The sequence below is a fragment of the Streptomyces sp. NPDC053673 genome (assembly GCF_055585225.1).
In genome coordinates this window covers 112,447-168,464 of record NZ_JBVJKN010000009.1, presented here as the reverse complement: position 1 = coordinate 168,464, position 56,018 = coordinate 112,447, and the positions used below count along the sequence as shown (strand labels likewise).

Here is a 56,018-nt window from a genome sequence, read left to right as displayed (position 1 = left end):
CTGCCGCGTTTGAGAAGTCGCATGCTGTCTCCTGGGTAGGGAGTGTGGGGGTGGCTCAGTGCGACGTGAACGGCGTGCTTGTGGTGCGGATGTGACGGGCACATGGTGGGGGTGTGGCATGCACTGGTCAAGGGCGCACTTCGGCCACGAGTTCGATGATGAGGGGAAAGGCGGCCGCAACCGTGACAGACACGACGGAAGAAGACACAGGATCAGAAAAAGGGACAGTAATGTCCCCGCCCCGCAAGGCGAGCTGGCGACTCATCGGCCCGGGCATCGTCGTCGCGGCGACCGGCGTCGGCGCCGGTGACCTCGTCGCGACGCTGATCGCGGGCAGCAAGTTCGGCTACACCCTGCTGTGGGCGGCCGTCATCGGCTGTCTTGTCAAGATCTCCCTCGCCGAGGCGGCCGGCCGCTGGCATCTCGCCACCGGCCGCACCCTCTTCGACGGCTGGCGCAGCCTCGGCTCCTGGACCACGGTCTACTTCGTCGGTTACGTCGTCGTCTGGGGCTTCGTGTACGGCGCCGCGGCCATGTCCTCCAGCGCCCTTCCGCTCGACGCCCTCTTCCCGGACGTCATGGACCTCAAGTGGTGGGCCGTCGCCTGCGGCCTCGTCGGTCTCGTCTTCGTGTGGTTCAACCGCTACGCCGTCTTCGAGAAGGTCATGACGGTCCTGGTGGGCGTGATGTTCGTGGTCACCGTCTATCTGGCGGTCCGCGTCACGCCGCATCTCGGCGATGCCCTCGCCGGCCTCGCGCCCGTCCTCCCCGACGGCTCACTCGTCTACACCCTCGGCCTGATCGGCGGCGTCGGCGGCACCATCACGCTCGCCGCGTACGGCTACTGGGTCAACGCCAAGGGCTGGAAGGACGCGGGCTGGATGAAGGTCATGCGGCTCGACAACCGCGTCGCGTACATCACCACCGGCATCTTCGTCGTCGCGATGCTCTTCGTCGGCGCCGAGCTGCTGCATTCCTCGGGCATCGCGCTCGCCAAGGGCGACAAGGGCCTGCTGGACCTCGGCACGATCCTGGAGGACCGCTACGGTGCCACCACCGCCAAGCTCTTCCTGGTCGGCTTCTTCGCCACGTCCTTCACCTCGCTGATCGGCGTCTGGCACGGAGTGAGTCTGATGTTCGCGGACTTCGTCGGCCACTACCGGCCGTCCCTCGCCCCGGCCGGGACCGCCCGCGAGAAGTCACCGGCGTTCCGGATGTACCTGCTCTGGCTGACCTTCCCGCCGATCGTCCTGCTCTTCCTCGACCAGCCGTTCGGGCTCGTCATCGTGTACGGCGTGATCGGCGCGTTCTTCATGCCGTTCCTGGCGCTGACCCTGATCTGGCTGCTCAACTCCTCCCGTACGCCCGCCCAGTGGCGCAACGGCCTGCTGAGCAATGGGATGCTGGCCGCGGCCGGACTGCTGTTCGTCGTGCTCTGTGTGCAGCAGGTGCGCGATCTTCCGTGGTGACAGGCCCGCCATACTGGTGGACATGACATACGGCGGCTATCCCGACCAGCACAGCCAGGGCGCGGCACCGCCCCCGCCTCCCGGCTTCGGCCCCCCGCCTCCGGGCTTCGGTCCTCCGGTACCCGTGCCGGTACAGCCCCCGTACGGCGGGCCGGTACAAGCCCCGTACGGCGGGCCGGGGCAGGCCCCGTACGACGGGCCGGAGTTCCTGGTGCACGACAAGGTCAACTCCGTCATCGTCGACGTGAACGGTGTGGCCCTGGAGGTCCAGGGCCACACCATGGAATTCCCCTGGTCGGTGATCCGGACCGTCCACCACGCCCCTGCACCGCACGGCACGGTGCTCATGGTGGCCGTAGCCCATGCCGACGGCATGCTCTACGAGTGCCGGGTCGCCGCCCGCCGCCAGGCCGTGCTGCATCAGTGGCTCGGAGAGCTCGGCGCGGTGCTTCAGTTCTATCTCGCGAACCGCCCGCCCGCGTACTGAGCACCTGCCGGGCAGCACGGCGGCAGCGCCGCCGGTGGGGGCGGCGACGCTGCCTGTCGGGGGATGGTCAGGGCCGATCGGTCAGGGCCGATCGGTCACGCTGGTTGCTCGCGGCCGGCCGGTCGCGGCAGGTTGGTCACGGCAGGTTGTGGACGTGCGGGCCGACCGCGTTGGACCAGGCGTTGCCGGCCGTCGCGTCCCAGTTCGTCGACCAGGTCATCGCGCCGCGCAGGTTCGGGTACGTACGCGAGGGCTTGAACGATCCGCAGTTGGTGCCGCGGGCCAGACAGTCCAGCGCGTTCTTCACGATCTGCGGGTCGACGTAGCCGCTGCCGGCGCCACGGGTGGAGGCCGGGACCCCGAGGCCGACCTGCGACGCGTCGAGGCCGCCCTCCAACTGGATGCAGGCGAGCGCGGTGAGGAAGTCCACCGAGCCCTGGGAGTAGACCTTCTGGTCGCAGCCGAGCATCGAACCGCTGTTGTAGTACTGCATGTTGACGACCGTCAGGATGTCCTTCACCGCGAGCGCGGTCTTGAAGTACTCGGTGCCGGTGCTCTGCATGTCGATGGTCTGCGGAGCCATCGTCAGCACCAGTGAGGAGCCCGCCTTCTGCGAGAGCTGGCGCAGCGCCTTCGACAGATACGCCGAGTTGATGCCGTGCTCCAGGTCGATGTCGACACCGCTGAAGCCGTACTGCTGCATCAGGGAGTACGCGCTGTTGGCGAAGGCGGTCGCGGAGGCGTCACTGTTGATCGTGACGTTGCCCTTCTCGCCGCCGACCGAGATGATCACGGACTTCCCGGCGCTCTTCTTGGCGCTGATGTCGCTCTTGAACTCGTCCACCGAGCCATAGCCGACGGCCGGGTCCAGATTGAAGGTGATCTCGCCGGGCGTCGCGGTCGAGTCGGCGAACGAGACCGCGATGATGTCGTACTGCGACTGCACGTCGCGCAGCTTCTGCACGGTGGCGCCGTTGTTGAAGTTCTGCCAGTAGCCGGTCAGTGCGTGCTTCGGCACGGCCGGGTTTCCCGGGTTGCCGTTGTCGGACGTCGTCCCGGTCACCGCCGCGGACTTCGGCGACTCGCCCGCCGCGTTGGTCGCGGTCACCTGGAACTGGTACGAGGTCGACGCGGCCAGGCCCGTCACGGTGGCCGAGGTCCCGGTCACCGACTGGACCTTGGTGCCGTCCCGGTACACGTTGTACCCGGTCGCCCCGGAGGCCCCGTTCCAGCTCAGCGCCACGGACGACGAGGTCACCGCCCCGACGGCGAGCCCGGCCGGAGCCGGCGGAACGACCGGGTCGGGGTCACCGCCGCCGCCCCCGTCCGGCCCGAACACCGAGATGTCGTCGGCGTAGTAGGCGGCCTGCCCGTACCAGCCGTGCGTGTAGACGGTCACCGAGGTCGTACCGGCGCCCGTCGTGAAGCTGGTCCTCAGCTGCGACCACGTGGAACCCCCGGGCGTCCAGGTCGACACGTCGGTGGTCCCGGTCCCGCTCGCCCCGAGGTACACGTACGATCCCTGCACCCAGGCGCTCAGCTGATACGTCGAGTTGGGCTTGACGGTCACGGTCTGCGAGCACTTCGCGTTGTCCTGCCCGGCGGGCGTGCCCTTGAGTGCGCCGGCCCCGCCGTGCACGGGCGACGACACGATGGCCCCGGACCCGCCGGAACACGTCCAGTTGGCGAGCCCCGACTCGAACCCGGCGTTCTTCGCCACGTTCACGTCCGCGGCCTGTGCGGTGCCGGCCCCGCCGGCGATCCCGAGCCCGACGCCGACGGCCAGCGCCAGGGCTCCGCCGAGCCATCTTCGTACGCCTGTGGTGCGGTCCACTTGCTGCCTCCGGTGGGGGAGTTGACGGTGTGTGGGGGGAGAAGCTTCGGAGTGCTGGAACGGTGGCCACCGCTGGGCGTACAAGTTGGTCCAGACCAATCGGGTTGTCAAGACCTCTGGAGGAAGGCCGTATACGGGCCCATGCGGGCGGCGGGGAGCATCTCTCGAAGTCAACCGGGCTGTTTCGGCCCGTTCGTGACCGACCGTGTGTAGGTTGTGACCGTCAGCGTGTGATGTGTGTGCAATCCGGGTCGCGATTGGCCCACTGACGTTGCTCTGGGGAGGGCGCGGTGCACAGGCGCAGTGGACGGTCCGGCTTACGGGGCCTCTGTCGCGGGCGGCTACCGCCGTTCGCGGGCGAGGCCTGCGCTGTCGGTACGCACGCCCTCCGGCGTGAAATTGATCAATGAGCGCGCCGTCATCGACCCGAGCGGCCTCGCCGCCGGATCGGTGGAACTCCAACTCAACTGGATCCACATGCTTCGTGCGCACGTGTCAATTCGCGCGCCTTTTCGATCTTGGTACGGGTTATCCGGCAGGTTCGCTCATTCGGGTCCTGGAATCGGAGGCTCCGGGCCGTAATTCGTTTGAGTTATGGATGAGTTAACAACTGACGAGTTCGTCCGGCTTTGCCTGTGTGCATGTCGTGAGCGTTGCCCGGCAGCGATCAGAAAGGTGTTCTCTGCCCCGTAGGACGCGGATAAAGTGCTGAGGCAGGAGCACGAGCAGGGAGAACTGCGGTCGCCGGGAACCCCCGGCGGCTGGAGCTGAACGGGGAATGAGCGTGCCGACCGCAATAGCCGTCACCAGTGCTGACCTGGTGCTACCGCCAACGGACCAGCAGACGCCCACAGCCGCGCTGCTGCCGTCGCCCGATGTGCAGCCGCTGGACGCCGCACTCGCCGACATGCAGGTGCTGCTGGAGCAGCACGGCTACGTGGTGGCGCTCTACCCCGCCTCGATCCCGCTCGCGCACCAACGCAGACTGCACACGGTCCGCTCCGTGCTGGAGAGCGACCGCATCGCCCTGATGAAGCTGGACCTGCCGCCGCTGGGGATCGCCGTCCTCGTACGGCAGCTGCGGCAGCTCTCCATTTGCGACTTCAGTGCCGGAATCGTGGCCTCCGCCGCGCGGTTGCTCTCCCACTACATCTACGCGGGCGCTCTGCTCAACTCGGTCGCGAAGCTGGACCGGGTGCCGGTGAGTCTCAAGTCACACGCCAAGTCATGGGTGCCCGGTTCGCAGTTCGGCGTGCTGGCGAACCCCACTCCGCAGCTGGTCAAGATCGGCGGCGGTCAGCTCGCGGGACCCGAGTTCGGCACCCGGCTGCTCATGGCGAGCGGACAGCTGCAGAGCGACTGGGTGACCACGACCCTCGCTCCGGCCTGGCACGTCCAGGGCGTGCAGGAGGCCGCGCTACCAGCCGATTCGGCACGCTGGTGGGGCACCCCGAAGATGATCGAATTCGCTGCCTATCTCCCTGATATCTCCGTCGTCTACCAGCTGGTCGCGTCCGTGAGACGGGAGACATGTTCCTGGTGCGGAATCGAACTCATCGGTGACCGCTGCGGATTCTGCTCCGCGCCGCTGGCGCCGGCCGAGAACCAAACACCCGCTCCTGGTGTCCTGAACCACGGAACACCTATGCACCACGGGTCATAGCCGCCCTCGGGCGGCCGATCAGGCCGGTGGCGGGATGCCCCGGCGCAGGCCTCGGTCCGATCGTGCCGCCTTCTGGTTGTCCGCTCCGTCAGTCCACGTCTCCCAGCGAGGTTGTCCTCCTCATGAATTCACGGCAACGCCGCGGCGTCATTCTTCTGCTCCTCTCGGTCCTCTGCGCCTTCGGCGCGTTCGTCGGCGTGCTCTCGGTGATCAGTGATGTGAATTCCAAGGTCGGGCCGGAGGTGGATGCGTACCGCATCAAATCGGACGTGGCTCCGTACACCGCACTGCAGCCGGGCCAGTTCGAGAAGATCAAGATGCCGAAGCGCTGGCTCTCGCGGAACGCGGTGACCGACATATCGGTGGTCGACGGCAAGATCGCCGTCACTCAGCTGCGCAAGGGCTCTCTGCTCCAGGACGACATGATCGTCAAGCGGCCGGCACTGGAGAACGGCGAGCAGGAGATCGCCATCATGATCGATGCCGCCACGGGTGTCGCGGGCAAGATCACCCCGGGGGACACCGTCAACATCTTCGCCACGTTCGGGGGCGACAAGGACGGCGCCAACAACGAGTCCCGCATCATCGTCGCCAACGCCAAGGTCATCGACGTCGGGCGGCTGACCGCCCTGGAGCCCAAGGGCGACGACAGGGACCGTGCGGCCACCGAGGCCGTGCCCATCACCTTCGCCCTGAACACCAAGGACGCCCAGCGCGTCGCGTACGCCGAGTCCTTCGCGGAGCACGTGCGTCTCGCCCTCCTGGCCAAGGGAAGCCCGACCACGCTGCGCCCGGGTGAGGGCAAGTACACCCTCGAAGGGGACAAGTGAGGGCCGTATGAGCACCAGAATCCTCCCGGCCGTCGGTGACGCCGACGCCGCCCGATCCATCACCACCCTCCTCAGCCAGCTTCCTGAGGCGGAGCCGGCGGGGCCGGTCGGTGATTCGACCTCGCTCATCGACACGCTCGCAAGGCTGGCCGCCGAGTCGATCGACGAGCTCCCCGAGGTCGTGCTGGTTCATGAGCGGATCGGGCCGGTTCCGGCGCTCGAGCTGATCCGGGAGGTGGCCCTCCGCTTCCCCGCGGTCGGGGTCGTTCTGGTCACGGCGGACGCCAGCCCGGGTCTCTACTCCGCGGCCATGGACTCCGGCGCGCGCGGTCTGGTCGGACTGCCGCTGTCGTACGAGGAGCTGGTCCAGCGGGTGCAGTCCGCGGCCTCGTGGTCGGTCGGCGTACGCCGCCACCTGGGGCAGGGCGGCGACGTGTTCACCGGACCCGGTGGCACCGTCCTCACCGTCTCCGGGGCCAAGGGCGGCGTGGGCGCCACGGTCACCGCCGTCCAGCTCGCCCTGGCCGCCCGGGCGTCCGGGATGAACACCGCGCTGGCCGACATGGATCTGCAGGGCGGCGACGTGGCGTCCTACCTGGACGTGCAGTTCCGCCGCTCGATCGTGGACCTCGCGAGCATCCAGGACATCTCGCCGCGAGTGCTGCAGGACGCCGTCTTCAGCCACCAGACCGGCATCGGACTGCTGCTGGCACCCGGAGAGGGCGAGCGGGGCGAGGAAGTCACCGACAGGTCCGTACGACAGATCGTGAGCGCGCTGCGCAACCGCTACGAGGTCGTGATCATCGACTGCGGTACGCAGATGAACGGTGCCAACGCGGCAGCCATCGAAATGGCCGACATCACCCTGCTTGTGACCACCCCGGACGTCGTCGCCGTCCGTGCGGCCAAGCGCTTGGTCCGGCTCTGGGACCGGCTGCAGATCCGCAAGGCCGAGGAAACCATCACGCTGGTCAACCGGTTCATACGGAACACGGAGATCCAGCCCCCGCTCGTGGAGAGGATCACCGGCACCCGGGTCGCCCGGTCGGTCGTCCCCGCCAACTTCAAGGAACTGCAGTCGGCCGTCGACGCCGGCCGGATGCAGGACCTCGAGACCAGGTCCACCGTGAAACAGGCGCTGTGGGGACTGGCCGGTGAGCTGGGAATCGTCAAGATGCCCGAGGGCAACGAGAAAGCCGGAAAGTTCCGCAACGACCGGGGCTCCGTCGGCCTGCGACGCCGACGAGGCAGTCGATTCGAGGGGGAGAGTTGAGCGATGCGCGTGCTGAGCGCACCACCCGCCGCTTACGCCACGGCACACGGCCGTAGCGGCCGCCGAGAGCATGACCGCGGCCAGGTCGCCGTAGAGTTCCTCGGCCTGTTCCCGCTGATCATCGTCGTCTGTGTCCTGCTGTGGCAGTGCGCCCTGCTGGGCTACACGTACATCCTCGCGGGCAACGCGGCGGACGAGGGTGCGAGGACCGGAGCGGTTGCTGCGGGCCAGCGTGACCAGAAGTGCCGCGAAACCGTCGAGAGCCAGCTGGGCTCGTGGCTGGACGGCTCGGACATCAACTGCGGTGTTGGCAACGGGTTCGACGGTCTCTACAAGGCCGATGTCGAGCTGGAGGTTCCGATTCTCTTCCCCGGCACCGTGAGCTTCCCCTTCACGGTCAAGGGCGAAGCCGCCTTCGTCGAGGAGGGCTGACGGCATGCGTACGCATATCCACAACCGGCGTGACCGGCGTGACCGGCGTGACCGGCGCGACCGCGGCATCGTGTCCCTCGAATTCGCCGGTTTTCTGCCGCTGCTGCTGATCCTCGGCCTCGGCGCGATCCAGCTGGGCATCGCCTTCTACGCCGCATCGCAGGCCGGCACCGCGGCGCGCGCCGGCGCACGTGCCGAGACCGACGACGACTTCCGGACCCAGGGGGAGTACACGGCCCGTCAGGCCGTCAGCAACTGGCTGCAGGACGGCTTCGACGAGTTCGACTACAACCCCCGGAGCGGCGGCAGCGAGGTGACCGTCACCGTCAAGATCAAGATCCCATCGCTCGTCCCCGGCATCACCGACTGGGGCGACGCCGAGCGCAGCTCCACCATGCCGAGCGACTGACCCGGGGAGCACCGGAGAGCACCGAAGAGCGCCAAAAAGCACCACCACCCCGTACGACCGAGGAGTTACGCACATGAGCCTGAGGGCACGCATCACCGCCCCCGAGGAGCGAGGAGGCGGCCGGGACGACGGCCACCTGGTGGCCACGTACCGTGCCAAGCTCCTCGAGGAGATCGACCTCGCGGAGATGTCGGCGCTGGCCACGGCCGAGCGCCGGGCGCGGCTGGAGCGCGTACTCGGGCACATCATCAGCCGTGAGGGCCCGGTCCTCTCGGCGACCGAGCGGTCCCAGCTCATCCGCCGCGTCGTCGACGAGGCCCTCGGACTGGGCGTCCTGGAGCCCCTGCTGGAGGACGCGTCCATCACCGAAATCATGGTGAACGGACCCGACCAGATCTTCGTCGAGCGCGGCGGCCGGGTCGAACTGCTGCCGATGCGCTTCGCCTCCAACGAACAGCTGATGCAGACGATCGAGCGGATCGTCTCCACGGTCAACCGCCGTGTCGACGAGTCGAACCCGATGGTCGACGCCCGGCTGCCCTCCGGCGAGCGTGTGAACGTCATCATTCCGCCGCTGGCCCTCTCCGGCGCCACGCTCACGATCCGCCGCTTCCCCAGGGCGTTCACCCTCAGCGAGATGATCGGGTTCGGCTCGCTGGACGAGCCGATGCTGTATCTGCTCTCCGCGCTCGTCCAGTCCAGGCTCAACATCATCGTGTCCGGAGCCACGGGTACCGGAAAGACGACGCTGCTGAACGCGCTGTCCGGACTCATCCCGGAGGGCGAGCGGGTCATCACCATCGAGGACTCCGCCGAGCTCCAGCTCCAGCAGCAGCATGTGATCCGTCTCGAGTCCCGCCCGCCCAACGTCGAGGGCAAGGGCCAGATCACCATCCGCGACCTGGTCCGCAACTCGCTGCGTATGCGCCCCGACCGCATCATCGTCGGTGAGGTCCGCGGTGGCGAAACGCTTGACATGCTCCAGGCAATGTCGACGGGTCATGACGGCTCCCTCGCGACCGTTCACGCCAACAGCGCCGAGGACGCGATCATGCGGCTGCAGACGCTGGCCTCCATGTCCGAGGTGAAGATCCCCTTCGAGGCGCTGCGCGACCAGATCAACAGCGCGGTCGACTGCGTCGTCCAGCTGACCCGTAACGCCGACGGCGCGCGAAAGATCACCGAGATCGCGATGCTCGACTCACGTGGCCGGGAGCCCTTCAGGCTCGCGACCGTCGCCCGGTTCAACGCCCGGCCGATGGCCCCCGACGGTCGTGTGTACGGCGAGTTCCAGTACTTCCCGCTCCCGCGCCGCCTCGCCGACCGTCTCTTCATGGCCAGTCAGCCCGTCCCACAGGCATTCGGCGTCGCAACACACGAGGACCAGCTCGCCACCCGAGAGGCCAAGTAGGTAGACCGACATGGACAATCTCGCTCTGCTCACGATCGGCGGCACGCTTCTGTTCGGCGTGCTGGGAGTCATGGGCGTACACGCCTACTCCTCGGGCAAGGCCCAGCGTCAGGCGCTCGTCGACCGGCTCTCCCAGACGGGCCAGCTCGAGGGCTTCACCGGGCGCCGCCGACGCTTCCGCGGCGTCGACCGCAGGCTCCGCAGCACCAGCCTCGGCAGGAAGATCGAGCTGCGGCTCGCGGCCACGGGTCTCGACATCACCCCGGGCGAGTTCCTCGTCTACATGGTCGCCGGAATCCTCGCTCTGTGGTTCCTCGCACAGGCGGTGTTCGCCTCGTTCTTCGGGCCCATCGCCGGACTGCTGGGCATCTGGGCCGCGTTCGGGTTCCTCACCTGGCAGCGGAACAAGCGCATAGAGAAGTTCATCAACCAGCTGCCTGAGCTCTCCCGGATCCTCGCCAACGCCACCCAGGCCGGACTCGCCCTGCGTACGGCTCTGTCGATGGCCGCGGAGGAGCTGGAGGCACCCGCGGGCGAGGAGCTCGGACGGGTTGCGGACAAGCTGGCCGTCGGCCACTCCATCGACGACGCCCTCGGCGAGCTCGCCGACCGGCTGCCCTCCCGGGAGCTCGTCGTACTCGTCACCACGCTGGTCCTGTCGAACCGGGCAGGCGGCACCGTCGTCGGCTCGCTGCGCAACCTCACCGAGACCCTGGAGGAGCGCAAGGAGACCAGGCGTGAGGTCCGCACCCAGCTGTCGCAGGTCAACATGACCGCCTACGCGGTGCCCGTGATGGGACTGGGCGCGCTGCTGCTCCTGGACAAGGTGATGCCGGGCGCGATCGACCGGATGACCACGTCTTTCCTCGGCCAGGTCGCAGTCGTCGCCGCGCTGGTGATGTACGGCGTCGGGGTCTTCGTCATCCGCCGCCTGTCCAAGATCGACATCTGAGGGAGAGGGCACAACAATGACCGGTCTCGTCCTCGCCCTGGCGATCGCACTCTGTGTCGCGGGCGCCTTCCACGGCATCCGCATGTACCGCGCCGACGCCAAACTCCCCGGCGATCTCGCCGTCGCGCTGGAGGTCGGTGCGAGCCGGACCACCGCGGTCGGCTCGGCCGTCGACCGCCTGGGAATGCGGTACGCACCCTCCGTCCTGCGGATGATGGGGCCCGCCCGGGTCAACAAGGTCCGCCGCAAGATCGACCTCGCGGGCAATCCCGGCGGTCTCACCATCGACCGGTATGCCGCACGCAGGGCCGTCTACGGGTTCCTCGGACTCTTCGGCGCCTTCGCCATGATCCTGCGCGGCCAGACGTTCCTCGCCCTTTTCATGATCGCGTTCGGGCTCTTCTGGGTGGAGATCGGCATCTTCGCCGCCATCCGGCAGCGCAAGGACCAGATCGAACGGACCCTCCCGGACTTCCTCGACGTCCTCGCCGTCGTCGTCAGCGCCGGTCTCGGCTTCCGTGAGGCGCTGGAGCGCGTCGCCGACAAGTACGAGGGGCCCTGGGCCGACGAACTCCGCATCACGCTGCGGCAGATGGACATGGGCGTCAGCCGCCGTCAGGCCTTCGACGAACTGCGCAAGCGCAATGACTCCGAGCAGGTGGCGCAGTTCGTCACCGCGCTCCAGCAGGGTGAGGAGCTCGGTGCGCCGATCGTCGACACGCTCATCCAGATCGCGAACGACATGCGCCGCACGGACGCGCAGAACGCACGCCGGCGAGCAGCCAAGGCCGTCCCGAAGGCCACGCTCACCATCACTTCGATCATGGTCCCGGCCACCATGATCCTGCTGGTCGCGGCCTTCGTGTACGGCGCGAACGCCGACTTCAGCTCGGTTGGAGGCTGACCGTGGACGCGGAGGGGGAACAGCAGTGGCACTGCAGATCGGGAGGATAGCCGGAGGCCTCGGGACGGCCTCCCTGGCCCGTGCCGCGGACAATCCGGACCGCACTCCGACGCTCGCGATCCAGATCAACGCCCTTCAGGCGCTGTGCCGTCAGGTCTTCGGCTTCCGGCTGGCGATGATCGCGCTGTCCACCCCGCTCGCGCTCGGATCGGCGAGGGCGGGAGTGCCCACCTATCTCGTCGCGTCCGGCGTGCTGGTCACCTTCATGGTGTCGTATGGACTCTTCCGCGACTGGGAGCGGTTCGGTCCGTTACTGCTGCGCCACCCCTGGCTGCTCGCCGTGGACGCCCTCTTCGGCGCCCTGCTGCTCATCACTGCCGGCCCGGAGAGCACACTGGGCTACGTCACGATCTGCACGCCGCTGCTGGCCGGGCTCGCCTACGGCTGGCGTGGAGCGGCCTTCTTCGCCTGCCTCCAGGCGCTGGTCCTGTTCGCGGTCTACGGCGCCGACTCCCACGCTGAGGCCACCATCCGCACCTCCCTGCTGCTGCCGGGGCTCTGCGTCGTGACCGGTGCCATCGGTGTGACCCTGCGCAACCTCCTGCTCCGCTTCGGTTCGGCCAGCCAGGCGCTCACCGAGGCCCGTGCGCGGCTCGCCGTGAACGAGGCCGTGGGCGGCGAAAGGGCGCGCCTGGCCCGCGAGATGCACGACTCGGTGGCCAAGACCCTGCACGGCCTCGCACTCGCCGCCGACGGTCTCGCCTCGACGGCCGACCGGATGGACCCCCTCACCGTCAAGCACCAGGCCGAACTGGTCGCCCGGTCCGCACGCCGCGCCGCCGCCGAGTCCCGCGAGCTGCTCAGCGACCTCCGTCGCGAGGGCGATCTGCAGGCCTCCGGCGTGGACCTCGCCGGAGAACTCTCCGCCCGCGTCACCGACTTCGGACGCCGCTCCGGGATCACCACGGAGTTCCGGCGCACGGGCAGCGCTCCCGTGCCGCCCGTCCCGTACGCCGTCGCCCGCCAGATGCTCACCGTCGCTTCGGAGGCGCTGGAGAACAGCCACCGCCACGCGAACGCGACCCAGGTGACGGTCGAGACCGGGATCGCCGACGGAGTGCTGCGCGTCAGCGTCCTCGACAACGGCAGCGGTCTGCCGCCCGGCACCACGCTCGACGGGCTGCGCAGAGCCGGTCACTTCGGTCTGGTGGGCATGGTCGAGCGCGCGGCCGGGATCGGCGCGCGCATCCGCATCGGCCGCGGGCGTACGACCTCCGGCACCGAGGTGCGCCTGGACCTGCCCGTCGCCGCCATCCTGCCCGCCGATCCGACCGCGACGGTCCCGGCGGCCGGCACCTGAGCCCGCTCCCCCCACACACACAGTCCCCAACCCTTGAGAGGAGGCCGCAAGATGCCGGACGAGATCTCCCGTACATCGGGGCAGCAGTTCGTCACCCCGCATGTCTCACAGCACACGTCGTCCCATACGGCTCCGCTCCACTCGGAGCACACACCCGCTCATGTTCCCGTCCCTCAGTCGGCCCCACCCTTCCCCGCACAGCCCCAGAGTCCCCCTCCGCAGGCCCCGCTGCGGGTCGTCGTCGCCGACGACAATCCCGTGGTCCGAGCCGGACTGACGGTTCTGCTCGACGGCCGGGACGACATCCAGGTCGTCGCAGAGGCCGCCGACGGGCAGCAGGCCCTGTACGCGGCGCACGAGCACCGCCCGGACGTGATCCTGCTCGACGTCCGGATGCCGGGTGTCGACGGCCTCTCGGCGCTGCCCTACCTGGTCCAGGCGGCGCCGGTGATGATGCTGACGTACAGCCGGGAGAACGCCATCGTCCAGGAAGCGCTGCGGCTGGGTGCCGGCGGCTACCTCGTGCACGGCGAGTTCACCGCGGACCAGCTGGTCGCCGCGGTGAGAGACGTGAAGGAGGGCCGCGCCCACTTCACCGCAACGGCGGCGAACGCGCTGCTGGCGCAGTTCAGGGGCGGCAGCCCCGCGCCCGGCCCCGGAGACGCCCCGCAACTGCCCGACGGACTCGGAAGGGCGTACGAGACGGGAGGGCAGGCGTCCGGCCACACCGGGGGCCCACCGGCCGCCCACACCGGTGCCCACCCGGCCGTGATGCCGTCTCAGATGCCGCCTCAGCCCGCGCCGATTGTCTCGAGTTCATCGAATCCGAGCGAAGGTGCTTCGCATCTGCAATCGAATGTGGCACAGTCTTCTGGACGGTACGGCTTCGATCCGGGGCCGCAGGCACCTCAGCCCCAACCGTCGCGAAGCAAGGAAGAGTTCGGACTGAGTTCAAGGGAGGTGGAGGTGATGGACCTGATCGCGTCCGGTATGAGCAATCAGCAAATCGCCGCCACCTGCTTCATCAGCGAGAAGACGGTCAAGAACCACATCAACCGCATCTTCGCGAAACTTCACAGTGTGAGCAGGAGCGAGGCCATCGCGGTGTGGCTGGGCACGGCGCGCTCGGGCACCGGCCCCGACAGGGGGGTGGCCGGCCGTGGCTGAACGGAGGAGGACCGGGACGGGCCGCTGGGCCCACCCCGGCACGGGGGAGGCCCAAGTCCCGCTTTGGGTCTGGGAATGGGCCCTGGGACCCTGCTGTGGGTCCGCCCTTCCGGCGTACGTTTCTCGTGTCGAAAGCGGCACCGGCCAGGAGGAAGCCGGTAACGCGGAAGACGCCAAAGAGACTTACGAGTCGGCCGGCAAGCGGTCGGCCGAACCCGGAGGGGAACACCATGTCGAACGACACTCTGCTCAAGGCCGCCGTCGACACCCAGATCCGTGTCAACGGCTGGAAGAACACCGTCATCAGCCGGATGACCGACCGCGAGCGCTCCAAGGGTCAGACCGCGCTGGAGTACCTGGGCATCATCATGGTGGTCGTCGTGATCATCGGTGCGATCGTCGGTACCGGCATCGGTGGCAAGATCACCACCAAGATCAACGAGCAGATCGACAAGATCAAGGCTGGCTGAGCCGCTTGTCGAACCGAACAGCGAAGGATCAAGGGCAGGCCTTCCCCATCTATGTAGTGATGGTGGCGGGCCTGCTCTTCCTCGCGTTCGCATTCTTCGCGGTGGGACAGGCATCGGCCTCACGCAACGGGGTACAGGGCGCGGCGGACGCCGCGGCGCTCGCGGCGGCGCAGGAGGCGCGGGAAGACCTCGCGCTGGCCTGGACGGAAAACGTTCTCGTTCCGACCAACTGGCAGGTCATCTTCAACGGTCTGCTCGGACAGAACGTTTTCCGGGAGTGCGCGGCGGCGGAGTCGTTCGCGGGCAGGAACAAGGCCAGTCTCTACGGCAATTGCCGGCCGGAGTGGACTCCCTACTTGGCGTACAAGGTGAAGGCCACGACGCAGCAGCCGATCGGGAAGTCGGTCGTTCCGGGCACGGAGACCAAGTTCGCGACGGCCACGGCGACAGCCGCGGTCAAGCCCTTGTGCACCATCCTGCCCAACCCCGACCCGACGGCGCCGTTGCCCATACTCAAGTGCAAGCACGCCAGGATCTTCGATCCGCATCACAACCCGGCTGATCTGCCCACCGCCAAGGATCTCTTCGACGTCTACTTGGTCGACTGAATAGCGAACGACGAGCAAAGGAACTCCACTCATGAGCATTCGGCACATCCTGAAGGCCCGTAGGGGGGCGGCTGCGGTAGTGGTGACTGCCACCTTGGCCCTCACTGTGGCCGGCTGCGGCGGGGACGCAGAGAAGAAGCCCGAGAAGAGCTCGTCGGCGAAGCCAGGTGCTGGGGCCGACGATTCGGGGAAGGTCGTACCGGACACCAGCACCACTCAGGCCACGGTCAAGGGACCGAGGGACATCGACCTCATCATCAACACCGTGAAGCGAGAGTCCGGCGGCTTCGTCACGGTCAACGGCCAGATGAAGAACAACGGTTCCGCGGCCTTCTACGACATGTCACCGTGGCGTGGCACGGAGCAGGAGGTCCTGGGCGGCGGAATCTCCGTTGCCGGTGCGACGCTGGTCGACAAGGTGGGCAAGAAGCGCTACTACATCCTCCGCGACACCGAGGGCCGCTGCCTCTGCACCTCCGGACTCGACAAGATCGATCCCGGTAAGTCGATCCCGGTCTTCTTCCAGTTCCCGGCACCGCCCGAGGGGACTTCCGAGGTGGACTTCCAGCTGCCGACATTCCCCACTGTCGCGGTCAAGATCTCCGGGTGAACGCGGCCATGAATCACAACCGAATGCGCATGCCTTCCCGTGTCGCGCTGAGTGCCGCCGCAGCCGCGGTCGCGCTCACGGGCGCCAACATCATGGTGGCCGGCCACGCCTACGCCGACGAGAAGCCGAGCGTCCCGCCCGGCACCGAGGCCTCCGCGAAGCCCCCCGTCGAGGTCGACGCCAACTCTCCCGGCCTCCGGATGGTCGACGGAGCCACCCTCGCCCCCGCCAAGGTGCTGGACATCAAGTCCGTCGTCGAGTCCGAAGGGGGCGAGGAGCGTCGCGAGGACACCAACTCCGACGTGAAGTTCGCCCTCCAGGCCGAAGTGCTCTTCGGCAAGGACAGCGCCACGCTGAGCAGCGCGGCGAACGCCCGTATCCAGGCGATCGCCGACGAGATCAAGAAGCAGGACGCCAAGAAGGTCCGGGTCTTCGGCTTCACGGACAACCTGGGATCGTCGGAGCACGGTGATGTGCTGTCCAAGCAGCGCGCGGAAGCCGTGCACTCCGTCCTGTCCAAGGCGCTCAGCAGCGCGGGCATCACCTACGAGGTCCGGGGCTACGGGGAACAGTTCCCGATCGCCGACAACTCCAATGAAGAGGGCCGCAAGAAGAACCGGCGTGTGGAGGTCTCCTTCCCGCGTGCGGACTGACGACCGCCACGAGCGGACATGGCCGGGTCACGTCCCCTGTGGCCCGGCCGTTGTGTGCCCGGCCGATGGGCCCAAAACCCTTGCGTGGTCCCAGAATTGGGCTCGTGGGCCCAAGACGCCCCTAGGGGTGGCCGGATATCGTCACGCTCATGTCACGAATTCGTCGACGCCTCTTACGTACGACCTCGCGACTGCCGCGCACCGAGGCCCGGTTGCTCGGGCTGCGCAAGGCTCAGTCGGGGCAGACGGCGCTGGAGTATCTCGGCCTAGTCATGGTCGTGGTGGCCATCGTGGGCGCCCTGGTGGCGACCGGCATCGGGCAAGAACTGACCGAGAAGATCAGCGCCCAGGTCTGCCGGATCGGCGGGGGCGGCGACTGTGGTGACGGCGGTGGGGGTGACACCCAGGCGCAGGACGGTGACGACTCTCCCGGTGAGGACACCGGCGGCGGCACGGATGGCGGGAACACCGGCGGCGACTCCGGTGGCGATACCACCCCCATCAATGACGAGGGCGGCGCGAACGACGAGGACGTCCACGTCGAGGACGAGCAGCCCCTCCCGGACGACCCGAACGCTCCCAAGTCCCAGGAACAGCTCGACTACGAGAAGGCGCTGAAGGAGCTTCAGGACGCCCAGGCGGCGGAGAAGTCCGATGGAGACAAGGCGAAGGAAGCCGCCAAGGAGCTGGGGAAGATCCTGGCCGAGGAACTCGGCATCACCGATGCGCTCAAGTGCATCACCGAGGGCGACATGGGCGCCTGTACCGAGACGCTCATCAATGTGCTGCTCAGCCTCATCGGTGGTGCGGTCGGGAAGCTCGCCGCGAAGTACGGGGCGCCGTGGAAGTGGAAGAAGGCCTATGAGCTCATCAAGAAGCTCAAGAAGCACGGCGGGGATCTGTACGACGGCCTGAAGGGCCTCATCAAGAACCGCAAGTTGGTCAAGCAGGCCGAGGACAAACTCGCCGACGCGAAGAAGAAACTCGACGCGAAGAAGCAGAAGAAGCCCGACGACAAACCCACGGCCTGCTCCGTCAAGCACAGCTTCCTGCCCGGCACACCGGTGCTGCTCGCCGACGGGCGGAGCATCCCCATCGAGACCGTACGGATCGGGGACCGGGTCAGGGCCACGGATCCGTACAGCGGGGTCACTGCGACCCGGCGGGTCACCGACACCATCACCACGTACGACGACAAGGACTTCACCCGGCTGACCGTGCGGACCGGATCCGGTACCGCGTTGCTCACCGCGACCGACACGCACCCCTTCTGGGTGCAGGGGCAGGAACGCTGGGTCGACGCGGGGGAGATCAGGGCGGGGGACGAACTGCGGGACGCCGACGGCGCGGCAGTCACGGTGCTCGCGGTCGGTACGTTCACCCAGCGCCAGACCACCCATGACCTTACGGTCGCCGGGATCCACACCTACTACGTGTTCGCCGGCGAGTCCCCGGTCCTGGTCCACAACATCGACCAGAGCCGGTACAAGTACATGGACCGGCCGGGCTACAGCAACTACGTCCTGGTCGACAAGAACGGCAAGGTCTACTACTCCGGTATGTTCGGCGGCAAGCAGACGAAGGCCGACGTCGAACGGCGGCACGGCAAGAACAACAACCGGTTCAACCCCAAGAACGGCGACAAGATGATCGTCACTCCCGGCAAGCGCACCTATGGAGAGGCGCGCATCCTCGAGCAGGCCAACGCCGACAAGTACAAGACCGTCATCGGCAAGAAAGGCACCGACTACCGGGGCAACCGCCAGGAGCCGATGGACCCCAAGAAGCGTGCCGAGTACGCGGACTACGAGAAGCAGAAGAAACTTGGGGGTTGCCCGTGAGAGACGTGTCGACGGCCTCACAGCTGACCGGGATCGTGGCCGACTTCGCCGAGGAGGTGGGCGGGCCGCCGACCCTCGGTGAACTGCTGGAGATCCTCGGCTGGGGCGCCCCCGCCGAGAGCGAGGCGCTGGCACAGCCTCTCCCGGTGCCGCTGACGCTCAAGGCGAAGCTGAAGGGCAACCGGCGCTACGAGAGCGGGCGGCCCTCCCGTACCGGCGAGCTGAACGACGCGGTGTTCGTCGCGGCGTCGGACCTCCTGACCGAGTTGGCGGAGGGCGCGGCGGCCCGGGACGGCGCGCCGGTGACGCCGGCCGGGCTCGCGGCGGAGATCACGGCCGTACTGAGGGAGTCGGCGGTCGAGCTCGACGACGTGGAGGCAGGGGCGGTGCTGAGCCTGACGGCCGATGTGCCCAAGCGGAAGCCTCCGAAGCCGAAGCGCGGCGATCTGCTGGCCGTTCCGGCGAAGGCCGGCGGCTGGCACCTCGCCCTGGTCCTCGATCGCAACCGCTTCGGTACGGCGCTGGGACTGCTGCGCGGCACCCGGGCCGTGCCCAAGGTGGTGGAGGAGCGCCCGGACGTGGTGTCGCGCCCCGTATTCCACACGGATGACGAGCAGGTCGTGGCGGGCGTCTGGAAGACCGTCGGTCGCGAGGAGTCGCTGCTCGGTCTGTTCCCCGGCGATCCCGAGGTCTATCACTGCACGGAGTTCGACTGGCCCGGCGTCGACCTCGGCGAGTTCGGCGCCGCGGAGTCGGCGGAGGCCGGGGAACTGCGGCTGATCGGGAAGGACGAGGCCCGGGAGGTCGGGCTGACGGACGGCACGTACCGGCAGTCCTGGATGAGCGAGCACCTTCAGGAACTGCTCGACGACGGTGCTCTGCCGGGTATGGGACCCGCGGAGCGGTGATGGCTGGGAGATGTGGCGAGGCCGACGGGCAGTCCCTTCAGCATGGCGGCGGCCGTCGCCGCCATCGACGCGCTGCTCGCCGGGCCCATTCCCGAGGACGGACCGACGGAGTGGGAGCCGGGCCCCGACGACGAGGGGTGGACCGGCAGCTTCGGTGCCGGCTTCCGGCTCGTTCCGCTGTGGGAGAGCCGCGGCTACTTCGGGGTGCCCGGACCCGAGTGGGACGCCGCACAGGAGGAGTCCGAGGAGTATCTCGTGTCCCTGGCGGTCGAGCTGGGGAAGCGATGGGGTCCGCACCGCGAGGTGAGCATGCGGGCATACCTCATGGGCGAGGTGCCCGAGGAGGAAGTTCCTCCGCTGATCGCCGAGATCTGCGCGTTCGACCTCTACGGCGATCTGCACGTGTGGGGGCCTGTGGACACGCCCCGGGGGCAGCGCTGGGTGGCGATCAGCGTCAGCCAGTGCGACGAGGACGCGCCGCACATCATGCTCGGCGCTGTCAGTACCGACCCCGTAATCGATCCGGACGACGACTGACCCCGTACCATGACTGACTGACCGCACGAACCGCTGGCCGGCCTGCTGCTGAACCGGCGAGTGCGGCGCGGCGCCGCGGGGTTGAGTACGCCTGGTCAGACCCAGCCCCGCAGCGCCGCGAATCCGTACAGCAGCCCCGCCGCGAACACCCCCAGGCCCCCGGCGAACGCGACCGGCATCAACACCGGCCCCCAGGAGCCCGGCCCCGCCACCGTCGCCCGCTTCTCCGGGGCGGCCGGGTCGTACGAGACGCGGATCGGGGCACCGACCTCGAAGCCGAACGGGCCCGGGGCGTGGTCGGTGAACTCGATGTCGCGGCCGTCGCGGGTGCGGAAGGCGAAGACGTACTCCGTGGCGTAGCGGTGCTCCATCCCCGGGCCCCGGTCGACGGTACGGCGTTCCGCGCACCGGCCCTCGACGCGCTCGCCGTGCCGCACCAGCCACAGCACCCGGCGCAGCCGCAGCGCGGACCGCACGGCGAACGCGCCGAGGAAGAGGCCGAGCAGCAGCAGGAACGTGGCCCCGCCGCTGGGGAGGATCTGCATGGCACGTGCCTCTCGCTGTCGTCGGCTTCGGGTCGACTCGGGTTGGTTCGGGTTGGTTCAGGTTGGTTCGGGCCGGGTCGGTTCCGGTCGGTTCGATTCCGGTCGGTTCGGCGTGGACGGCTTCGCTACTTGACGGTGATCGACTCCACGAACGAATCGAGCTCGGCCTCGCTCAGTGAGTCCTTTACCGCGTTGATACGGACGAGGAAGGGGACACCCTTCGAGTCGACTCCGGCCACCATCACACCCGTCATGCGGGTGCCCTGCGCCGGGGTTCGCTCCTCACCGTTCGAGGTGAACTCGTAGTTGATGCGGCGCGCCTCCCGCGCGGGCTCCTCGCCCTGAAGCCGCACGTCGGTCGTGTCCTGCCGGGTCGCCCCGATGCCGATGACCGCGCCCGCCGCCGTGGCGGCCTCCGCGGCGTCGTCCACGCCGGTCGCGAAGTTCAGCTGGACGGACACCATGCCGGTGCGCAGGCCGCCCTCCTCCTTCAGCGCGACGGCGGCGTTGTGCTTGCTGCGCTCGGAGGCGGGCTGCTCCTTGTAGCCCTTGTCCTCCGGGTAGCCGACGGACAGGCTCTTCGTGTCGAGGGTGCCCCAGCCGTCCGGCAGGGCCGCGGCGCCGGCGTCGGCGCCGCCACAGCCGGCCAGCAGGGTCAGGGACAGCGCGGCGGCCGTCGCGCCGCCAAGGGCACGGGAGCCGGAGCGGAAGTGCTTCATCGTCCTTACGTCCTTAGTTCGCGCAGTAGCTGTACGGCAGGGAGGGACGCTTGTCGCCCTGAGGGGCGCCGAGGAACGTCGCGTCCGTCAGTGTCTCCTTCTTCTGTTCGCTCGAGATCGAGAACCCGAGACTCATACCCAGGGAGACCTCGAAGCCGAACTCCTGGGCGTCCGTCTCCCCGTGGTAGTTCATCGTGCTCGACAGTCCGTCCTGGAACATCATCTGTTCGAACGGGTCGTTCCCCGCAGGCTTCTGGTCGAGCGACTCGTTGCCGAGCATGTACTCGAACGGGGCCGTGTTGTTCCCGGAGCCGTCGAGCCACGTCTCCGCGATGGCCCGCTGGCCCTCGGTCGCCGAGTCGGTCTCCTTGCCGAAGACGATCGAGTTCGTCTGCACCTCGATGCCCGTGGGCCCCGAGGAGTCGGTGACGCCGCCCTTGCCGCCGCGCTTGTCATCCTTCTTCTTGCCGTTGTCGTGACCGGCCTCGCCCTTGTCCGACGTCGACGTGCCCTCGAACGTCTTCGTCATGTCGATACGGACCAGCTTGCCGGTCTTCTGGTCGCGCGTGACCGTGATCGCGCCGGTGTACGAGTCCTTCGCACCGGCCGTGCCGCCGAGCGGGCCCGCCTCACCGCTGACCTTGCCCTCGATCTCCAGCTTGGCGGTGTACGTGTACGACTCGTTGCCGTTGACGTCGTCCTTCGTGATCGTGACGTCGGGGGAGAACTTGGCCTTGCCGCCCAGCTTGGTGCCGAGCTTGGTGTCGTCGCCCGCCTTGATGCCGAGCCCGCCGTCCGCCTGGGCGTAGAGACCGATGGTCGAGTAGGAGATCTTCTTGTCGCCGATCTGCTTCTCGATGGCCTCCTTCTTCTCGGCCCACTCCTTCGCCGCGTACCAGTTGCCGCCGCCGTAGGCGCCGCTGTGTGTCATCGAGGTCTCCCACATCTTCATTTCCTCGATGTCGTCGCGCATCTTCTCGGCGTCCGCCTCGCTCTTGAAGACCCAGGTGTCGCCGTTCGTCACCTTGATCCCGCCGCCGAGATCCACATCGGCCTTGCCGAGCTTGCCGAGCTTCACGCCTGGTGTGCTCACGTTCACCCCGGCTGACGCGGCGTCGGTGAACGTCATGTAGACGAGCTTGTCGTTGCCGTCGACCTTTCCGTCACCGTTCACGTCCGTCTTGGCCTGGGCGACCTTCTGCTGGAACCCGTACTCCTCGCCCCACTCGAACCAGCCGATCTTCACCTTGCCGCCCGCGGTGTCCGAGACGCTGGAGACCTGGCACAGCTTGGGTTCGTAGTCCGCATCGGTCTTGGGCTTCGCGGTGTTCTCCGGGCCGGCGGCGCAGTTGCCGCCACCACCCGTGAGCGAGGCGACGGCGCACCGGATACGGTCCCCGATTTTGCCGCCGACGCCCGCCGCCGAGACCGCGAGGACGACGGCGACCACCACGACCAGCACACCGAGGTATTCGAGCGCGGTGGCCCCGGTGTCCCGCCAGGTGTACGGATAGGCTGGCGCGCCGTCGCCCGTGCCGCGCCCCTCGATCAGACGGTCCACCGCCAGGCCCATGGCGGCGCCGGTGACAAGAGCGACGACGGGCATGAAGATGCCTTCGGCCGCCAGGACGTCCCAGGACACGGCATAGCCGTAGACGAGGCCGGCCAGCGGCACGATGAGGGTGGCGAGCAGCTGCACGGGCCGGGACTCGCGCTGTGGTTCGGGCAGCACACGGGCGGCGGCGAGCACCGTGAGCAGGGTGGTGAGGACGCTGGGCACATGCAGCAGGGCGAGGCGCCAGCCGAAGACCTCGAACCGTTCGGAGCTGGCGAGGGGCTCCAGGAGGAGCTTGGCGAACAGCAGACCGCAGGCGAAGTAGACGAGAACACCGGCCGCCCAGCTGCGTATCAGCGCGAAGAAGGGTCCGGAGCTGTCGGGGCCGTGCCGCCCCGGTGGTGTCTGCCTTCCGCCGCCGCTCACGCCGCGCCATGCCCCGCCACCGCTCATGGCCGTACCTCTCTCGTCTCCGAAGCCCGTGCTGCTCGCCGCCCGTTGCCGCTGTCGTCGGAACTCCGGGCGCTGCGTGAGCGTACGAGCGCAGGCCGCCGGTGACGTGGGCCCTCGGCCCCAATCTCAGGCCCAAGCCGACACACCCTGCCAACGGCGCTGGCACACCCGGGAATTTGGGACCTGAGGTGGGTCCCCGGGCCCATGACGGTTGCCACTGCGGCCCGTTAGCTTCGCCTGCATGTCACCAGCGGGGGTTGCACGGCGCGTTCGCCGACGGGTACGGATGGCGGTGCCACGCACGGAGGCCAGACTTCTCGGCCTTCGGCGGCACCGCGATCGGGGTCAGGGCGCGGTGGAGTACCTGGGCCTGGCCCTGGTCGTCGTGGCGATCGTCGGTGCGCTCGTGGCGACCGGCATCGGTGCGGAGCTGACGCAGAAGATCAGCGCCCAGGTGTCCTGTATCGGTGGCGGCGAGTGCGGCGGGGACGGCGGTGACACGCAGGCGCAGGACGGCGGTGCCGACACGAACCAGCCCGCCTCCGACGACAACGGCGACACCCCCAAGTCGCAGGAGCAGCTCGACTACGAGAAGGCGCTGAAGGAGCTCCAGGACGCCCAGGCCGCCGAGAAGTCCGACTCGGACAAGGCCAAGGAAGCCGCCAAGGAGCTGGGCAAGATCCTCGCCGAGGAACTCGGTATCACCGATGCGCTCAAGTGCATCACCGAGGGCGACATGGGCGCCTGTACGGAGACGCTCATCAATGTGCTGCTCAGCCTCATCGGTGGTGCGGTCGGGAAGCTCGCCGCGAAGTACGGGGCGCCGTGGAAGTGGAAGAAGGCCTATGAGCTCATCAAGAAGCTCAAGAAGCACGGCGGGGATCTGTACGACGGCCTGAAGGGGCTGTTGAAGAACCGCAAACGGGTCAAGGACGCGGAGAAGGCGCTCGAAGACGCCAAGAAGAAGTACGACCCGGACAAACAGAAGAAACCCGATGAGAAGAAGCCCGACGACAAACCGACGACATGTCCGGTCAGCCACAGCTTCCCGCCCGGAACGCGCGTGCTGCTCGCCGGTGGGCTCAGCATCCCGATCGAGTCGGTGCGCATCGGGGGCCAGGTCGTCGCCACCGACCCGGTCACCGGACTCACCACCCTGCGCACGGTGACCCACACGTTCACCACCCACGACGACAAGGACTTCACCCGGCTTACGACCGCCGCCGGCACGGTCACAGCGACCGACACCCACCCGTTCTGGCTGGTCGACGAGCGCCGCTGGGCCGATGCCGGCGAGATCGCGACCGGGGACCTGCTCCGGCTGCCGTCCGGAGCCACCCTCCCCGTCGCGTCCGTCGCCCGCTTCACCCAGCGGCAGACCACCCACGACCTGACCGTGGCCGGCCTCCATTCCTATTACGTCGCTGTGGGCTCGAGCAGCGTGCTGGTCCACAACACCCCGCCTGGCCCCTGCTCCATCACCACGCCGAAGGACGCGCCGGTGATCAACAGCAAGACGGTGTTCAAGGCGAAGGACAATTCATTCCGCATCGATATCGAGAACCAGAACCCCGGGAAGCCGGGAGCCGGAATCCATCTTCAGTTCATGGGGCGGGGTGCGGACCCGACCAAGTACTACTACAATCCGGTCGATGGGAGTTGGGTTTCGGAGAACGGGACCAAGCTTTCCTCGAAGATTGCCAAGCAAGTCCCGCAAAGCGCCATCAAGAAGGCGTATCAATACTTTGGTATGGAAGCCCCGTGAGAATGAACTCGTCGATGCGGTCTCTTTGGCGCGAGTCCGTGGACGTCCTGTACGACGACCTTCCGGATGAGTTGAGAAGCCTTGTCGACGAGGGGTGGAAGGTCGGGCCGGCCGGAGCATTGCTTCTCCGCGGGATGCACGGATCCGGCTGGCGGTCCGATTGGACCCGCGATGCGGTCTCGCGTCACGAGCTCGAGGTGAACGACGTCTGGATTCCGTCCACCGGACTCGACGAGAGCAGGGACGTCTTCCTGTCCGGACTGGTGGCGCGTGCGAGAGGATTCCTCTCCTGCGCGATGGGGGCCGCGCGGGGTCTTGAATCGGCGGAGCTTCTGGTCGGTGTCATTTCGATCGGCGTGGACGACGACTATCTAGATCATGGGGCGACCGTCAAGTTGCTCACGCGGAGGGGTGGATTTCCTGGCCACTACGACGATTTGGAGCGGTTTCAGTTCGAAGGGATGGCCGTCGTCGAAGCCGTCGACATCACGGGGCGATGACGCGCTGGGTACTGGAGGAGTTCGACCGCGATTCCGGTGAGTTCCGTGGCCGTCACGAGCTGGGGGATCTGTCCGACAGCGACCTGGCAGCGCTGTTGGGCCTGGACGATTTCGGGGACGGGGATCTTTACGACCTGCCCGAGCAGTCGCTCGCCGAGTTCGCCCGCCGCTTCGATCTGGTGATGGCTCCGTTGACGACCCAGTATCTGCTCGGGCGGGAAGGGGTTTGACGCCGGGCCGCCACGTGCTCGACGTCGACGAGGAGCAGTTCCACCTGCTTCGCCGGGGCCTCATCGCGTACCTCGGCGCGGAGGAGAGTCCCGTCGCGCGGGCGATCGTGCCGGCGTCGGACCGGCGGGCGCTGCAGCGTCCGCTCCAGGTGGGGCGTACGACGACGTGGTTGCCGGCCGTACGGCTCACGCCTCGATCGCGAGCCGTACGCCGGGCTGCAAGCCCCAGCCCGCCATGGCCCCGGCCTCCGCCTCCGGTACGTGGCGTGCCCTGGCCATCATCGGGCCGGTGGAGGACGAGGACGACGAGATGTACTGGTGGCGCCTGGAGCGCTTCGCCGCGTGGGCGGTGGAGACCGACCCCGAGGCGAAGGTTCGGTCACCGGTCGAACTGAGTTGGTGGGAGAGCGTGGCCCTGGAATGAAGATGCGGCGCGCGTGCGAGGTGGTGGCCGCGGAGCTCCAGGAGCGTCATGTCCGTGATGGGGCTCGTCCCGGGGGGATCGACCGGGACGGCACGACATCGTCCGGCATCTCGGCCCGGTCATGTCCGCCACGTTCGCGAGGATCCGGCCGTCTGGCTGAGCGCCGGGTGCCGAGCACCGACCCGACATAATCGACCGCATGTCCCAGCCCCCCACCCCCCACCGGCAAAGACTCCCGGCCGCCACCCCCGCACTGCTCGGGTACGCGGCCGTACGGCTGGCGGGGATGGCCGTCCTCGCGGTCGTCGCGGCCGTACAGGGGAAGGACGCGCTGCACCGGCTCGACCGGCGCTGGGACTCGGTCTGGTACGTCCGGATCGCGGAGAACGGATACGGGTACGAGGTGACCCTCCCCGACGGGAGCGTCCACTCCGATCTCGCGTTCTTCCCGCTGCTGCCCGCGCTGGAACGGGGCGTCTCGGAGGTCCTGCCCGTCGATGCGGCGACGGCGGGGCTGGTGATCGGATGGGTGGCGGCGTTCGCCGCCGCCTGGGGGATCCACGCCGTCGGGACACGGATCGCCGGGCAGCGGGCCGGGGTGCTGCTGGCGGTGTTGTGGGGGGTGTACCCGACCGCGTTCGTACAGTCGATGGCGTACACGGAGACCCTGTTCACCGCGCTCGCCGCGTGGTCGCTCTACGCCGTGCTGACGGACCGCTGGATCGTCGCCGGAGCGCTGTGCGCGGCCGCCGGGCTCACCAGGCCCTCGGCGGCGGCGCTGGTCGCGGCCCTGGGGATCACCGCGGTGGTGGGCGTCTTCAGGAACGGCCGGGACGCGCTGCGGTGGCGGATGGTCGTGGGTGTGCTGCTCGCGCCGCTCGGCTGGTTCGGGTACGTGTGCTTCGTCGCCCTGCGGGAAGGAAGCCCCACCGCGTACTTCGAGGTCCAGGCGGCCTGGGGCAACAACATCGACGGCGGGCTCGCGCTCGCCCGCTTCGTCGGCGCGCAGCTGACCGGGCCGAACCCGCTCGCCGGGATCGGGCTGATCGCCGCGCTCGGGCTGCTGTTCTGGGTGGTGTGGCTGTGCGTCGAGCAGCGGCAGCCGTTGCCCGTGCTGGTGTACACGATCGCGGTCGTCGTCATCTCGCTGATCGGTGCCGCGTACTTCGGTTCCCGCCCGCGTCTGATCATGCCGGCCTTTCCGCTGCTGCTGCCCGCGGCGGTGGCGCTGGCGCGGTGGCGGGAGCGGTGGGCGGTGCTCGCCGTCGGGCTGCTCGCCCTCGCCTCGGGGCTCTACGGGGCGTTCACGCTGCTCGGCTCGGGTCCGCCGTAGGGGGCGTCGCGAGCCCAGCAAGATCCGCCGGACACCCCCTGGCCCGCGCGGAATGGGCCCGTGGGCCCATGCGCCCTGTGGAACGCCGTTGTTAGCGTGCCCGGAACGACACGATCGAGGTGGGGGCGGGATGACCACGCGCACCGCGGGTACGGCACGGCGCATCGCGATGGCCGCGACGGCCGCCGCCCTGACGATGGGGCTCGCCACGGCCTGCGAAGGCGACGACGGCGACGCGAAGAAGCCCGCCCGGTCGCAGGCGCCCACGAAAGCCGCGCCCACGGAAACCACAGCACCGGCCGCCCCGCCCGCCCCCGCGACGCCCAGCAGCGGCAGGACGCTCACCAAGGCGGAGCTGACGAAGGCCGTGCTGGCGACCGGTGACGTACCGAACTATGTGGTCACCCCGATGCAGGGCGGTGAGGAGCCCGGCACCGAGCAGGCGGACAAGCCGGAGTGCCGGCCGCTGGCCGCGGTCATCAACGGGGCACCCGAGCCGGCCGCCACCGCCACCGTGTACCGCACGATCGTGGACAGCACGGAGGAGGGCAAGGAGACCCAGACGGTCCTCACCGAGATCCTCACCTCCCACACGAAGAGCGACGCGGACGGTGTGCTCAAGTCCGTACGCACCGCCGTGGCGGCCTGCGCGGGCGGCTTCACCACCCGAGGCGGCGAGGGCGCCTCGACCTACACCGAGGTGAAGAAGCTGCCGGCGCCGCGGGCGGGCGACGACGCCCTCGCGTATCAGGTGACGGGCTCCGTGGACGGGGCCAAGGTGCCGCTCGTCTTCCACGTCGTGCGCAGGGGCGCCACGGTCGCCACCTTCTACGCCCCCAACTTCATCGACGCGAAGACGCCCGAGGTACCCGCCGTCCTGATCGGCAAGCAGGTCGCGAAGCTGCCGTAGGGGTGTGCTGCGGATCAGGCCCGCTCAGCCGGCGGCCCCGGTCCCGGTCTCGATCGACAGCCGCACGCCCGGCCGCAGGCCCCACTCCGCCATCGCCCCCGCCTCCGACTCCAGCACGTGGCGGGAGCGCAGGCGCAGCATGCCCAGCCGCCCCGGCTTCATCGTCCGCACGTCGAGGACGTGCAACTCCTTGTCCAGGTAGGCCACATCGATGGTGAAGCGCATCCTGAAGGTGTGGACGCTGTTGCAGGGGGTCAGCATGATCGCGCCGTCGATGCCGTCACGGCCCAGCAGGCCGCGGGCCCGTGTCCGGTACGAGGCGGCTATCAGCAGGTCCACCGGATTGTCGCGGCCCGGGATCGTCAACTCGCCCTTGCCGTCGTGCCATCTGCCCATGGGCCAAGACCGTAGCGGCAGGGGAACGGCCACGGGCGGGAGTCGCGACTCTATGGGCCCTGGAGCACGGAGAGTGGGCCCCTGGACCCATGACCGGAAGTCCGGACGGTCCTAGGGTCGGGCCGTGGACTATGGGTACGTCGCGCTGATCGCCGTCGCCGCCGTATGGGGAGCCGCCGCCGGGGTGCTCGTGCCGCGCGCCGCCTACCGGCTGTCCGTGGAGCCGGAGGAGGGGTGGCGGGACGCGTGTCCGGCCGGGCATCCGATCAACGGGCCGGCGCGCGGCTGGCTGGGTGTCGCACGGTGCGCCAGCTGTGCGCTGTCGGTCCCGGTCGCCGCGCCCGTGCCCGCCGGGGATCCGCCGGCCGGTGCCCCGGAGGGGGACGGCCCCGGCGAGCCCGTCCCGTACCGGCCCTCGTTCCTCGTCCCCGCCGTCACCGCGCTCGTCTGCGCCGCGCTCGCGGCGGCGACCGGACCGCGGCCCGAGCTCGCCGTATGGGTGCTGCTCGCACCCGTCGCCGTGGTGCTCGCGCTCGTCGACCGCAATGTCCACCGCCTGCCGGACCAGTTGACGCTGCCGCTCGCCGGTGCGGCCGCGGTCCTGCTCGGGGGTGCGGCGCTGGTACCCGGCGCCGCCGGTTCCTGGCCGGCGGCGCTGCTCGGCGGGCTCGTCCTCGGCGCCGCGTACTTCGTGCTCTTCCTGATCAACCCGAACGGCATGGGCTTCGGCGATGTGAAGCTCGCCCTCTCGCTCGGTGTGGTGCTCGGCTGGTACGGCTGGCAGGTGCTGTTCGTCGGAGCCTTCGCCGGGTTCGTGCTGGGGTCGGTGTACGGGCTCGGGCTGGTCGTCCTGCGCAGGGCCGGGCGCAAGTCGGCGATTCCGTTCGGCCCGTTCATGATCTCGGGGGCGCTGCTCGGGCTGCTGCTGGGAGCGCTCGCGGCGTAGGACCGTCCGGGCGTACGGATTCACGCACGTACGCGCCCGCCCGCACGCGCGTACAAGACACCTCACCCGCGCCGCGCGCACACTCGGGCCATGGACACCGAGCCCGTCAACCTCACCGAAGCGCTGGCCTCCTTCGACGACGTCTACAGTCCGCGGATCGTGGCCCGGATGAACGACTACGACGTGCGCGTCGCGCACACCGCGGGGGAGCACGTATGGCACGTCCACGAGGACACCGACGAGTTCTTCCTCGTCCTCGACGGCCGTTTCGACATCGCGCTGCGCGACGCCGACGGCACGGAGACGACGGTCGAGCTCCACAAGGGCGACACCTTCGTCGTACCGAAGGGCACCGAGCACAAGCCGTCGTCGCCGGGCGGCTCGATCCTGATGTTCGAGCCGACCGGGACGAAGTCGACAGGTGACCGCCACGAGGGGGAGATCCCCGGTCATGTGGACAGCACCACCGGTCACGCCCTCTAACATGCGGACGTATGCGGACATTTATTGGCAGTGTGGCGGTACCGCGTACGGAGACGAAGACGATTCCGGCCCCTGCTGACCGCCCCGCCGCCCTCCTCTCCTGGGGATGGGCGGCGGGGCTGTTCCTCCTCTACGCCACCGTCGCCGTACGCCGTCACCAGCTCCTCCGCACCGCCGGCTACGACCTGGGCATCTTCGAGCAGGCCGTACGCGCCTACGCGCAACTCAAGCCGCCAGTCGTCCCCTTGCGCGGGGAGGGCTTCATCCTCCTCGGCGACCACTTCCACCCCCTCATCGCCGCCCTCGCCCCCCTCTACCGGCTCTGGCCGTCCCCGCTCGTCCTGCTCCTCGCCCAGTCCGCGCTCCTCGCCGTCGCCGTCGTACCGCTGGCCGGCTGGGCCGCCCGGGCGCTCGGCCGCCGCGCCGCGCACGTCATCGCCTGCGGATACGGACTGAGCTGGGGCATCACCTCGGCCGCGGCGTTCGACTTCCACGAGGTCGCCCTCGCCGTGCCGCTGCTCGCCTGCGCGATCGAGGCGCTCTCGCGGCGGCGCTGGGGACGCGCCGTCGCCTGGGCCGCGCCACTGCTGCTGATCAAGGAGGACCTGGGGCTGACGCTGGCCGCGCTCGGCGCGTACGTGGCGTGGAAGGGGCCGCGGCGGCTCGGGCTCATGACCGTCGCGGCCGGGCTGGCCGGCAGCGCGATCGAGATCAAACTGCTGCTGCCCGCCTTCAACCCGGGCGGCGGATACGCACACGGCGCCCTCGTCGAGGGGCATGGCTCGCTGCTCGCCACGCTCGCCTTCGCACCGCTCGACGCGCTCAGGCCCGACACCAAGGCCATGACACTCGTCCTCGTCTTCGCGCCGAGCGCGCTGCTGGCGTTGCGCTCCCCGCTGTCGCTCATCGCCGTACCGACGCTCGCCTGGCGGATGCTCTCGGAGAACGTCTTCCACTGGGGCACGGCCTTCCACTACAGCGCCGTGCTGATGCCGGTCGTCTTCGCCGGGCTCATCGACGCGCTCACGCGCTACCGGCAGACGGACCCCCGGCACATCCGGGCCTCGCTCGCCACCGTCCTCGCCGTGACCGCCGTCCTGCTGCCGTCGTTCCCGCTCGCGCAGCTCGCCCAGCGCGCGACCTGGCGTACGACGGCGCACATCGAAGTCGCACGCTCACTGCTGCGGCGAATCCCGGACGGCGCGACGGTCGCCGCGTCCAACCGGCTGGCCCCGCAGCTCACTTCACGCTGCCATGTGGTCCTCTTCCCGACCTACCCGGTGGGCGGCCGGCTCTACGAGTACGACTGGACGAAGCTGCCCCGCCCCACCGCCCAGTGGATCATCCACGACCGCCACCCGCCGGAGGCCTGGCCGTACAGGATCGGCCACTGGCCCTACCCGGCGGAACAGCAGCAGTCCGAGCTGGAGGCCGCGAAGCGCTCGTACGGCTACGAGGTCGTCGCGGAACGGGACGGCATCACGCTGTTGCGGCGCGCCGCCTGACGCGCCGCCCGGGCGGGCCCCCACCCTCGCCGCCGCTCAGGCGTGGAACCCCACTGTCACCTCTCCCACCGTCAGCTCCGCGCTTCCCTCCAGCGCCTCTCCCACCCGTTCGACCTGCTCCTCCAGGGCACGCCGGCGGGCGGGGGTCAGGGCCTGGGAGCCGATCGGCTCGACCGTGACCGCGATGCGGCGGCCCGACCGGCGCTGGTGCCAGACGCCGGCGACCGTGCTGTCGACCCGTCCGTCATCCGGATGCCGGGCGGCATCCGATGCGCCCGGCCGGGATCGCCGACAGCGCACCCGTCCACAGCGGCAGGTCCGCGGTGGGCAGCAGATGCACGGTGCCGCGCGGCCCGTACGTCTTCGCCGGCGTGCCGTCCGTCCACAGCGCCTCGCGCACGTCCATCCGGGTGGCGCCCTCCAGCCGCAGCGCCACGGACAGCTCGGCGGCGGAGAGCACCTGCGCGTGCGCGCCGAGCATGGTGCCGGTGACCGTGGCGGGGGAGGAGTCCTCGGCGGACGCGGGGGCGGCGAGCCCTTGTCGTGCGATCCGGCGGGCGTTGGCTTCGGTCCAGGTCACGCTCGCGTCGTCGTCATGGGACGACCGTAGGGGCCGTTCAGGTCAGATCTTGTCCGCATTTCCATGCAGTACCGTCGAATCGGTAAACGAACACAAGTGTCCGGGCAAACCCAGGAGTTGACGGTGGCCAAGGGAAAGCTCTCCTACACCTGCGGGCTCGACGCGGCCGTGGACGTCGTCGGCGGCAAGTGGAAGCCGATGATCCTCTGGGCCCTGCACGACGCGAGAACGCGGCGTTTCGGTGAGCTGAAGCGGGACATGCACGGGGTGAGCGAGAAGGTGCTGATCCAGCAGCTGCGCGAGCTGGAGGCGGACGGGATCGTGCACCGCGAGGTGTACCGGGAGGTGCCGCCCCGCGTCGAGTACTCGCTGACGGAGCTCGGTGAGGCGCTGAACACGGCGCTGCTGCCGCTGGGTCAGTGGGGCGACGACTTCATGAGCCAGATCCTGGCGAACAAGGAGCATCCGAAGGTCACCGCCAAGGAGCACCCGGAGGGCATCGCGAAGGAGCACCCGAAGGGCACCGCGGCCTGACGCGGACGCCGCCGCGGCCCGGCCCGGACGCCGCCGGCCGGGGTGTCAATCGCGCGCCCGGCGCCCTGGGTCCCCCGTGTGGGGTACGGCGCCGAATCCGCCGCGAGCCCGTGTTTCCCCCGCGTTTCCGCCTCCGCACCGCAGTCCGGTGCATTCGGAGAGTAGTTGTGGCATGGCGTGGCGCGCGGCAGCACTTACGAAGGGTTATGGTGGAAGCCCCCCCTCGGGCCGGTCCGTATCCCCCCCACGGACCGGCCCGTTTCTTCTGCCCGGGCGCGCGCCGGGGCAGAGAGTCAGGAGCGGCCCGCCCAGATGTTCGTCCCGGCGGTGTCCACCGCGAAGGTGTCGATCTCCTTCAGCTCCTCGTCGGAGAGCGGCGATCCGGCCAGCGCCGCCACGTTCTCCTCCAGCTGCCCGACATTGCTCGCGCCGATCAGCGCGGACGTCATCCGCTCGTCGCGAAGCACCCAGTTCAGCGCGAGCTGGGCCAGCGACTGGCCGCGGCGCTGCGCGATCTCGTCGAGCCCGCGCAGCCGGCGGAGCACCTCGTCGGAGAGCAGGTTCGGGTCGAGGGACTTGCCCTGCGCGGCCCGCGAGCCCTCCGGGATGCCGGTCAGATACTTGTTCGTGAGCAGCCCCTGGGCGAGCGGTACGAACGAGATGCAGCCCATGCCCGCCGTCTCCAGCGTGTCGAGGAGGCCGTCGTCCTCGATCCAGCGGTTGATCATCGAGTACGAGGGCTGGTGGATGAGCGCCGGGACACCCATCTCCTTCAGCAGTCGGGCCGCCTCGTCCGTCTGCTCCGCCGTGTACGAGGACACGCCGACGTACAGCGCCTTGCCCTGCTGGACGGCGGACGCCAGTGCGCCCATCGTCTCCTCCAGCGGGGTGTGCGGGTCGAAGCGGTGCGAGTAGAAGATGTCGACGTAGTCGAGACCCATCCGCTTCAGGGACGCGTCGAGCGACGACATCAGGTACTTGCGGGAGCCCCACTCGCCGTACGGGCCGGGGTGCATGAGATAGCCGGCCTTGGTGGAAATGATCAGCTCGTCCCGGTACGGGGCGAAGTCCTGGGCGAAGATCTTCCCGAAGTTCAGCTCGGCGGAGCCGGGGGGCGGCCCGTAGTTGTTCGCCAGGTCGAAGTGGGTCACGCCGAGATCGAAGGCACGGCGCAGGATCGCGCGCTGCGATCCGAGTGTGCGGTCGTCGCCGAAGTTGTGCCAGAGACCGAGGGAGATCGCGGGGAGCTTGAGACCGCTGCGGCCGGTGCGGCGGTACTCCATCGAGTCGTAGCGGCTCTCGGCGGCACGGTAATAGGGGGAATCGTTCACGCTTCCCTCCTTATCACGGACTTGTGACAGGCCGGGTTGGGTGGCCGTGGCCGCCGCGCAGTAATGTGACGGCTTCGGGGGTCAGCCACGCAGCACGGAGGGGTTAGTACGGTGAACCTGCGCGACCTGGTCTACGGGCTCTACGCGCGCCGGGTGGAGGGCCGCCTCGATCACGCCCAGGTGCCCAAGCACATCGGTGTCATCCTGGACGGCAACCGCCGCTGGGCGAAGGCGTCCGGTGGTACGGCCGCTGAGGGACATCAGGCCGGGGCCGACAAGATCTCCGAGCTGCTCGGCTGGTGCGCCGAGACGGATGTCGAGGTGGTCACGCTCTGGATGCTGTCCACGGACAACTTCGACCGCCCCGAGGAGGAGCTGCGCCCGCTCCTCGGCATCATCGAGAACACGGTCCGCAACCTTGCCGCCGATGGCCGGTGGCGCGTGCATCACGTGGGCACGATGGATCTGCTGCCCGCCCGCACCCAGTCCGTCCTCAAGGAGGCGGAGCAGGCGACGGACGGCAATGACGGAATACTCGTCAACGTTGCCGTCGGGTACGGCGGCCGGCAGGAGATCGCGGACGCGGTGCGGTCGCTGCTCCTGGACCACGCGGCGAAGGGCACGAGCTTCGAGGAGCTCGCGGAGATCGTCGACACGGACCTGATCGCGTCGCACCTCTACACCCGGGGACAGCCGGACCCGGACCTGGTGATCCGTACGAGTGGCGAGCAGCGGCTCTCGGGCTTCATGCTCTGGCAGAGCGCCCACTCCGAGTACTACTTCTGCGAAGTCTTCTGGCCGGCCTTCCGCAAGGTCGACTTCCTCCGCGCGCTCCGCGACTACGCGGCCCGCCACCGCCGCTACGGCTCCTGACGGGGACGACCGCCCCCGTACCCCGCCACTCGTGTGACCTAGGGCCTGATCCACCGGACAGGCCCGGCCCTCCGCGCGCGGCCCCCACCGGCCGGGGTGTGCCTCGCCCCCGCCGGTGCTCCGCCGCGTGGGCCCGCCGCAGACGCCCGCGTCGCCGGATCCGTACCGACGGCGGAATCGCGCCGTGTGCCCACAGGGGCCGGGGGACTTGGCGCGGCCGCCGGGCCGGCGCGCCGCGGGGCCCATCGGGAAGCTCCCGGTCATGGTCATCGCCTGTTCATCGACGCGTCGTCATATGCCCTGGCATGGCTGCGCGTGTTCGAGGGAATATCCCTGACAGGTCGACATCCGGACACTGAGCCGGATGCCGTTCTATATAGCGAGTGGCACCGAGCCGCTCGCCCGGGAGGCCCTTTGCGCCAGGACGACCGTGCGCTCAGCACGGAAGGAACGGAGGGCCGGTGCCCGGCCCGTGCATCGTGGCCGGATACCGGTCCTACCGCCCGCGACGCCGTCGCACCCCGATCTCAGCCGAGGGGGTACGTCCTTCCGTGGTGAACAGCACAAAGCGCCGCATGCCCGACAGGCGCACCTACGTTCTCGACACCAGCGTCCTGCTGGCCGACCCGCACGCCGTTTCCCGCTTCGACGAGCACGAAGTCGTGCTCCCGATCGTCGTGGTCACGGAGCTGGAGGCCAAGAGGCACCATCCGGAGCTCGGTTACTTCGCCCGGCAGGCGCTGCGCCTGCTGGACGACTACCGCGTCCGGAACGGCCGTCTGGACGCCCCCATCCCGATGGGCGACCTCGGCGGCACGCTGCGCGTCGAGCTCAATCACTCGGACCCCGGCGTGCTTCCCGCCGGCTACCGGCTGGGTGACAACGACTCGCGGATCCTGGCGGTGGCACGCAACCTCCAGGCGGAGGGGTACGACGTCACCGTCGTCTCCAAGGATCTGCCGCTGCGCATCAAGGCCTCCTCCGTCGGTCTTCTCGCCGAGGAGTACCGCGCGGAGCTCGCCATCACGGACTCCGGATGGACCGGAATGTCGGAACTGGCCCTTTCTGCCGATCAGGTGGACATCCTCTATGAAGAGGAGAACCTGTACGTGCCGGAGGCCGCCGACATGCCCGTCCATACCGGGCTCGTCCTCCAGTCCGAGCGCGGCAAGGCGCTCGGCCGGGTCACCGCCGAGGGGAATGTCCGGCTTGTCCGTGGTGACCGCGAGGCCTTCGGGATCCGCGGCCGCAGCGCCGAGCAGCGCATCGCCCTCGATCTGCTCCTCGACCCGGACGTCGGCATCGTCTCGATGGGCGGCAGGGCCGGCACCGGCAAGTCGGCGCTGGCGCTCTGTGCCGGCCTGGAGGCGGTCCTGGAGCGCCGCCAGCACCAGAAGGTGATGGTCTTCCGGCCGCTGTACGCCGTGGGCGGGCAGGAGCTCGGCTATCTGCCGGGCACCGAGGCCGAGAAGATGAGCCCCTGGGCGCAGGCGGTCTTCGACACGCTCTCCGCGGTGGCCGGCCGTGAGGTCATCGAGGAGGTGCTCGGTCGAGGCATGCTCGAAGTGCTGCCGCTCACCCATATCCGCGGTCGTTCGCTGCATGACGCGTTCGTCATCGTGGACGAGGCCCAGTCCCTGGAGAGGAACGTTCTCCTGACCGTTCTGTCCCGAATCGGGGCAAACTCCAGGGTCGTTCTGACCCACGATGTGGCGCAAAGGGATAATCTGCGCGTGGGTCGGTACGACGGAGTCGTCGCCGTCGTGGAGAAGCTGAAGGGGCATCCGCTCTTCGCGCATGTCACGCTCACCCGCTCCGAGCGTTCGCAGATCGCCGCACTGGTGACCGAAATGCTGGAGGATGGACCCATCTGACATCCCAGGCCCGGTATGAGAGTTGGCGCCGCCCGGCGAAGCGCAGGAGCTTAGCCGGGCGGCGTCATGCTGCGCGGCCCTTTCCGCAAAACTCCTGGGACAAACGAGGTGTGAGCTTTCACACGCAACGATGAATTGCCTTGCGGTGCCGGCTTCCGGCAGAGTCTGGTTTCCGTCAGGCCCCGCATACGGCACACCTGCACCCTCAGGGGTGTTGCACCACACAACTCCACACTTGCCGCCGTATGCCGCCCGAGCACCACGCGGCACTCCCCGCAGGGGAGTTGCCCACCGGGCCCGTGCCTCCCGTGACCTAGACAAGAGGGAGTGCCAGTGCCAGGGGCACGATTGCGTCCGCGAGGTCACCTGTGCGGGCGATGCTGGAAGGAAACCGTGTGAGCCGGATCTCGGTCCGGGGATTCGCCGTGGCGTCTGCCACTGCGGTCACCACTGTCGGCGCTGTCGTCGGTGTTGCCTCGGGCAACACCCCCGCCACGAACGACAACCTGGAGACGACCGCTTCCGACGCGACGCTCCTCGCAGACATCCCGGTAGGCCAGCAGGCCCAGGTTCAGGTCTCGTCCCTGACCCAGCAGGCCGAGGCGCAGGCCGCCGCTGCCGACGCCGCGGCGCGGAAGTCCGCCGAAGAGGCGGCCCGTGTCCAGGCCGCCAAGGACGCCAAGGCGAAGAAGGAAGCCGCCGAGGAGAAGGCCGAGCGCGAGGCCGAGGCCAAGGCGGAGGAGGAGCGGGCCAGCCGCTCCGCCGTCCGTGACGCCTCCACCTTCGCGACCCAGTCGTCGTACAGCGTCTCCGAGGTCCAGGCGATGGCCCGCCAGATGATCCCTGGCGACCAGTTCCAGTGCTTCAGCAACATCGTGGACCACGAGTCCAGCTGGAACTACCGGGCCTCGAACCCCTCCTCCGGCGCGTACGGTCTGGTCCAGGCGCTTCCGGGTTCCAAGATGTCGTCGGCGGGCGCCGACTGGCAGACCAACCCGGCCACCCAGATCAAGTGGGGCCTCAACTACATGAACGAACGCTACGGCAGCCCCTGCGGTGCCTGGTCGTTCTGGCAGGCCAACCACTGGTACTAGGCCCCACCGGTACCAGGCCCCCGCCTGGCGCTCAACTTCGCGGAGCCCCTTGCCGTCCTACGGTGAGGGGCTTCGTGCGTGTACGGTCGGGGCGGACCCGGGGGGAGAGGGAAGCGACATGTCGAAAGCGCCAGGGTGGCTGGACCGGCTGGGGGCCGGACTGACCCGGATGGGAGCACGGTTGGAGGAGCGCCGGGCCGAGGCCGCGAGTGCTGCCGACGACGAACCGCCGACCGGTTCCGCACCCGACAAGGTCCCGCCGCCGCCCACGTACGCCCCCGCTGTCGGCGCCAGACCCGATCCGGTCGCCGCGATCCCGTGGGGGATGCGGGTCGCGGCCGAGGCCGGCTGGCGGCTGCTCGTCCTCGCCGGCGCGCTCTGGGTGCTGATGAAGGCGATCAGCGCGGTCCAGCTGGTCGTCCTCGCCTTCGTCGCCGCCCTGCTGATCACCGCCCTGCTCCAGCCCACGGTGACCCGGCTGAGGAAGATCGGCCTGCCGCGCGGGCTCGCCACCGCCGTCACCGCGATCCTGGGCTTCGTCGTCATGGGCCTCGTCGGCTGGTTCGTGGTGTGGCAGGTCCTGGACAATCTGGACAATCTCGCCGACCGGGTCAAGGACGGTATCGAGGAGCTCAAACGCTGGCTCCTGGACAGCCCGTTCCATGTCACCGAGCAGCAGATCAACGACATCGCCAAGAACCTCAGCGACACGATCGGCACCAACACCGAGGAGATCACCTCGGCCGGACTGCAGGGCGTGACCGTCATGGTCGAGATCCTCACCGGGATACTGCTGGCGATGTTCTCGACCCTCTTCCTGCTGTACGACGGGAAGCGGATCTGGCAGTGGACGCTGAAGCTGGTGCCCGCCCAGGCGAGGCCCGGGGTGGCCGGCGCGGGTCCGCGCGCGTGGCGGACGCTGACCGCCTATGTACGGGGCACGGTGGTGGTGGCCCTCATCGACGCGATCTTCATCGGTCTCGGCATCTACTTCCTCGACGTCCCGCTGGCCGTGCCGCTCGCCGTCTTCATCTTCCTCTTCTCCTTCATTCCGCTGGTCGGTGCGGTCGTCTCGGGTGCGCTCGCGGTCGTCGTCGCGCTGGTCACCCAGGGCGTGTTCACCGCGCTGATGGTGCTGCTCGTGGTCCTCGCGGTGCAGCAGATAGAGGGCCATGTGCTGCAGCCGTTCATCCTGGGCCGCGCGGTCCGGGTGCATCCGCTCGCCGTCGTCCTGGCGGTCGCCGCGGGCGGTCTGACCGCCGGCATCGGCGGAGCGGTGGTCGCGGTGCCGCTGGTGGCGGTGACCAACACGGTCGTCGGCTATCTGCGGGCCTACGGGCAGGAACGGGCTGTCCGGATCGGGCCCGCGCCGCACGGCGCGACGGCGTACGAGGTGGCGCCGACGCCGGCGCCGGGGGAGCGACAGCAGTGATCTCGGAGCCGGAGCTGGTGGGCGGTGCCGAAGTTCCCGCACCGCGGGCGGGCGAGGCCGCGGCAGGCGACTTCACCGCGGGCGGCGCTTCCGCAGGCGACTTCACCGCGGGCGGCGTCTCCGTCGGCGGTGCCGCGGCGGCCGATGTCCTCGTGGGCGGTGACGACGCGCCGAAGCCCCCCAAGCCCCCGCGGCCCCGGCGCGCCTGGTTGTGGGCGCTCGGCGGCGCGGTCGTCGCATCGGCGCTGTGGGCGGGCGGGTTGTACGTGTACGAGCGTCTCGGCCCCGACCTCCAGGGCTACCGGGTCAGCCGGAATCTGTGCCTGGACGCGGAGTTCACGTCCCTCGGCGGGGCGCTCGGCGCGAGGACGGAAGCCATCGCGTCGGTCGACGAGCACGTGGCGCTCGACCGCGCGCACTGCAGCTTCCAGCTCACCGGAACGGGCCAGAACCAGGAGTACCAGGTCACGGTCTCGTACGTGCTGCACAACAAGACCGATCCGGGGGAGGAATTCGAGGCGATGCGCCGCCCGTATGCGCCCGACGGCGATCCCCGCGAGGTCCAGCCGGCCGACGGCCTCGGCGAGCGTGCGTATCTGGTGATCCCCACCGAGGGGTACCCGTTGATGGACCTGGCCGTGCTCGACGGACAGGCCGTGATCCGGGTCGGTGTCTCCGCCGTGTTCTCGTACACCGGAGAGGACGAGGCCGAGGCGCCGGCGCCCGACGTCGACGAGCTGATGTCGCTCAAGGACCACGTCGTCGAGGACACGAGGCAGCTGATGGCCCGGCTCAAGCGCCCCGCGTGAGGGAACAGACGCAAGCAGGATCCTGAACACTTCCGGACAGCTTGATGAAAGACGTTCACTACTGACCGGAAACCGAACAGCGGATGCCTAGCGTCCGCCTTTATGAAACACATACGCACAGCAGTCGGGCTCGGTCTCGCGCTGCTGTTCCTCGTACTGGGCGTCGGCGCCCAGCCCGCGGTCGCGCATGTCTCGCGCGAGCACGCGGAACTCGTGGTCGCGACCGGTGACAACGTCACCAGCGGCCGTCTCGTCGTGCACAGCGACGTGGTGTCCCCGGCACAGGCCGGCGGCTGGGCTGCCGGGCTGCTCCCGGCCGGCTGCCCGGCCACCGGCTCCGGAGTGCCCGGCGACAACGGCGGCGTGCCCGGCGGAGTCGTCATCGAGCTGGCGTGGAGCTGCCACGTCGACGCGCTCGACCTGAGCCCGCTGCTGGAGAAGGGCGGACTGACCCAGGTCGTCGTCGAGTTCGACGGCACCGCGGTCGACGCCTCCGCGGCCACCCCGCTCGTCGACGCCGAGGGCGCCCACGCGCTGCCCGTGTTCCCCTGGCTGACCGTCGCACTCGTCACGGCGGCAGGTGTCGTACTGCTGCTCGCCGCGTGGCGGCTTCCGTCCCTGGTACGCGGGCTGCGCGCCTCGCGGCGCTTCCGGCTCGCGACAGCCGGTGCCATCGCCCTGTCGTTCCTCGCGCCTCAGGCGGCCTTCGCCGAGGACACCGATGCGGCGACCGTCGCCGTCGAGGGAACCGTCTTCAAGGACGCCAACGGAAACGGCAAGCGGGACAAGGGCGAGCCGGTCATGCCCGGCATCGACGTCACCGACGGCGCCGCCTGGACCACGACCGGCGCGGACGGCTCGTACAGCCTCCGGATCGACCCGAAGCGGCGCGAGACCGACCTCGTCAGCGTTGTCTCGCCCGACGGCTACACGCCCGCGCTGCGCAAGGACTACATCCCGCAGTTCTTCCACAAGGTCCCCGAGACCGGCGGAACGGGCGTCGACTTCGCGCTCGTACCCGACCGCAACGCCTCGAACCCCACTGAGAAGTGGGTCATGAACTCCGACACCGAGGTCGGCAACCGCACCGACGACGAGGCCCGCCGCGCCCTGCCCCAGTGGACAGGCCAGGTCCAGGCGATGTCCGAGGCCGACGGCGTGACGATGCAGATCGCGACCGGCGACCTCACCGTCACGGACTACGCGGCCGAGCCGCGCCGGCAGGGTGCGTACGACCTGTTCAGCAAGGGCCTGGAGGAAGGGCGGCTCGGCCACCCCTTCTACCCGGTGATGGGCAACCACGACTTCGGCGGCACGGCCACGTCCCAGGGCTACGCCGGCAGCATGGAGTACTACCGCCGCAACCTCGCGCCCGAGTGGTACAGCTTCGACCGGAACGGCCGCCACATCGTCGTCCTCGAGGACAACTACGACGCGAGCGGGCTGAAGCCGCAGCTGGAGTGGCTCCGCGAGGACCTCGCCCGCAACGCGGTCGGCAAGCAGGTCTTCGTCTTCGCGCACCGCTCGCTGTTCACCCAGTGGGGCCCGGGTGCGGGCATGCAGCCCACGATCGACGAGCTCGCCAAGTACGACGTCCGGATGGTCGCCGCGGGTCACAACCAGCAGGCCGAGTTCCGGCGCGGCGCCTTCAAGCGGTCCGTCGAGATCAACAACCAGGGCACGTACGGCATCGACGGCGCCCACCCCGACTACAAGGTCCTCGACTTCAGCGGCATCACGGACGATCCCCGCACCCGCCGCAACGAGGACACCGGCCATGTGACCGGCATCCACCGGCAGTTCGACATCGACGACGACTCCGCGCTGGTCAGCCCCGCGCAGGGCAGTGTGCACGGCGCCAAGGCCGGAGTGCCCGTCGAGGTGTACGCGGAGGACGACGGCCGTACGCCCGCGAAGTCGTCGCTGACCGTGCGCGACGAGCGCGGCCACGTGGTGGAGCGGACCACGGTGCGCTTCGGCCGGGCAGCCGCGCGGCCCGGCATCGAGAACTGCTACACCCCGCCCGGCGGCAGGCCCGAGCCCTGCCCGGACGCACGCGGCGCATGGACCCGGGCGAGCGCCCGGCTGAGCGGGCTGCGGCCCGGCACGTACACCGCCGAATCGATCGCGTACGACACCCGGGGCGAGCAGTTCCCCGTGGTCAAGAACGCCTTCGAGGTCGTACGGGACAGCGAGCTCGCCGAGCCGAGGACCGGCCAGGACTGGCTGCGGCAGGGCGGCGACGAGGCGGGGCGGTCCGCGAGCGGCGCCGAGCCGGGCGCCGAGCTCGACCTCAAGTGGACCCGGCAGACCGGTGAGCAGTTCAACCTGAACGGCTCGGTGATCGCGGACGGCAGGCTGATCGTCTCGTCCCGCGCCTTCGACTCCCCGTACAGCATGATGATCGGCTACGACATCGCATCCGGCCGTGAGATCTGGCGTACGTACCTGGACGGCGACGCCGAGTCGGCGCCGACGCTCCACGGCGGCAGGGTCTATCTGACGACCGGTGTCGGACGGATCTACGCACTGGACGCGGCGAACGGCCGTATCGTCTGGCAGTCGATCGACCGCGAGGAGGCCCACGGGGACACCGTGCGCCGATACGGCCGCGCGGGCGGACCGGTCAGCGTCTTCGGCCTCACCGGCCAGGACCGCACGGTCGCCGTCTACCAGGACGCGAACATGATCCGCTGCCGGGACGCCGCGACCGGCGGGCTGCTGCCCGGCGGATTCGGGGCCGCGTTCTCCTGGGGGCAGGCCCACAGCACGGCCATCCGCGAGCCCGGCTCCAACACCGCCTATCTGCACTCCATGTCGAGCAACTCCGTCATCGCGATGGACCTCGCGGCGTGCAAGCAGCTGTGGGTGAAGGACACGGCGGGCGGCATCGACAGCCACTCGTCGCCCGTGCTGACCGACCCGAAGGCCCCGGGCGCCTCGGGCGGCGAGGCGAAGCTGGTGACGTTCACGGCGTACGGCACCCGCGGCCACGACCCGAAGACGGGTGCGGTGACCTGGGAGTCCAAGCTGGGCGGCGGCAGCACCTGCGAGCCGGGGCCCGCCCCGCTCACCAGCCCGGCCGTGTGGGGCGACACCGCCTATGTCGCGGGTCGCGACGGTGTCGTACGCGCCTACGACGCGAGCGCGGCCGATCCGTCGAAGCCGGTGTGGGAGTCCAGGTCCGGCTATCTGGTGGGGGAGAGCCCGCTGGACGACAAGTGGCGGGTCGCCATGGGCTGTTCGGCGGGCGCCGGTTCGCCGACGATGCACCCGCTGGTCACGAAGTCCCATGTGTACGTGGGGACCTGGGACGGACGGCTCCTCGTCCTGGACCGGGCGAGTGGCACGCGGGTCGCCTCGTACAACCTCGGCGCGGGAGTGGCCTCGGCCCTCTCCGTGAGCGGTGACCGGGTCTTCGCCCTCACGGACGACGGCACCGTCCACGCGCTCGCCGCACGCCGCGGCTGAGGGGAAGCACCACCGTGCGATCACTCCGCACCGGGGTGCTGCTGCTGCTGGCCGCCGTCCCCGCGCTGCTCCTCGGCAGCGCGGGGACGGCGCAGGCGCACCCCTTCGGCACCCCGCCCGTCGTCAAGGTCGAGGCGGCCGGCGCCGCGGTCGACGCGACCTGGTCCGCGCAGCAGGACGACGTCGCCGTACTGAAGAAGGAGTCCGGCGGCGACGAGACGGGCTATCTGCGCTCGCACATCGCGGTACGCCAGGACGGCCGCCCCTGTCGCATCGACGGGGCGGACGGGCTGAAGCTCCACTTCGTCTGCCCGCGTCCGGTGGACCGGATCGAGTTGACGGTGACCGCGCTGACGGACATCAATCCGGCCTACCGCACGGTGTCGGTGACGGACACGGGCGGAGGCGGGCTGCACACGGCGAAGGAGCCGACGCGCACGCTCGCCCTTACATCGGCGGCTGCCGGGGGCGACCCGGTCTCCTCCGGCTGGTCCTGGACCACGGATCTGACGTCGCTCCTGGACCAGGGGGGCGCCCTCCCGCCGGCGCTCCTGGTGTCCGCTGCCGTGGGCGCGCTCCACGCCTGCGCACCCGGGCACGGCAAGTCGCTGGCCGCCGGATATCTGGTGGGTGGCCGGGGCCGGCCGCGTGATGCGGTGTGGCTGGGCGGGATCGTCGCCGTGATGCATACGCTCTCGGTCGCGGCCCTGGCGGTCGGCTGGTGGCTGGCGGCGAACAGCACGCCGGACATCGTGGCGCTGACGCGGTGGCTCCAGTTGATCGCGGCGCTGGTGGTGGCGGGGATGGGCGTGAGCCTGCTGCGGAGGCATCTGCGCCACCGCAGGCACCACCATGATCACGGGCACGGGTGCGACCACGGGCATGGGCATGGACACGACCACGATCACGGGCACAGCCACCACATCCCGGATGCCCCGTCCTTGCTCACCTGGCGCGGCCTCGTGCTCCTGGGCGCATCGGGCGGACTGCTGCCCTCGCCGTCCGCGTTCCTCGTCCTGCTCACCGGGCTGCTGACCGGCAAGGTCGGCATCGCACTGGCGATGGTCGCGGCGTTCGGCCTCGGCATGGCGCTGACGCTCACCGGCGTCGGCCTGATCGTGCTGCGCGGCCGGGACGTGCTGCTGGACCGGGTCTCCCGCTCGTCGACCCTGCGCATGTGGACCGTGCGGATTCCGCTGTTCGCGGCCTCGGCGGTGGTGGCCGGCGGGACGGTGGCCTCGGTGGTGGCGGCCGGGCAGCTCCTGGCTCCGTGACGTCCAGTACGACGGCGGCGCCCCGCCCGGCACACGGCCGGGCGGGGCGCCCCTGTCACGACTCTGCAGGTCAGCCCGCCATGACGGCTTCCGCTTCCAGCGTCGTACCGACCGCCTGGATCACCGAAGCGATCTTGAAGGCCTCCTGGACGACGTCACGGTCGACGCCCGCCTTGCGCAGCACCTGCTCGTGCGAGTCCAGGCACTGGCCACAGCCGTTGATCGCGGAGACGGCGAGCGACCACAGCTCGAAGTCCGTCTTCTCGACGCCCGGGTTGCCGATGACGTTCATCCGCAGACCGGCGCGCAGCGTCCCGTACTCGGGGTCCGACAGCAGGTGCCGCGTCCGGTAGAAGACGTTGTTCATCGCCATGATCGCGGCGGCCGACTTGGCGGCCGTGTACGCCTCGGCGGAGAGGTTGGCCTTGGCCTCCGGCTCCAGCTCGCGCAGCACGATCGGCGAGCGCGAGGCGATCGCACAGGCCAGAACCGTGCCCCACAACTGCTGCTGCGGCAGCTCGCTGTTGCCGATCACCGAACCGAGGTTCAGCTTCAGGTCCTTGGCGTAGTCCGGCAGCGCGGACTTCAGCTCATCGAGGGCCATGCTCACTCACCGGCCAGCAGCTTGACCGGGTCGAGGGTGTTCTCGCCCTTGGTCCAGTTGCACGGGCAGAGCTCGTCGGTCTGCAGGGCGTCGAGGACCCGCAGGACCTCCTTGGGGTTACGGCCGACGGAGCCGGCGGTCACCATCGTGAACTGGATCTCGTTGTTCGGGTCGACGATGAAGACGGCGCGCTGCGCGAAGCCGTCCTCGCCCTCGATGCCGAGGTCGCGCATCAGCTCGTGCTTGGAGTCGGCCATCATCGGGAAGGGCAGGTCACGCAGGTCGGCGTGGTCCTTGCGCCAGGCGTGGTGGACGAACTCGGAGTCGCCGGAGAAGCCGAGGATCTGGGCGTCGCGGTCGGCGAACTCCTCGTTCAGCTTGCCGAACGCGGCGATCTCGGTGGGGCAGACGAAGGTGAAGTCCTTGGGCCACGCGAAGACGACCTTCCACTTGCCCTCGTAGGACTTGTGGGTGATCTGCTCGAATTCCTTGCCGCTCTCCAGCGAGACGCAGGCGGTCAGTTCGAACGTGGGGAACTGGTCACCAACAGTGAGCACGCGCTCTCCTTGCAGATGGGAAGTACCCCTTGTGAGGGCTTCCGGGGTTGGACGGACCCTCAGACTGGCACAGAGTGCATTGATCACGGAAATAGCTAGAGTGGGTCATCGTGATCGGAGGTGCTTATCAGTGGCGGCGATGACTGCTGGAACGAATACGGTGAACCGGGGCAAGCAGCCCAGTCTGGCGCAGCTGCGTGCCTTCGCTGCCGTGGCCGAGCATCTGCACTTCCGGGACGCTGCTGCCGCTATCGGGATGAGTCAGCCCGCGCTCTCCGGCGCCGTGTCGGCGCTGGAGGAGGCACTGGGTGTCCAGCTGCTGGAGCGTACGACCCGGAAGGTGCTGCTGTCGCCCGCGGGGGAGCGACTCGCGGTCCGGGCGAAGGCGGTCCTCGTCGCGGTCGGCGAGCTGCTGGAGGAGGCCGAGGCGGTCCGGGCGCCCTTCACCGGAGTGCTCCGGCTCGGCGTGATCCCGACCGTGGCGCCGTATCTGCTGCCCACCGTGCTCCGGCTGGTCCACGAGCGCTATCCGGAGCTGGACCTCCAGGTGCACGAGGAGCAGACCTCGTCCCTGCTGGAGGGACTCTCGGCGGGCCGGCTCGACCTGCTGCTGCTCGCCGTCCCGCTCGGTGTGCCCGGAGTGACCGAACTCCCGCTCTTCGACGAGGACTTCGTGCTCGTGACGCACGGCGAGCACTGGCTCGGCGGGCGCCACGACATCCCGCGCGACGCGCTGAAGGAGCTTCCGCTGCTGCTCCTCGACGAGGGGCACTGCCTGCGTGACCAGGCCCTCGACGTCTGCCGGGAGGCGGGTCGCACGGAGGGGGCCCCGGTCACCACGACCGCGGCCGGTCTGTCCACCCTGGTCCAGCTGGTCGCGGGCGGCCTCGGCGTGACGCTGCTTCCACGCACGGCGGTGCACGTCGAGACCGGACGCAACCCGGCCCTCGTGACCGGCTACTTCGCGGACCCGGCGCCCACACGCCGCATCGCCCTGGCGATGCGCGCCGGGGCGGCCCGCCAGGGCGAGTTCGAGGAGTTCGCCGACGCACTCCGGGAGGCCCTGGCGGACCTCCCGGTGCGGGTGGTAACCGGCTGACTCACTCCGTGCGCAGACCCTCGGGCCGCATCAGCCGCCACAGCGGCGGCAGGCTGAGCAAGGTCACGAGGAGAACGACACCGGCGCCGACGCCGGACATCGAGAGCACCGAGAGCCAGTCGACGGACACCTGGGCGCCCGCCATCTGGAGCAGCACGGTGCCGAGGGCCAGACCCACCGCGGTGGCGAGCAGCAGCCCGAGCGCGATCGGCACCGCGGTCTGCCACAGCACCGACATGCTCAGAGTCGAGCGCCGGGTGCCGAAGGCGACGAGCGCGGACAGCAGCTTCCTGCGCTCGCGCAGCTGCTCCAGCTGGGAGACCAGCAGGCTCGCCCCGATCAGCAGCAGTACGCAGGTCGCCCCGACGAACAGCCCGGTGCGGATCGACGCGAAGCGGTTGGACTGCGCGGTGTCCTGGAGATGCATCGTCGTCAGCAACGGGTCGGCCTTCAGGATCGCCGTCCGGGCGTGCTCGATCGCGTCCGGCACCTTCGGATCCAGCTGGATGTAGATGGTGGCGAACCGCGTCTCGCCGAAGTTCCCGGGCGCCGCGCCGGGCGTCGCGAGGACGCCGCTCTGCCTGACGCCGGTCGGGTCCTCACGGCTCGCGACCTGCATGGCGGTGCTGGGCAGCGTCCAGGCGACGGGCGGGGGCGCGTCTTCGTCGCCGTACACGTTCCCCGCGTAGAGCTTGTGGCCGGGCTTCGCCACCGACTGCGTTCCGGAGTCGTCGTATCCGCCGTGCAGGACGAAGGTGTCGCCGTCCTTGCAGGAGGGCAGCTGCGCCAGTTCACGCAGTGCGGCACAGGTACCGATCGTGAGGCTGGCCGTCCGCTCCGAGTCGGGTGTGGCGGCGATCGAGACGCTGGACAGCGCGATGGCCTTGGAAACTCCGTCGGCCTGTTCGATCTGCCGGGCGACGGCCGTGATCCGGGTGGCGGCCTCGCTGCCCTGCGGAACCAGCGCGGAGATCGCGGCGCGTGAGGGGTCCTGACCGGTGTCCCTGGTGTACGCGCCGTCGAGTCCGGAGAACATCATCTGCAGCGCGATCGCGCCGGCCACCGCGACGGCGATGCCGTTGACCAGCCGCGCAGCGTTTCCGCTGCTCATCTGGAGCCGCCGGACAGCCAGTTGCCAGGAGACTCCGCCACCGCCGAGCCGGGCCACGACCGTCTCGACGAGCCAGGGCAGCATCGCCGTGATCCCGATCAGCAGCAGGACGACACCGCCGATGACCTGTGCCTGGTTGAAGTACCCGTTGTCGTTGCCCTGCCCGATCATCGGGTAGAGCAGGGCGAGTCCGGCCAGCGGCAGCAGCAGCCGCCACCAGATGCGCCGGCGGGCGGGCTTGGCCGTACGGACCACTCCGAGCGGCTCGATCACGACACTGCGCAGCGCGAACAGTGTCACCGCCACGGCAGCGGCCGGCACGGCGAGCCCGACGAGCGCCGCGAGCCACGGAGTGGGGTCGAGGTCGCCGGGGAAGACGCTCAGCCGGTACAGGTCGACTCCGGCCGCCGACTGGCGTACCGCGAAGAAGAACCCGGTGCCGAGGAGCAGACCGGCCAGGGAACCGGCGAGCGCCTCTCCCGCCGCGACCCGGCGCGCCATCCGGCCGTCGGCGCCGATCAGGCGCAGCGCGGCCAGGCGGCGGTCGCGGCGCTCGCCGCCGAAGCGCACGGCGGCCGCGATGAAGACGGCGACGGGCGTCAGCAGGGCGACGAACACCAAGGTGATCAGGAGAAGGAGTACGGGGTCCAGGGGCTCCTGCTCGGCGGAGTTGTCGAAGCCGGTGACCCGAGGGACCTTTCCGTCGAGCGGCTTCAGGGTGTCGCTGCCCGCGTAGTACGCGAGTTCGGTGGGCCCGACCAGACCCGCGTCGCCGATGATCGCGGTGACCTTCCCGTCCAGCCGCTCGCGCAGGAGCTTGCCGTCCGCGGACTTGAGCAGCTTGTCGAGCGCGGGCGACACGGCCATCTCGCCCGCTGCCGGGAAGGACCGCAGACCGGGCGGAACCGGGGCGTCCGGGCCCTCCGGCCTGAGCAGCCTGCCGTAGATGTCCTCGCCGCGGTAGCGGGTGTCGACCTCGGCGATGAGCAGCGTGTCGTGCCCGGCCTTCTCGGCGGTCGGCGCGGTGTGCTCACTGCGGGCGCTGCCGCGCGCGTCGCGTCCGCCCAGCGCGCTCGGGATCGCGGTCGTGACCAGCAGCAGCGCCACGCCCAGACCGACGCCGACGCCGGTGAGCAGAGTGCGGGTCCAGCCCTCGCGGCCGCCGCTCACCGCGAACCTGGCGCCCATGAGCAGATCGCGCGCCCAGACGCGGGCGGTCATACGGCGCGCTCCATGTCCCGGGACCTGCCGTCGCGTACGACGATCTCGCGGTCCGAGTACGCGGCCACCCGAGCCTCGTGCGTGACAAGGACGACGGCGGCGTTCGTGGACCGGGCGGCCTCCGTGAGCAGCTCCATCACCCGCTCGCCGTTGAGGGAGTCGAGCGCCCCGGTCGGCTCGTCGGCGAACAGCACCCGCGGGCCGGTGACCAGGGAACGGGCCACGGCGACCCGCTGGCCCTGGCCGCCGGAGACCTCACCGGGGCGCTTGGCGGCGAGGTCGTCGACCTCCAGGCGCTCCATCCACTGCAGGGCGGCGCGCTCGGCCTCCTTGCGCCTGGCGCCGTTCAGCCGCAGCGGCAGCGCGACGTTCTCGACGCAGGTCAGCTCGGGCACGAGCTGACCGAACTGGAAGACGAACCCGAACTCGCTGCGGCGCAGCGCGCTGCGCTCCGCGTCGTTCATCGCCGACAGCTCACGGCCGTCGTAGGTGATGGTGCCCGAGTCGGGGGTGACGATCCCGGCGAGGCAGTGCAGGAGCGTCGACTTGCCGGAGCCGGAGGGGCCCATGACGGCGACGACCTCGCCGGGGTGGATGGAGAACTCGGCGCCGTCCAGCGCGTTGGTGGGCCCGTACGCCTTGCGGAGGTTGTCCGCGACGAGCAGGGAGCCGGCGGGGGTCATGCGGTCACCGCCTTGGCGAGCTGGTCGAGGCGGGCGGCGGCCAGCTCCAGCCAGCGCAGGTCGGCCTCCAGGTGGAAGAGCGCGTGGTCGCAGATGAGCTGGTCGGCGAGGTCGCCGCGGCGCTTGCGGTCGGTGAGGATGCGCATCAGCCGCAGATGCTCCGAGCGCTGTGTGTCGAGCAGTTCGGCTGCGCTGCGTCCGGTGAGCAGCGAGAGGACGACCTTGGTGTAGAGGGTCGACTGGAGGTACGGCTCCGGCTTCTCGGGCGTGGCGAGCCACTGGGCGACATCGGTGATGCCGGCTTCGGTGATCGCGTACCGCTTGCGCTCGGGGCCGCCGCCGGCCTCGATCCCGTCGACCTCGACGAGGCCGTTCTTCAGCAGCCGCGACATCGTCGAATAGACCTGTCCGTAGTGCAGCGGCCGGTCGTGGCCGAACTTCTCGTCGAAGGTGCGCTTCAGGTCGTAACCGTGGCGGGGTCCGGACTCCAAGAGCCCGAGGAGCGTGTGACCGATTGACATGACGAGGACTCTACACAGTGCGTATACATCGTGTGTATACGTACTGTGCAGAGTCAGCTCTCGGGCGGCTGTCCGTGCAGGTCAGGGCCGATTGTCACGGTTCGGAACGGCGGGATCCGGAGGCTCCCGACCAGGTGGAAGCTCCCGACCCGGCGGAGGCTCCTGGCCCGGTGGGACCTTCGGTGGCCGCCCCCGCCGGGGGATCGGCTTGACGCTCCCCGGGAGTCGTCCCGCCTCCGACAACGCCCGTCGGAGCAGGAACTCGATCTGCGCGTTGGCGCTGCGCAGCTCGTCGGAGGCCCAGCGGGCGAGCGCCTCGTACACCGCCGGGTCCAGCCGCAGCAGTACCTGCTTCCGCTCGGGGGGCGTCACTGGTAGAGCGTGCCCGTGTTGAGAACCGGCTGGGCGGAGCGGTCTCCGCACAGCACCACCATCAGGTTGGACACCATCGCCGCCTTGCGCTCGTCGTCCAGCTCCACGAAGCCCTCCTCGGAGATCCGGGACAGCGCGGCCTCCACCATGCCGACCGCACCGTCCACGATCTGCCGGCGGGCGGCGACCATCGCGCCCGCCTGCTGGCGCTGGAGCATCGCGGAGGCGATCTCCGGGGCGTAGGCGAGATGTGTGAAGCGCGACTCGATGATGTGGACGCCCGCGGCCTCCACGCGCGCGTGCAGTTCGGCCGCGAGCTTCTCGGTGATCTCCTCGGCGTTGCCGCGCAGCGACAGCCCGTCCTCGTCATGGGCGTCGTAGGGGTACTCGATCGCGATGTGCCGGACCGCCGCCTCGGTCTGCGTGGACACGAACTCCAGGAAGTCGTCCACCTCGAACAGCGCCTGTGCCGTGTCCTCGACCTTCCACACCACCACGGCGGCCAGCTCGATCGGGTTGCCGTACGCGTCGTTGACCTTGAGGATCGCGGTCTCGTGGTTGCGTACCCGGGTCGAGATCTTCTCGCGCGAGGTCAGCGGGTTCACCCAACGCAGCCCGTCCGTGCGGATCGTGCCGCGGTAGCGGCCGAAGAGCTGGACCACCCGGGCCTCGCCCGGCGCCACCATGTTCAGCCCGGACATCGCGAAGAGCGCCGCGACCGCCACGGCGATGCCGCCCAGGATCAGGGCCACCTTCGCCGCGTCCGAGTTCTGTGTGGAGCCGGTCACGACCAACGCGACGCCGGCCGCCACGCCGATGAGTCCGAGCAGGAGAGCGAGGCCGCCGCCGATGCTGTGCGCGGCGAACTCCCGGACCCGCGGCTCGGGCATCTCGGGCGTGTCCTCGTGAAGGGATCTGCTGGTCGCAGGCATGTTCCGTCCCCCGTTTCCCCGGCCGCGCGCGACGGCCGTCTGAGCTAGCAATGTGATTACACATTATCTGACTCGGCAACCCTGCGCACCTCTCGTGAGTCGGTTCCCTAGAGACAGGTGCTGATTCTCACGTCCGGAAAAGGCCGGATCAGTTGTCCTTTGTCTGTACGAGCGGTGTTAGCTTTCTGAGCTGATCTGGCGGCGACCGCCGGCGTACGAGACGAAGATCAACGCAGAAGCGGCACGCAGAACGCGGAACGCGGTACAGAGAGCGGAGCAACGGATCGATGGGCCGAGCGGAAGCGCGACGAGCCCGGCAGCGCGGTGCGCGCCGGGCGAAGAAAGCCGGGGGCATACGGCGCTTCTTCACCTGGAAGAAGATGCTGGGCACGTTCTTCACCCTCTGCCTGCTGCTGATGGGCGCGTTCGTCGTGGTCTATCTGCTCGTGCCGGTGCCGAAGGGCAACGCCCAGGCGACGATGCAGAGCAACGTCTACAAGTACAGCGACGGCACCATCCTGGCCCGCACCGGAGAGATCAACCGCGAGATCGTCGGCCTGGAGAAGATCCCGAAGCCGGTTCAGATGACGTTCGTCGCCGCCGAGAACAAGACCTTCTTCAAGGACTCGGGTGTCGACATCAAGGGCACTGCCCGCGGTGTCCTCAACACCCTTACCGGTAAGGGCAAGCAGGGTGGCTCGACCATCACCCAGCAGTACGTCAAGAACTACTACCTGAACCAGGACCAGACGGTCACCCGCAAGCTCAAGGAGCTGGTGATCTCCCTGAAGGTGGACCGCGAGAACGAGAAGGAAGAGATCCTCGCGGGCTACATCAACACCAGCTACTACGGGCGCGGCGCCTACGGCATCCAGGCCGCGGCGCAGGCGTACTACGGCAAGGACGCACAGAAGCTCAACGTCGCGGAGGGCGCGTACCTCGCCGCCCTGCTCCAGGCCCCGAGCCAGTACGACTGGACGGTCGCCTCCCCGACCGGCAAGAAGCTGGTCACCGAGCGCTGGAACTACGTCCTGAACAACATGGTCGAGGAGAACTGGCTGGACTCCGCGGAGCGCGCCGGCCTCAAGTTCCCCGTACCCAAGCCCCCGAAGGCCGCCCCCGGCATGGGAGGCCAGACCGGCTATCTCGTCGAGGCGGCCAACGCCGAGCTGGAGCGCCGCGGCATCAGCGAGGAAGAGATCAAGGCCGGCGGCTGGACCATCACGCTCAACATCGACAAGAAGCGCCAGAAGGCGCTCGTCGAGGCCGTCGACGATCAGCTGGAGAAGAAGCTCGACCGCAAGGGCGACAAGCGCGACGCGACCGTCCAGGCGGGTGCGACCTCCGTCGACCCGAAGACCGGCAAGGTCGTCGCGCTGTACGGCGGCATCGGAGCGACCGAGCACTGGCTGTCCAACGCCACCAGGCGCGACTACCAGCCCGCCTCCACCTTCAAGCCCATCGTGCTCGCCTCCGCCCTGGAGAACGAGTCGGTGACCCAGGACGACAAGCCGATCGGTCTGAACACCGTCTACGACGGCACCAGCAAGCGGCCGGTCGAGGGCAGCGACACCCCGTTCGCGCCGGAGAACGAGGACGACAGGGACTACGGCAAGGTCACCGTCCAGCGGGCCACGAACAGCTCGATCAACTCGGTCTACGCCCAGATGATCGTGGACGTCGGCCCGGACAAGGTGAAGAAGACCGCGCTGGACCTCGGCATGAAGGACGGCGAGGGCTGGCCGGTGCGGCCCGCCATGTCGCTGGGCACGATGGGCGCCTCCCCCTGGGACATGGCCGGGGTGTACGCGACCCTCGACAACCACGGCAAGAAGGTCACGCCGTCGATCGTGGCCAAGGCCGAGCACATGGCCCGCACGGTCGACGTGGACGAGGCGGACGGCGAGCAGGCGATCAGCCGTGAGGCGGCGGACACCGTGACCCAGGCCATGACCGGCGTCGTGAAGAGCGGCTCGGGTCAGAACGCGCGGGGTGACTACTTCGCGGCCGGCAAGACCGGTACCTCGGAGAACAACCGCTCGGCCTGGTTCGTGGGCTACACACCCCAACTCGTCACCGCCGTCGGCCTCTTCGGTGAGGACCCCAAGGGCAACCAGGTCACCCTGACCGACACGGTCAACGAGGGCCGCGCCAACGGTGGTGGCGTCCCGGCCCAGATCTGGCAGCAGTACACGACCGGCGCCCTCGGCGGGGGCTCGGACGAGGAGTTCGACCTGGAGGTCGCGGAGTCCGTGGTCGAGGAGCCCACGTCGACGCCGACGTCGACGCCTTCGGAGACCGAGAAGACGAAGGGCCCGGACGACAAGCCGACGAAGACGAAGGGCCCGGACAAGCCGACCCGTACGCCGGACAACACCCCGACGGGCACTCCCACCGGGCCGGGCGACTCCACGGGCACCTCCAACGGTGGCACCACCGACGGCGGTACGACCGACGGTGGCACCACGGACGGCGGTACGACCGACGGTGGCACCACGGACGGCGGTACCACCGACGCAGGCACCACGGACGGCACGACGTCCGGCACGACGTCGGGCGTCCGGCCGCCCAAGACGTAGGGCCTGCCATCGGCAGGCAGTTGTGAGGAAGGCCCGGCGTGCGTACGCGCGCCGGGCCGCTTTCGGTCTGAGTCCCACCCTGTTGTGCAGATGGGGCACGGAGGGTTACGGGCGGCTCCCGGGACGGGCTACGGGTGGGTCGGCAGCTCGAACCAGACCACCTTGCCGGTCGACAGCCGGGTCGCTCCCCACCGTCTGGCCAGCCGGTTCACCAGGAACAGCCCGCGCCCGCCCTCGTCGGTGTCCCGTGCCCGCCGCTGACGCGGCAACTGCGGAGAGTCGTCACCGACCTCGCAGCGCAGCACGTCGGTGCGCAGCAGCCGCAGCGTCACCGGCCGTTCCGCGTACCGGACGGCGTTGGTCACCACCTCGCTGACCAGTAGCTCCACCGAATCGGACAGCTCCTCCAGGTCCCACCGGGCCAGGGCGCGCCGGGCCAGCCGGCGGGCCCGGCCCGGAGCCGCGTCCTCCGGCTCCAGGAACCAGTACGCGACATCACTCGGTGCGATCCCGTCGAAACGGGCGGCGAGCAGCGCGATGTCGTCGTCCCGGTCGCCCGGGCCGAGCATGTCCAGCACGTCGTCGCAGAGCGCTTCCAGCGGCGGTGAATGATCGGGGCCGGTGAGCTGCGCGGTCGCGGCCAGCCGCTCCCGCAGTTGCTCGATCCCGGTCCACACGTCGCGCAGCCGCGATTCGACGAGCCCGTCGGTGTACAGCAGCAGCGTGGCTCCCGCGGGCGCGTCCAGCTCGACCGCCTCGAAGTCCACCCCGCCGACGCCGATGGGCGCGCCGGGCGGCACCCGCAGCACTTCGGCCCGCCCGCCCAGATGCAGCAGTATCGGCGGCGGATGGCCCGCGTTGGCGATCGTGATCCGGTGCGAGACCGGGTCGTACACGGCGTACATGCAGGTCGCCATGCGGTCGGTGCCGAGGCGCTGCGCCTGCTCGTCGAGATGGTGCAGGACCTCCTGCGGCGGCAGATCCAGACCGGCGAGGGTCTGCGCAGTCGTCCGCAGCTGGCCCATGATCGCGGCCGACGTCATGGAGTGGCCCATGACATCGCCGACGACCAGCGCGACCCGGCTGCCGGGCAGCGGGATCGCGTCGTACCAGTCGCCGCCGACCCGTGCGGTCTCGGCCGCGGGGAGATAGCGGGAGGCGAGCCGCACACCGGTCGGCTGCGGCAGTCCCTCGGGCAGCATCGTGCGCTGCAACTCGTCCGCGATGTACGCCTCGCGGCCGTACAGGACGGCCTTGTCGATTCCGAGCGCGGTGTGCGTCGCGAGCTGTGCGGCGACCAGCAGATCGTTCGGCTCGAAGGCCGGCCGGTCGGGCCGGCGCAGGAAGATCGCCGCGCCGATGACCCGGCGTCTGCCGCGCAGCGGAGCGAGGATGGCCCGGTGCCCGGTCGGTACGATCCGGTCGGCGCCCAGCAGCTCGGGCAGCGCCGCGCGGGCGGCGGCCGAGTCGCCGAACACCGGCCGA

53 protein-coding genes and 2 pseudogenes (2 of these 55 only partly in view) are annotated in these 56,018 nt (G+C 69.5%); 38 read left to right on the top strand and 17 right to left on the bottom strand.

What is annotated here, in order from left to right:
- On the bottom strand, positions 1-23 hold the beginning of the coding sequence (locus ACZ6ZQ_RS15975; protein ID WP_469769136.1) for a M14 family metallopeptidase. It extends 1,342 nt beyond the left edge of the window; the window shows 23 of its 1,365 coding nt (coding positions 1-23); the start codon lies at positions 21-23; its stop codon lies off the left edge, out of view.
- Positions 24-230: 207 nt separating this feature from the next.
- On the opposite strand from ACZ6ZQ_RS15975, the gene ACZ6ZQ_RS15970 reads away from it, so the two are divergent.
- The gene (locus ACZ6ZQ_RS15970) at positions 231-1,469 is read left to right on the top strand and encodes an Nramp family divalent metal transporter (protein ID WP_469769135.1); all 1,239 of its coding nucleotides are present in this window, start codon (positions 231-233) and stop codon (positions 1,467-1,469) included.
- A gap of 22 nt (positions 1,470-1,491) precedes the next feature.
- The gene (locus tag ACZ6ZQ_RS15965; protein ID WP_469769134.1) at positions 1,492-1,956 is read left to right on the top strand and encodes a hypothetical protein; all 465 of its coding nucleotides are present in this window, start codon (positions 1,492-1,494) and stop codon (positions 1,954-1,956) included.
- Between the two features lie 136 nt (positions 1,957-2,092).
- Here the strand turns inward: ACZ6ZQ_RS15965 and ACZ6ZQ_RS15960 are convergent, their stop codons facing one another.
- Positions 2,093-3,790 carry a chitinase gene (locus ACZ6ZQ_RS15960; protein ID WP_469769133.1) on the bottom strand — a complete coding sequence of 566 codons (1,698 nt, stop codon included), beginning with the start codon at positions 3,788-3,790 and terminating at the stop codon, positions 2,093-2,095.
- A gap of 778 nt (positions 3,791-4,568) precedes the next feature.
- On the opposite strand from ACZ6ZQ_RS15960, the gene ACZ6ZQ_RS15955 reads away from it, so the two are divergent.
- The 17 genes from ACZ6ZQ_RS15955 to ACZ6ZQ_RS15875 all read left to right on the top strand — a co-directional run bounded on the left by ACZ6ZQ_RS15955 (position 4,569) and on the right by ACZ6ZQ_RS15875 (position 19,818).
- Entirely contained in the window at positions 4,569-5,453 is an 885-nt protein-coding gene (locus ACZ6ZQ_RS15955; RefSeq protein WP_469769132.1) for a hypothetical protein, read from the top strand.
- A gap of 122 nt (positions 5,454-5,575) precedes the next feature.
- Complete coding sequence (gene cpaB, locus ACZ6ZQ_RS15950; protein ID WP_469769131.1) at positions 5,576-6,283, top strand: Flp pilus assembly protein CpaB; 708 nt, start codon at positions 5,576-5,578, stop codon at positions 6,281-6,283.
- Between the two features lie 7 nt (positions 6,284-6,290).
- Complete coding sequence (locus ACZ6ZQ_RS15945; RefSeq protein ID WP_469769130.1) at positions 6,291-7,556, top strand: AAA family ATPase; 1,266 nt, start codon at positions 6,291-6,293, stop codon at positions 7,554-7,556.
- A 3-nt stretch (positions 7,557-7,559) separates the two neighbouring features.
- Positions 7,560-7,988, top strand: coding sequence for a TadE family protein (locus ACZ6ZQ_RS15940; RefSeq protein WP_469769129.1), 429 nt, complete (start codon positions 7,560-7,562; stop codon positions 7,986-7,988).
- Between the two features lie 4 nt (positions 7,989-7,992).
- On the top strand, positions 7,993-8,397 hold the full coding sequence (locus tag ACZ6ZQ_RS15935; protein WP_469769128.1) for a TadE/TadG family type IV pilus assembly protein: 405 nt from the start codon (positions 7,993-7,995) through the stop codon (positions 8,395-8,397).
- A gap of 73 nt (positions 8,398-8,470) precedes the next feature.
- Positions 8,471-9,808 carry a CpaF family protein gene (locus ACZ6ZQ_RS15930; RefSeq protein ID WP_469769127.1) on the top strand — a complete coding sequence of 446 codons (1,338 nt, stop codon included), beginning with the start codon at positions 8,471-8,473 and terminating at the stop codon, positions 9,806-9,808.
- Between the two features lie 10 nt (positions 9,809-9,818).
- The gene (locus ACZ6ZQ_RS15925; RefSeq protein ID WP_469769126.1) at positions 9,819-10,760 is read left to right on the top strand and encodes a type II secretion system F family protein; all 942 of its coding nucleotides are present in this window, start codon (positions 9,819-9,821) and stop codon (positions 10,758-10,760) included.
- A 16-nt stretch (positions 10,761-10,776) separates the two neighbouring features.
- The gene (locus tag ACZ6ZQ_RS15920; protein WP_469769125.1) at positions 10,777-11,664 is read left to right on the top strand and encodes a DUF5936 domain-containing protein; all 888 of its coding nucleotides are present in this window, start codon (positions 10,777-10,779) and stop codon (positions 11,662-11,664) included.
- A gap of 25 nt (positions 11,665-11,689) precedes the next feature.
- Positions 11,690-13,024: a sensor histidine kinase gene (locus tag ACZ6ZQ_RS15915; protein ID WP_469769124.1), complete on the top strand. Its 1,335-nt coding sequence runs from the start codon at positions 11,690-11,692 to the stop codon at positions 13,022-13,024.
- A gap of 51 nt (positions 13,025-13,075) precedes the next feature.
- A complete protein-coding gene (locus tag ACZ6ZQ_RS15910; protein ID WP_469769123.1) occupies positions 13,076-14,191 on the top strand; it encodes a response regulator in 1,116 nt (371 codons plus the stop codon).
- A 230-nt stretch (positions 14,192-14,421) separates the two neighbouring features.
- Positions 14,422-14,661, top strand: a complete 240-nt coding sequence (locus ACZ6ZQ_RS15905; RefSeq protein ID WP_453657043.1) for a hypothetical protein — start codon at positions 14,422-14,424, stop codon at positions 14,659-14,661.
- A 5-nt stretch (positions 14,662-14,666) separates the two neighbouring features.
- Complete coding sequence (locus tag ACZ6ZQ_RS15900) at positions 14,667-15,269, top strand: pilus assembly protein TadG-related protein (protein ID WP_469769122.1); 603 nt, start codon at positions 14,667-14,669, stop codon at positions 15,267-15,269.
- A gap of 31 nt (positions 15,270-15,300) precedes the next feature.
- Complete coding sequence (locus ACZ6ZQ_RS15895; protein WP_469769121.1) at positions 15,301-15,879, top strand: hypothetical protein; 579 nt, start codon at positions 15,301-15,303, stop codon at positions 15,877-15,879.
- Between the two features lie 29 nt (positions 15,880-15,908).
- Positions 15,909-16,532 carry an OmpA family protein gene (locus tag ACZ6ZQ_RS15890; RefSeq protein WP_469769120.1) on the top strand — a complete coding sequence of 208 codons (624 nt, stop codon included), beginning with the start codon at positions 15,909-15,911 and terminating at the stop codon, positions 16,530-16,532.
- Between the two features lie 149 nt (positions 16,533-16,681).
- Entirely contained in the window at positions 16,682-18,373 is a 1,692-nt protein-coding gene (locus tag ACZ6ZQ_RS15885; protein ID WP_469769119.1) for a polymorphic toxin-type HINT domain-containing protein, read from the top strand.
- The gene (locus ACZ6ZQ_RS15880; protein ID WP_469769118.1) at positions 18,364-19,281 is read left to right on the top strand and encodes a hypothetical protein; all 918 of its coding nucleotides are present in this window, start codon (positions 18,364-18,366) and stop codon (positions 19,279-19,281) included. Before ACZ6ZQ_RS15885 ends, ACZ6ZQ_RS15880 begins: the two co-directional genes overlap by 10 nt.
- A gap of 12 nt (positions 19,282-19,293) precedes the next feature.
- Positions 19,294-19,818: a hypothetical protein gene (locus tag ACZ6ZQ_RS15875; RefSeq protein WP_469769117.1), complete on the top strand. Its 525-nt coding sequence runs from the start codon at positions 19,294-19,296 to the stop codon at positions 19,816-19,818.
- A 95-nt stretch (positions 19,819-19,913) separates the two neighbouring features.
- Here the strand turns inward: ACZ6ZQ_RS15875 and ACZ6ZQ_RS15870 are convergent, their stop codons facing one another.
- The 3 genes from ACZ6ZQ_RS15870 to ACZ6ZQ_RS15860 all read right to left on the bottom strand — a co-directional run bounded on the left by ACZ6ZQ_RS15870 (position 19,914) and on the right by ACZ6ZQ_RS15860 (position 23,090).
- On the bottom strand, positions 19,914-20,363 hold the full coding sequence (locus ACZ6ZQ_RS15870; protein WP_469769116.1) for a DUF3592 domain-containing protein: 450 nt from the start codon (positions 20,361-20,363) through the stop codon (positions 19,914-19,916).
- 125 nt (positions 20,364-20,488) lie between these two features.
- Entirely contained in the window at positions 20,489-21,082 is a 594-nt protein-coding gene (locus ACZ6ZQ_RS15865; RefSeq protein ID WP_469769115.1) for a hypothetical protein, read from the bottom strand.
- A 13-nt stretch (positions 21,083-21,095) separates the two neighbouring features.
- Positions 21,096-23,090 (bottom strand): hypothetical protein, encoded by a 1,995-nt coding sequence (locus ACZ6ZQ_RS15860; protein ID WP_469769114.1) that lies wholly within the window; start codon positions 23,088-23,090, stop codon positions 21,096-21,098.
- Positions 23,091-23,445: 355 nt separating this feature from the next.
- On the opposite strand from ACZ6ZQ_RS15860, the gene ACZ6ZQ_RS15855 reads away from it, so the two are divergent.
- Genes ACZ6ZQ_RS15855 through ACZ6ZQ_RS15845 form a run of 3 tightly spaced genes read left to right on the top strand, consistent with a single transcriptional unit; the run spans position 23,446 to position 25,585 of the window.
- Entirely contained in the window at positions 23,446-24,855 is a 1,410-nt protein-coding gene (locus tag ACZ6ZQ_RS15855) for a polymorphic toxin-type HINT domain-containing protein (protein WP_469769113.1), read from the top strand.
- 2 nt (positions 24,856-24,857) lie between these two features.
- A complete protein-coding gene (locus tag ACZ6ZQ_RS15850; RefSeq protein WP_469769112.1) occupies positions 24,858-25,355 on the top strand; it encodes a hypothetical protein in 498 nt (165 codons plus the stop codon).
- Positions 25,352-25,585 carry a DUF7683 domain-containing protein gene (locus ACZ6ZQ_RS15845; protein WP_469769111.1) on the top strand — a complete coding sequence of 78 codons (234 nt, stop codon included), beginning with the start codon at positions 25,352-25,354 and terminating at the stop codon, positions 25,583-25,585. The genes ACZ6ZQ_RS15850 and ACZ6ZQ_RS15845 overlap by 4 nt, the downstream gene beginning before the upstream one ends.
- Before the next feature lie 186 nt (positions 25,586-25,771).
- Here ACZ6ZQ_RS15845 and ACZ6ZQ_RS15840 read toward each other — a convergent pair.
- A pseudogene (locus ACZ6ZQ_RS15840) lies at positions 25,772-25,858 on the bottom strand (DUF192 domain-containing protein); the annotation flags it as partial.
- A gap of 16 nt (positions 25,859-25,874) precedes the next feature.
- Between ACZ6ZQ_RS15840 and ACZ6ZQ_RS15835 the strand changes: the two are divergent.
- The 3 genes from ACZ6ZQ_RS15835 to ACZ6ZQ_RS15825 all read left to right on the top strand — a co-directional run bounded on the left by ACZ6ZQ_RS15835 (position 25,875) and on the right by ACZ6ZQ_RS15825 (position 28,252).
- The gene (locus ACZ6ZQ_RS15835; protein WP_469769110.1) at positions 25,875-26,009 is read left to right on the top strand and encodes a hypothetical protein; all 135 of its coding nucleotides are present in this window, start codon (positions 25,875-25,877) and stop codon (positions 26,007-26,009) included.
- 199 nt (positions 26,010-26,208) lie between these two features.
- Positions 26,209-27,342, top strand: coding sequence for a mannosyltransferase family protein (locus tag ACZ6ZQ_RS15830; RefSeq protein ID WP_469769109.1), 1,134 nt, complete (start codon positions 26,209-26,211; stop codon positions 27,340-27,342).
- Positions 27,343-27,472: 130 nt separating this feature from the next.
- Positions 27,473-28,252, top strand: coding sequence for a hypothetical protein (locus tag ACZ6ZQ_RS15825; RefSeq protein WP_469769108.1), 780 nt, complete (start codon positions 27,473-27,475; stop codon positions 28,250-28,252).
- 24 nt (positions 28,253-28,276) lie between these two features.
- Here ACZ6ZQ_RS15825 and ACZ6ZQ_RS15820 read toward each other — a convergent pair whose 3' ends face one another.
- Entirely contained in the window at positions 28,277-28,648 is a 372-nt protein-coding gene (locus ACZ6ZQ_RS15820) for a DUF192 domain-containing protein (RefSeq protein WP_469769107.1), read from the bottom strand.
- A gap of 124 nt (positions 28,649-28,772) precedes the next feature.
- Between ACZ6ZQ_RS15820 and ACZ6ZQ_RS15815 the strand changes: the two genes are divergently transcribed.
- The 3 genes from ACZ6ZQ_RS15815 (at position 28,773) to ACZ6ZQ_RS15805 (ending at position 31,582) form a co-directional block, all read left to right on the top strand.
- Positions 28,773-29,594: a prepilin peptidase gene (locus tag ACZ6ZQ_RS15815; protein WP_469769106.1), complete on the top strand. Its 822-nt coding sequence runs from the start codon at positions 28,773-28,775 to the stop codon at positions 29,592-29,594.
- A gap of 90 nt (positions 29,595-29,684) precedes the next feature.
- On the top strand, positions 29,685-30,077 hold the full coding sequence (locus ACZ6ZQ_RS15810; protein WP_453657013.1) for a cupin domain-containing protein: 393 nt from the start codon (positions 29,685-29,687) through the stop codon (positions 30,075-30,077).
- Positions 30,078-30,088: 11 nt separating this feature from the next.
- Entirely contained in the window at positions 30,089-31,582 is a 1,494-nt protein-coding gene (locus ACZ6ZQ_RS15805; RefSeq protein WP_469769105.1) for a DUF2079 domain-containing protein, read from the top strand.
- 274 nt (positions 31,583-31,856) lie between these two features.
- Here the strand turns inward: ACZ6ZQ_RS15805 and ACZ6ZQ_RS15800 are convergent.
- Positions 31,857-32,162 (bottom strand): annotated as a pseudogene (locus ACZ6ZQ_RS15800) (DNA glycosylase AlkZ-like family protein); the annotation flags it as partial.
- A 96-nt stretch (positions 32,163-32,258) separates the two neighbouring features.
- On the opposite strand from ACZ6ZQ_RS15800, the gene ACZ6ZQ_RS15795 reads away from it, so the two are divergent.
- Complete coding sequence (locus ACZ6ZQ_RS15795) at positions 32,259-32,696, top strand: winged helix-turn-helix transcriptional regulator (RefSeq protein ID WP_469769104.1); 438 nt, start codon at positions 32,259-32,261, stop codon at positions 32,694-32,696.
- Between the two features lie 293 nt (positions 32,697-32,989).
- On the opposite strand, the gene mgrA is transcribed toward ACZ6ZQ_RS15795, so the two are convergent.
- Positions 32,990-34,027, bottom strand: a complete 1,038-nt coding sequence (gene mgrA, locus ACZ6ZQ_RS15790) for an L-glyceraldehyde 3-phosphate reductase (protein ID WP_469769103.1) — start codon at positions 34,025-34,027, stop codon at positions 32,990-32,992.
- A gap of 111 nt (positions 34,028-34,138) precedes the next feature.
- Between mgrA and ACZ6ZQ_RS15785 the strand changes: the two genes are divergently transcribed.
- From ACZ6ZQ_RS15785 to ACZ6ZQ_RS15755, 7 genes are all read left to right on the top strand, one after another.
- Positions 34,139-34,900, top strand: a complete 762-nt coding sequence (locus tag ACZ6ZQ_RS15785; protein WP_469769102.1) for an isoprenyl transferase — start codon at positions 34,139-34,141, stop codon at positions 34,898-34,900.
- A gap of 551 nt (positions 34,901-35,451) precedes the next feature.
- Positions 35,452-36,774: a PhoH family protein gene (locus tag ACZ6ZQ_RS15780; protein ID WP_469769101.1), complete on the top strand. Its 1,323-nt coding sequence runs from the start codon at positions 35,452-35,454 to the stop codon at positions 36,772-36,774.
- A gap of 395 nt (positions 36,775-37,169) precedes the next feature.
- The gene (locus ACZ6ZQ_RS15775) at positions 37,170-37,868 is read left to right on the top strand and encodes an aggregation-promoting factor C-terminal-like domain-containing protein (protein ID WP_469769100.1); all 699 of its coding nucleotides are present in this window, start codon (positions 37,170-37,172) and stop codon (positions 37,866-37,868) included.
- 118 nt (positions 37,869-37,986) lie between these two features.
- Entirely contained in the window at positions 37,987-39,300 is a 1,314-nt protein-coding gene (locus tag ACZ6ZQ_RS15770) for an AI-2E family transporter (RefSeq protein ID WP_469769099.1), read from the top strand.
- Positions 39,297-40,109 (top strand): hypothetical protein, encoded by an 813-nt coding sequence (locus ACZ6ZQ_RS15765; protein ID WP_469769098.1) that lies wholly within the window; start codon positions 39,297-39,299, stop codon positions 40,107-40,109. The genes ACZ6ZQ_RS15770 and ACZ6ZQ_RS15765 overlap by 4 nt, the downstream gene beginning before the upstream one ends.
- 102 nt (positions 40,110-40,211) lie before the next feature.
- A complete protein-coding gene (locus ACZ6ZQ_RS15760) occupies positions 40,212-43,580 on the top strand; it encodes an outer membrane protein assembly factor BamB family protein (protein WP_469769097.1) in 3,369 nt (1,122 codons plus the stop codon).
- Between the two features lie 14 nt (positions 43,581-43,594).
- A complete protein-coding gene (locus tag ACZ6ZQ_RS15755) occupies positions 43,595-44,854 on the top strand; it encodes a hypothetical protein (RefSeq protein WP_469769096.1) in 1,260 nt (419 codons plus the stop codon).
- Positions 44,855-44,924: 70 nt separating this feature from the next.
- Here the strand turns inward: ACZ6ZQ_RS15755 and ACZ6ZQ_RS15750 are convergent, their stop codons facing one another.
- Positions 44,925-45,458: an alkyl hydroperoxide reductase gene (locus ACZ6ZQ_RS15750; RefSeq protein ID WP_469769095.1), complete on the bottom strand. Its 534-nt coding sequence runs from the start codon at positions 45,456-45,458 to the stop codon at positions 44,925-44,927.
- A 2-nt stretch (positions 45,459-45,460) separates the two neighbouring features.
- Positions 45,461-46,015, bottom strand: a complete 555-nt coding sequence (locus ACZ6ZQ_RS15745; RefSeq protein ID WP_469769094.1) for a peroxiredoxin — start codon at positions 46,013-46,015, stop codon at positions 45,461-45,463.
- Positions 46,016-46,154: 139 nt separating this feature from the next.
- On the opposite strand from ACZ6ZQ_RS15745, the gene ACZ6ZQ_RS15740 reads away from it, so the two are divergent.
- Positions 46,155-47,114 carry a hydrogen peroxide-inducible genes activator gene (locus tag ACZ6ZQ_RS15740; protein ID WP_469769093.1) on the top strand — a complete coding sequence of 320 codons (960 nt, stop codon included), beginning with the start codon at positions 46,155-46,157 and terminating at the stop codon, positions 47,112-47,114.
- Between the two features lies 1 nt (position 47,115).
- Here the strand turns inward: ACZ6ZQ_RS15740 and ACZ6ZQ_RS15735 are convergent, their stop codons facing one another.
- The 5 genes from ACZ6ZQ_RS15735 to ACZ6ZQ_RS15715 form a co-directional block, all read right to left on the bottom strand.
- A complete protein-coding gene (locus tag ACZ6ZQ_RS15735; protein WP_469769092.1) occupies positions 47,116-49,446 on the bottom strand; it encodes an ABC transporter permease in 2,331 nt (776 codons plus the stop codon).
- The gene (locus tag ACZ6ZQ_RS15730; protein ID WP_469769091.1) at positions 49,443-50,129 is read right to left on the bottom strand and encodes an ABC transporter ATP-binding protein; all 687 of its coding nucleotides are present in this window, start codon (positions 50,127-50,129) and stop codon (positions 49,443-49,445) included. The genes ACZ6ZQ_RS15735 and ACZ6ZQ_RS15730 overlap by 4 nt, the downstream gene beginning before the upstream one ends.
- Positions 50,126-50,650, bottom strand: coding sequence for a PadR family transcriptional regulator (locus ACZ6ZQ_RS15725; protein ID WP_469769090.1), 525 nt, complete (start codon positions 50,648-50,650; stop codon positions 50,126-50,128). Before ACZ6ZQ_RS15725 ends, ACZ6ZQ_RS15730 begins: the two co-directional genes overlap by 4 nt.
- Positions 50,651-50,731: 81 nt before the next feature.
- On the bottom strand, positions 50,732-51,073 hold the full coding sequence (locus ACZ6ZQ_RS15720) for a type II toxin-antitoxin system antitoxin (RefSeq protein ID WP_469769089.1): 342 nt from the start codon (positions 51,071-51,073) through the stop codon (positions 50,732-50,734).
- Positions 51,019-51,954, bottom strand: coding sequence for an SPFH domain-containing protein (locus tag ACZ6ZQ_RS15715; protein WP_469769088.1), 936 nt, complete (start codon positions 51,952-51,954; stop codon positions 51,019-51,021). The genes ACZ6ZQ_RS15720 and ACZ6ZQ_RS15715 overlap by 55 nt, the downstream gene beginning before the upstream one ends.
- A gap of 287 nt (positions 51,955-52,241) precedes the next feature.
- On the opposite strand from ACZ6ZQ_RS15715, the gene ACZ6ZQ_RS15710 reads away from it, so the two are divergent.
- The gene (locus ACZ6ZQ_RS15710) at positions 52,242-54,533 is read left to right on the top strand and encodes a transglycosylase domain-containing protein (RefSeq protein ID WP_469769087.1); all 2,292 of its coding nucleotides are present in this window, start codon (positions 52,242-52,244) and stop codon (positions 54,531-54,533) included.
- 128 nt (positions 54,534-54,661) lie between these two features.
- On the opposite strand, the gene ACZ6ZQ_RS15705 is transcribed toward ACZ6ZQ_RS15710, so the two are convergent.
- Positions 54,662-56,018, bottom strand: partial view of a SpoIIE family protein phosphatase gene (locus ACZ6ZQ_RS15705; protein ID WP_469769086.1) — the 3' portion only. Its footprint extends 539 nt past the window's final position; 1,357 of the gene's 1,896 nt are visible here — the last part of the coding sequence; the start codon falls outside the window, past its right edge — the gene reads right to left on this strand; its stop codon occupies positions 54,662-54,664.

Bases quoted from the DNA above. Each gene is read 5' to 3' on its own strand.
- ACZ6ZQ_RS15970 (WP_469769135.1), top strand. From the start codon at position 231: ATGTCCCCGCCCCGCAAGGCGAGCTGGCGACTCATCGGCCCGGGCATC.
- ACZ6ZQ_RS15965 (WP_469769134.1), top strand. From the start codon at position 1,492: ATGACATACGGCGGCTATCCCGACCAGCACAGCCAGGGCGCGGCACCG.
- ACZ6ZQ_RS15955 (WP_469769132.1), top strand. From the start codon at position 4,569: ATGAGCGTGCCGACCGCAATAGCCGTCACCAGTGCTGACCTGGTGCTA.
- cpaB (WP_469769131.1), top strand. From the start codon at position 5,576: ATGAATTCACGGCAACGCCGCGGCGTCATTCTTCTGCTCCTCTCGGTC.
- ACZ6ZQ_RS15945 (WP_469769130.1), top strand. From the start codon at position 6,291: ATGAGCACCAGAATCCTCCCGGCCGTCGGTGACGCCGACGCCGCCCGA.
- ACZ6ZQ_RS15940 (WP_469769129.1), top strand. From the start codon at position 7,560: ATGCGCGTGCTGAGCGCACCACCCGCCGCTTACGCCACGGCACACGGC.
- ACZ6ZQ_RS15935 (WP_469769128.1), top strand. From the start codon at position 7,993: ATGCGTACGCATATCCACAACCGGCGTGACCGGCGTGACCGGCGTGAC.
- ACZ6ZQ_RS15930 (WP_469769127.1), top strand. From the start codon at position 8,471: ATGAGCCTGAGGGCACGCATCACCGCCCCCGAGGAGCGAGGAGGCGGC.
- ACZ6ZQ_RS15925 (WP_469769126.1), top strand. From the start codon at position 9,819: ATGGACAATCTCGCTCTGCTCACGATCGGCGGCACGCTTCTGTTCGGC.
- ACZ6ZQ_RS15920 (WP_469769125.1), top strand. From the start codon at position 10,777: ATGACCGGTCTCGTCCTCGCCCTGGCGATCGCACTCTGTGTCGCGGGC.
- ACZ6ZQ_RS15910 (WP_469769123.1), top strand. From the start codon at position 13,076: ATGCCGGACGAGATCTCCCGTACATCGGGGCAGCAGTTCGTCACCCCG.
- ACZ6ZQ_RS15905 (WP_453657043.1), top strand. From the start codon at position 14,422: ATGTCGAACGACACTCTGCTCAAGGCCGCCGTCGACACCCAGATCCGT.
- ACZ6ZQ_RS15895 (WP_469769121.1), top strand. From the start codon at position 15,301: ATGAGCATTCGGCACATCCTGAAGGCCCGTAGGGGGGCGGCTGCGGTA.
- ACZ6ZQ_RS15890 (WP_469769120.1), top strand. From the start codon at position 15,909: ATGCCTTCCCGTGTCGCGCTGAGTGCCGCCGCAGCCGCGGTCGCGCTC.
- ACZ6ZQ_RS15885 (WP_469769119.1), top strand. From the start codon at position 16,682: ATGTCACGAATTCGTCGACGCCTCTTACGTACGACCTCGCGACTGCCG.
- ACZ6ZQ_RS15870 (WP_469769116.1), bottom strand. From the start codon at position 20,363: ATGCAGATCCTCCCCAGCGGCGGGGCCACGTTCCTGCTGCTGCTCGGC.
- ACZ6ZQ_RS15865 (WP_469769115.1), bottom strand. From the start codon at position 21,082: ATGAAGCACTTCCGCTCCGGCTCCCGTGCCCTTGGCGGCGCGACGGCC.
- ACZ6ZQ_RS15860 (WP_469769114.1), bottom strand. From the start codon at position 23,090: ATGAGCGGTGGCGGGGCATGGCGCGGCGTGAGCGGCGGCGGAAGGCAG.
- ACZ6ZQ_RS15850 (WP_469769112.1), top strand. From the start codon at position 24,858: ATGAACTCGTCGATGCGGTCTCTTTGGCGCGAGTCCGTGGACGTCCTG.
- ACZ6ZQ_RS15845 (WP_469769111.1), top strand. From the start codon at position 25,352: ATGACGCGCTGGGTACTGGAGGAGTTCGACCGCGATTCCGGTGAGTTC.
- ACZ6ZQ_RS15830 (WP_469769109.1), top strand. From the start codon at position 26,209: ATGTCCCAGCCCCCCACCCCCCACCGGCAAAGACTCCCGGCCGCCACC.
- ACZ6ZQ_RS15825 (WP_469769108.1), top strand. From the start codon at position 27,473: ATGACCACGCGCACCGCGGGTACGGCACGGCGCATCGCGATGGCCGCG.
- ACZ6ZQ_RS15820 (WP_469769107.1), bottom strand. From the start codon at position 28,648: ATGGGCAGATGGCACGACGGCAAGGGCGAGTTGACGATCCCGGGCCGC.
- ACZ6ZQ_RS15810 (WP_453657013.1), top strand. From the start codon at position 29,685: ATGGACACCGAGCCCGTCAACCTCACCGAAGCGCTGGCCTCCTTCGAC.
- ACZ6ZQ_RS15805 (WP_469769105.1), top strand. From the start codon at position 30,089: ATGCGGACATTTATTGGCAGTGTGGCGGTACCGCGTACGGAGACGAAG.
- ACZ6ZQ_RS15770 (WP_469769099.1), top strand. From the start codon at position 37,987: ATGTCGAAAGCGCCAGGGTGGCTGGACCGGCTGGGGGCCGGACTGACC.
- ACZ6ZQ_RS15760 (WP_469769097.1), top strand. From the start codon at position 40,212: ATGAAACACATACGCACAGCAGTCGGGCTCGGTCTCGCGCTGCTGTTC.
- ACZ6ZQ_RS15750 (WP_469769095.1), bottom strand. From the start codon at position 45,458: ATGGCCCTCGATGAGCTGAAGTCCGCGCTGCCGGACTACGCCAAGGAC.
- ACZ6ZQ_RS15740 (WP_469769093.1), top strand. From the start codon at position 46,155: ATGACTGCTGGAACGAATACGGTGAACCGGGGCAAGCAGCCCAGTCTG.
- ACZ6ZQ_RS15735 (WP_469769092.1), bottom strand. From the start codon at position 49,446: ATGACCGCCCGCGTCTGGGCGCGCGATCTGCTCATGGGCGCCAGGTTC.
- ACZ6ZQ_RS15730 (WP_469769091.1), bottom strand. From the start codon at position 50,129: ATGACCCCCGCCGGCTCCCTGCTCGTCGCGGACAACCTCCGCAAGGCG.
- ACZ6ZQ_RS15725 (WP_469769090.1), bottom strand. From the start codon at position 50,650: ATGTCAATCGGTCACACGCTCCTCGGGCTCTTGGAGTCCGGACCCCGC.
- ACZ6ZQ_RS15715 (WP_469769088.1), bottom strand. From the start codon at position 51,954: ATGCCTGCGACCAGCAGATCCCTTCACGAGGACACGCCCGAGATGCCC.
- ACZ6ZQ_RS15710 (WP_469769087.1), top strand. From the start codon at position 52,242: ATGGGCCGAGCGGAAGCGCGACGAGCCCGGCAGCGCGGTGCGCGCCGG.